This is a genomic window from Halosimplex litoreum, from assembly GCF_016065055.1.
Taxonomy (GTDB): domain Archaea; phylum Halobacteriota; class Halobacteria; order Halobacteriales; family Haloarculaceae; genus Halosimplex; species Halosimplex litoreum.
On sequence record NZ_CP065856.1, the window covers coordinates 3,181,820 to 3,236,284 of the forward strand.

Sequence of the window (54,465 nt, forward strand, 5' to 3'; positions counted from 1 at the left end):
CGACGTTCAGCAGCCTCGACCCGATCGCCTCCGGCAACACGGCCTCCGGTGGCAAGATCATGGACATGTTCGACGCGCTGACGAACTACGCCAACGGGACGACGGAGGTCGAGAACCTGTTGGCGACCGAGTACGAGCTCAGCGACGACTTCACCACCTACACGTTCACGCTCAAGGAGGGTGCCACGTTCCACAACGGTGACGAGGTCACCGCCCAGGACTTCGAGTACGCTATCAAGCGGTTGATGGTGTCGCCGAACTCCACGAACGCCCGGTTCCCGGTCAGCGTCATGGGGATCGAACACGAGACCGAGGAGGTCACCGTGACCGACGACGAGGGCAACACCGTCACGGACACTGCATCGGGCGAGGCGGAGACGACCACCCGGATCGTCCCCGACTCGATCGCCGTCAACGCGGTCGACGACTACACGCTGGAGATCACGACGGAGAACCCGTTCGCGTTCTCGCTGTCCGTGCTGGCCTACTCCGCGTTCTCGGCGGTGCCCGAGGGCATCGTCGGCGACGTCGAGGGCTACGAGGGCGAGATGTCCTGGAACGAGTTCTCCCAGAACCCGGTCGGCGCTGGTCCCTTCGAGTTCGTCAACTGGGAGTCGGGTAACGGCGGGGAGTTCGTCATGGACGCTTACGACGACTACCACGGCGACGGGGCGTCTTTCGACGGCATCGACGCGGCCATCCTCACCGAGACCCAGGCCCGCTACAACTACTTCCTCAACGAGAACGCCGATATCGGCACCGTTCCCACGGCGCAGTACCAGGCCGACAGCGTGAACATCGAGGAGACCGACGACGTCGGTCGCGACCTGGGGACCTACGACCTGGAGAACGGGACCTCGGTCAACTACGCCCGCACCCCGGACATCGGGACGTTCTACGTCGGCTTCAACATGGAGGCGGTGCCCAAGGCCGTCCGGCAGGCGATGGCGTACGTCGTCAACCAGCCGGAGTTCATGCAGAACGTGTTCAAGGGCCGCTTCGAGCCGGCCTATCACCTGACGCCGCCGCAGATCTTCCCCGGCGGCATCGAGGCCTACGACGAACACGTCGGGTCGGAGTAATCGGACGGGCCGACCGGTGGTCCCCTCCGACGACGCGTTCGCGCCGACGACGAATGTATTGCTCTGCGGTCCCCACACAGAGACAACTTCACGCATAACGGAGACGACGCCATGAACAAACTCCTGTATATCGCGAAACGGCTCGTCCTCGGGGTACCGGTCGTGCTGTTCGGCCTCACGATGACGTTCGTCATCATCTACCTGTCGCCGTTCGACCCGACGACGGCGATCCTCGGCCGCGACGCCGATCCCCAGACCGCCCGCCAGCTGGCCGTGGCGCTCGGCCTTCGATACCCGAACGGCCAGCCCATACCCCTGTGGATCCAGTACTGGAACTTCCTGACCGACACGATCACGTTCAACTTCGGCCAGTCGTGGGTCGTCACCCGCGGCCAGTCGGCCGCCCAGCTCGTCTGGGAGCGCATGCCCGCGACGATCTGGCTGGGCCTCTGGTCGGTCGTCATCGCGCTGGCGCTGGGCATCCCGCTCGGGCTCTACGCCGGTCTCCGGGCCAACACCTGGGGCGACTACACCGCTTCGTTCGGCGGGATCGTCTGGCGCGCCATGCCGAACTTCTGGCTGGCCGTGATGCTCGCCGGCGTCCTCTCGGCCGGCGGCGTGCTGTCGTTCTACCGGGGCTTTCTGATACCGACGGACGTGATCGGGACCCCAGCGGCGCTCGGCAACCTGTTCGGCAGTTACTCGCTGGGTCCGATCGGGATACCGGTCCCCGACCCGTACAACTGGGCGGTCGCGTTCAAGTGGATCCTGCCGGCCGCGCTCGTGCTCGGCTCCTCCTCGATGGGCAACGAGGTCCGCATCGGCCGGACCGCCGTCCTGGAGAGCATCAACGCCCCCTACATCGACACGGCCAAGGCGAAGGGACTCTCCGAGCGGGTGATCATCGGGAAACACGTCGCCCGCAACGCGATGATCCCGCTGCTCCCAGTCATCATGGGCGAGTTTTACCTGCTGATCGGGGGCTCGGTCCTCGTGGAACTCATCTTCGGGATCCGCGGGCTGGGGAACCTGTTCCTCTCGGCCGTCCTCGCGTCGGACGTCCCGATCATCGGCGCGCTCACATACGTGTTCATCCTGATACTCGTGTTCTTCAATATCGCACAAGACGTGGCGTACACCCTGATCGACCCGCGGATCGGACTGGAGGGTCAGGAGGACTGAAAGATGTGTGCAACTGTCACGGACACGGGTCGCGACCGGGACCGCCGTGAAGAGTCGACGCTGCGCGAACGGCTGTTGGCGAACCCCGAACCCGCGTTGCGGTGGGGCACGGTCGCGTTCGTGCTCGTCGCGGTCGAGTTCGGCGCGCTCGCAGGCGGGCTCTTGCTGTTGCTCGACGCGACGGTCATCGGGGTCACCGCGCTGATCGAGGTGATCCTCGGTGCCGTCTCACAGAGCGCCGGCGAAGCGGTGTACGCCGCCCAGCAGTCGGCCAGCGGCTTCCTCGACGGGCTCCGGGCGGCCGCCGGGAACGTTCCGACGCTCCTCTCGCGGGAGACGATCCCCAACCAGGGGTACCAGACGGGGCCGTCGGGCCCCTGGGAGGGCACGTTCCTCGGGCTGCAGCCGGCGGTGGCGTGGGCGATCCGACTCGTCCTCGTCTACCTGTACGCGGCGATCGTGTGCTACTGGGCCTACCGCGGCTGGCTCGTCTTCCGCGACCACTACCGTCAGGTCGACTGGACGCCTCGTGACGACGTCGTCGACCGCCTGCGCGACCACCGCTGGGGGCAGTTCGGCATCGTCGTCGTGCTCGTGTTCGTGACGATGGCGGTGTTCTCCCCGGCGCTCGGGCCGACCACGGTTGAGCAGAACATCCAGTCGCCCTACAGCTACGAACTACAGTACTTCGACGCCGAGAGCGGGAGCGTCGAGACGGTCTACGCGGGCGACGCGAACTTCAACTCCAAGTCGAAGGGGCAGGGTGACCAGAACGTCGGGCCGATGACCTACGACGACTACGGCCGGTTCCACCCGTTCGGGACGTTGACGAACGGCCGCGACCTGTTCACCTTCGCGGTGGCCGGCGCCCGGGTCTCGATGATGGTCGGGGCGCTGTCGATCGTGCTCGCGTCGCTACTCGCGATCGCCGCGTCGATGATGTCGGCGTACTACAAGGGACTGGTCGACCTGGTGACCATCCTCGTCGCCGACGGGATCACCTCCATACCGGGGCTGCTCCTGTTGTTGATGGTCGGGATGGCCTTCCAGGGACACTGGCTGGTGAACGTGCTCAACGGCGGGTTCCTCTACGCGTTGACCTTCGGGATCATCCTCTTCCCGAGCCTGTGGCGGTCGGTGCGGGGCCCCGCGCTCCAGGTCTCCGAGGAGGAGTGGATCGACGCCGCCAAGAGCTTCGGTCAGCGGCCGCGGACGACCATGCGCAAGCACATGCTCCCGTACGTAGTGCCGTACCTGCTCGTCTACGGGTCGATGACCGTCGGCGGCGTCATCATCTCGATGGCGGCGCTGTCGTTCATCGGCAGCGGGCTCGGGATCAACCCACCGACGCCCGCCTGGGGGCGCGCCATCGACATGGGACGGAACTACGTCTCGACGCAGTCGTGGCACATCGCCTTCATCCCGGGGATGTTCATCGTCGTGCTCGTCACCGGGCTCAACGCCTTCGGTGACGGTATTCGCGACGCCATCGACCCCGAGAGCGAGGGCGGCGGTGAAGAGGAAGCGGCCGCAGGGGGTGCCGCCGGATGAGCGCCCCACCTTCGGGCGACGGCGCCGAGGACGTGCCGACGGGTCGACGGACCGACGAGGAGCCCGTCCTCTCGGTGCGGAACCTCCAGACGGTGTTCCGGACCGACCGCGAGACTATCCGCGCGGTCGACGGTATCGACCTCGAACTCTACGAGGGCGAAACCGTCGGCCTCGTCGGCGAGTCCGGGTCGGGCAAGTCAGTCACCGCCCGGTCGATCATGGGGCTCGTCGAAGAGCCCGGCGAGGTCCTCCCCGGGTCGTCGATCCGGTTCGATGGCGAGGAGATCACCGGCTACGACACGGCGCAGTACCAGGAACTCCGGGGCAGCGGCATCGGGATGATCTTCCAGGACCCGCTGTCGTCGCTGAACCCTGTGTTCACCGTCGGCAACCAGATCCGCGAGGCGCTGAAGGTCAACCAGGGGATCACCGGCGAGGCGGCCCGCGAGGAGGCGATCGACCTGCTCGAAGCGGTCCAGATCCCCGACGCGGCTCGGCGGCTGGGGGAGTACCCCCACGAGTTCTCCGGCGGGATGCGCCAGCGGGCGGTCATCGCGATGATGCTCGCCTGCGACCCCGAGGTGTTGATCTGCGACGAGCCGACGACCGCGCTGGACGTGACCATCCAGGCGCAGATCCTCGAACTGCTCTCGGACCTGCAGGACGAGCGGGGCCTGTCGATCCTCTTTATTACCCACGACATGGGTGTCATCGCCGACATCACCGACCGCGTGAACGTGATGTACGCCGGCGAGATCGTCGAGAAGGCGCCGACCGAGGAGCTGTTCGCCGACCCCCGCCACCCCTATACGGAGGGGCTGCTCGAAGCGATCCCCGGCCAGCACGCCGGCGAGGAGCGCCTGCGGACCATCGAGGGCGAAGTGCCGACGCCGAACGAGGCGGCGACGTACTGTCGGTTCGCCCCGCGGTGTCCGAAGGCCTTCGAGGAGTGCGAGGCGGTCCACCCCGAACTCGTCGACGTCGACGACGGCCCGGCCGACCACACCGCGGCCTGTCTGCTCTACCCGGAGGAGATGACGACCGGCGAGGCCGTCGCCCACCACGAGCGTCTGGGCGAGGCGCGCGACGGCGACGGGACGACGGGCTCGGCCGGAGGGGACGCGCCCGATTCTGGCGGAGACGTGGCGGCCGACGGGGGTGACGCCCGGTGAGCGAGATGACCCAGCCCCGCGGTCGAACAGACGCCGCCGCGGTCGGCGAGACGCTCGTCGAGGTCGACGGGCTGAAGAAGTACTACGGCGGCGGCGGCCTCCTCGCGGACCCACCGGTCAAGGCCGTCGACGGCGTGAGCTTCCAGATCCAGCGCGGCGAGACGCTCGGGCTGGTCGGCGAGTCCGGCTGCGGGAAGACGACGCTCGGCCGCACGCTCGTCCAACTGGAGACGGCCACCGAGGGCACCGTCGAGTTCGACGGCACCGACGTGACCGAGCTCTCGGGCCAGCGACTCAAACAGTGGCGCCGCAACGCCCAGATCGTCTTCCAGGACCCCGAATCGAGCCTCAACGACCGGATGACGATCGGCGAGATCGTCCGCGAACCGCTGGACGTTCACGAGGAGGGGACGCCCCGCGAGCGCCAGGAGAAAGTGAAGGACCTGCTGGCGCAGGTCGGGCTCCAGCCCGAGCACTACTACCGCTACCCCCACCAGTTCTCCGGCGGCCAGCGCCAGCGGATCGGGATCGCCCGCGCGCTGGCGCTCGAACCGGAGTTCGTCGTCCTCGACGAGCCCGTCTCCGCGCTGGACACCTCCGTCCAGGCGAAGATCCTCAACCTGCTGGAGGACCTGCAGGACGAGTTCGACCTGACCTACCTCTTTATCGCCCACGACCTCTCGGCGGTGCGGCACATCTGCGACCGCGTCGCGGTGATGTACCTCGGGAAGATCATGGAGATGGGCGACACCGAGGAGCTGTACACCGACCCGGCCAACCCCTACACCCACTCGCTGTTGTCGGCGATCCCCGAACCCGACCCGACGGTCGAGAAAGACCGGATCACGCTGCCGGGGACGCCGCCGAGCCCGCGGGACCCGCCGACGGGGTGTCAGTTTACCACCCGCTGTCCGGCGAAGATCCACCCGCCGGAGTACGACCACCTCGACGCGGAGACGTGGAACGCCATCGAGCGGTTCCGCGAGGTGATCCGCGAGCGCACCCGGATCGACCTGTCGATCCGCGACCGGGTCCGCCGGAGCGTCGGCGCCTTCCACCGGTTCGACGACATCGACGAGACCGTCACCGACATGTTCGACGACGGCACGCCCGACGACGTCCGGAGCCACGTCGAACGGGCCGCCGAGTACGTCAAGGCGGGCCAGCCGGACCGGGCCCGCGAGTACATGGGCGAGCAGTTCGACGGCGTCTGCGACACCGAACGGCCGGAGCTGTACCCGGTCGGCGAGACCGACCGACTGAGTTACTGTCACCGCCACGCCGAGGAGTACGAGAGCGTCGAGTCGGTGCTCGGCCGCGGGTCGGATGGCGAGTAAGCGACTCCTGCTCGCGGAGTTCGTCGTCTGGGTGGTCGCCGTCGGCGGAGCCGTCTCCGCGGGTGCGCTCGTCGTCGGCTACGTCGTCGGGGGGACGCTCGTCGCGGCGAAGTACGCCGTCTTCCTCGTCGGCGTGGCCCTGTTCGGCGTCGGGAGCCTCGGCATTCAGCCGGCCCCCTCCTACAAGGAGCAAAAGCGAGTGACGCTGGAGTCGGATCGCCAGACCCGCTTCGAGGCACGCCTGCAACGGGTCCCGCCCCTGCGGAACGAACGGATCCCCTTCGACCAGCGGATCGACCGCAACGCGAAGATCTTCGCCGCCAGCCTGGTCGTCCTCGGCGTCTCGCTCGTCATGGAGTTCGGTCTCGGCATCCGGCCGTGACCGGCTCGACGGCTCCGACTCACTCCCGTCCGCCGGAGCTTCGTCCGACCGGCGGCCGTCCGGTGCACCACCCTTTACTGTCCGAATCGCGTTGACGCGTGTATGCCCCACCACGCCGATAGCCCGGACGACGTCGACCGGAAGGAGATCGTCGCCGACCACAGCGAGGAACTGACGAGCAACTGGGAGCGCGCGCTCGAAGACATGCAGGCGATGGCCGAGGACCGCGAGAAGCAGGGCTACGAGACGCTGGCGATCCCCGCGGGCGACACGACGACGCTGTCGCCCTCGATGGGCGACGACGACGCCTGGGGGCTCTCGTACGTCGTCCCGAACAACTTCGCCGAGGAGTTCGAGACGCTGTTCGAGACGTTCACCCTCGACGAGACGGGCGTCTACCAGATGGAGGCCGGCGGGTTCGTCTTCGTCGTGACCGAGTGCATCGACCACGACGCGGAGGTCGTGATCTTCGTCGCCGGGTCGTACGACATGCGCTTCTCGGCCGGTCTCGTCCGCACCGCCGTCGAACGCGGGGCGATGCACACCCACGTCAAGACCCTCGACGGCACGCTCCTGGGCACGTTCGACCACGACGACCCCGCCGACTTCTTCCCCGAACCCGAGCAGTTCTACGCCTACGACATCACCGAGAGCGACGACCCCGAGCGCCGCTCGGACCGATAGTCGCGGCTCGTCCTTCCGGCGACGATACGTCGCTCTCTCCCGCCGACCACCGTCCGCCCGCACTCGACACACGCCCGAAAGCGTGTCACCATTTCTCGTGAAACTCAGTTCAGTAACTTCGCCTACAGAAATGTATTTCAGATTACCTTTACGGTGGTCCCCGGTGTAGGATCGGCTGTGATGAGACAGAATCGTCCGCCGGTCGCTTCGGCCGGCCTGCCGACGCAGTACAGTCTGGCGCGCACCTTGCTGGTCTCGCTCGCGATGTCGCTGGCGGTCGCGGTCGGCGCCCTGGTGGTCATGTACCCCGGCGCGGCGGCGCTGGCGGTCGCGCTCGCGGCGGTCTCGTGGGCGCTGACGGCCGTGATCGTCCGTGTCCGACTGCGCCGCCGCCCGGTGACCCGCGTTCTGATGGTCCGGGTCCCGTTCACCGACATCCACGTCGAGGTCTGAACCCCGCCCGCGCGCTCCGAACGGACTCTCCACGCTTCTCTCCTCCCTTCGTTTCGACGACCCGCGAGCCCCGCGGCCGGACCGTAACCGCTATTCCGCCGGAGGGGCGACGGACGAACGCGCGAGGGTGGCTGAGCTAGGCCAAAGGCGGCGGGCTTAAGACCCGCTCCCGTAGGGGTCCGTGGGTTCGAATCCCACCCCTCGCACTCTGTCGCTCACACATCGTGAGCGACGAGTGCGTTCTGGGATTCGAGCCCTGCGAGTCGCAGCCCGCGCAGCGAAGCGAGCAGGACCGTCTCGCTCCGGTTCGAATCCCACCCCTCGCATGAGTGGTCGGCGCGTCCGCGCGCCGACCCGAATCGTCCGGGTGGCGATTCGAAGCCTATCAGTCGCGCGCAGCGAACGGCGTGAGCGAGCACGTCTGATTTCGGTTCGAATCCCATCCCCCGCACTCTGTCGTACCCGACCAGTGAGCGACGAGTGAACGGGAACGATACGACCGGGCCGCTCGGCCCGGTACGACCCGAAAACGCTTGTACGGGTCGCTCGATCGCGCTGTCGTGGACCGACCCGTCGCGGCGAAAGCCGTGGTCGCGCTCGTCACCCTCGGTGGCGTCCTCGGAGCGCTGTCGGTGGTGAGCGGCGCCGTCGGACCGTGCAGCGACGACTTGGCGTTCCAGGGGCCGACGACCGAAGTCGAAGTCACGGTCGACACGGACGAGCGCGCCGTCGAAGTCACACACGTGGACGGTGACGTCCTGGCCGAGGAGTGGACGCTGTCGGTCACCGCCGTCGTCTCCAGCGAAACGGGAACGACGAGCGAGTACGTCGCCGTGAACGCGAGCGATGGGCTCCCGTTCGAACCGAGGGGATCGGCGAGGATCGAGAACGTGACGGTCGACGGGCGGCCGCTGTCGGACGGTGACGAGGTACGGGTCGTCTGGCGGGGACACGAGCGGCCGCTCCCCGACTACTGTCTCGGGAGTCGCGGGAACGCGACCGCGCGGGTGACGCTGGCCCGCTCGACGGTCGGCTGAACGCCGCGCACGGGGGTGACCGCCGCCGAGCCGCGACACAACGGCCTTTTGCCGACCAGCGCCGTATCGAGGGGTAATGACAGACGACACCCCGACCGAAGCGCGTGACGCCTTCGAGGCCCACGACGCCTTCGCCGCCGCCGAGGAGGGCTACCGGCTGACGACGACCGTCTTCGACACCCAGGTGACGGCGAGCGAGCGCGACGACTACGCGACGGACTTCCGGGTTCGCGTCGAGGTGCCGACGCTCCGGAGCGCGGCCGAGGACGGCGAGGTCGGCGAGGCAGTCCAGTCGGGGTGGCTCGACACGCTCGAGCGCCGGCTGGAGGACGCGCCGATGGCGACGCGGGCCTCGGTCGACCTCGAGGGGTTCGACGTGACGGTCGTCGACGGCACCGTCACGGTCACCTACGAGTTCGTCTTCGGCGACGCCGCTCGCGGGGTCGCGGTCGCGAAGACGTTCGTGGAGTACGTCGAGGGGACCTACGTCGAGGGCGTCGTCCCCGGCTACGACTACGGCGAACCGGTGACCGACCTGCTGAGCGCCGCGTCGACGGACGAGGACGGCGAGCGGGGCGGCACGCCGCTGTGAGAAGGGGGTGTTCCGCTACTGGTCGCTGATCACGTCGCTGGCGATGTTGCGCCCTCGGGCTTTCAGGCGCACGTCGCGGCGGACGCGCTTCTCGCGGAGGATGCCCTCCTCGACGAGGCGGTCGAAGACTGTCTCGACGTCGTCGACCTCCAGCCCGACGAACTCGGGGATTTCGAACGGCGAGACGCCCGAATACAGCGCCATCAGGACCTCCATCTCCGTCTGGTCGAGGTCGGCGTCGGTGGCGTTCTGGAGCTCGCCCTGGCGGACGAGCGATTCGAGGATGGAGACGTGGCGGCTCGTCCCCGAGACGTACGTCTGGACGCTGGTACCCTCGTCGTCGGTGTGTTCGACTTCGAGGACGCGGCGCTCGTCGCCCCGGACCGTCCCCTCTCTGGCGTCGACGGCGCCCACGTCGTCGAGTTCGATCTCGACGAACTGGCCGCTCGCGACGCCCAGCCCGACCACGTCGGACTCGACGTTGATCCGTCCTTTCTCCCAGGCGGTGTCCCGGACGACCCCACCCTCGACGGCGGGGTGTTTGACGAGGACGACCTCGCCGTCGAGCAGCGCGGTGTAGAGGTGTTCTTCGAACGCGTCGGCGTCGGTGGGCGCGATCAGGAACACGTCGGACCCGGTCTGGACCGAGAAGTAGCCCGAGACGGCCGTCATCGCCTGGTTGGCGTTCTTGCGGTTCTTGACGGTGCTGACCTTCGCCAGGGCGATCTGTCGCTTGCCCTCGTTGCTGGCGAGGACGAGCCGCCTGTTCGACAGGAGGATGCGTCCGCTCAGCCACTCCAGGTCGTTGACCTTCCGGCCGCTCTTGACGACCTGGACGAACCGGCCCTGGGTGTCCGCCAGCGCGCGCTCGTCGCTCACGGGTAGTCACCTCCCGCGTCTCGGGCGAGACCGGGCGGCGTCGCCAGTGCGCCAGCGTCGGTCATCCCCGACCACCGAGTTTCGAGATGGCCGAGAAGGCTCGCTTTCGGATCTCTTCCGATTCGGTCTCGTCGAGCAGCGCGTCGATGCGCTGGCGGGCGCGCTCGCCGCCGACCTTGCCGAGGGTGAAGACGGCCTGGGCGCGAGCCGAAGTCGGAGCGTCCGCGTCGTCGACGAGGGCGAGCAGGCGGTCCTCGACGGCGTCGCCGCCGAGTTCGGCGAGACTCGTCGCCGCGAACTGGCCCGTCATCTGGTCGTCGGCCGACAGCGCGTCGACGAGCGCGTCGACGACGCGGTCTCGCTCTTCGGCCTCGGTGACGCGACCCAGCAGCCACGCGGTGTTGCGCTGTTGGGCGGCCTGTCGGCTCTCCTCCAGTATCTCCACGAGCGGGACGACGACGTTGCGGTCGTCGGTCTCGCTGAGCTGCTCGACGACGGTCTCGCGGATCTCGTGGCTCTGCTGGGTGGGCACGTTCGCGAGCAACTCGACCAGCGAGTAGACGGCGGTCCGGCGGACGGTCGGGGAGTCGTCGGTCAGCGAGGCGACGAGGTACTCGACGGGCTGGGCGTTCGGGAAGTTGCCGAACGCGCCGACGGCCACCCGTCGCACTCGTTCGTCGCCGTCCTCGTAGAGCGGGAGCAGGGCCGACAGCGCCTGCCGGTTGCCGATCGACCCCAGCGCTTCGGCGGCCTCCCGACGGACCTTCGGGTTCGCGTCCGTCAGCAGCCCCTCCAGGCCGTCCGTCGCCCGCGAGTCGGCGACCTGGCCGCAGGCGCGAGCGGCGCGGGCTCGCACGCGCGGGTCGGAGTCGTCGAACCGTTCGACGAGTTTCGGGACTGCCTCGGTCTCTTCGAGGGCGCCCAGGCCGTTGGCGGCGGCCATCCGGAGTTCCGGCACGCCGGCGTCCAGTGCCTTCGCGAACGCCTGGGCTTTCATCCAGTCGGCGCCGTCGCCCATGTCGACGCCGGCCATCTCCGCGATCAGCTGTTCGATGGCGTCGCCCCCGAGCTGGTCGAGCGAGTCGACCGCGGCGGCGGTCACCGCGGCGCTGTCGTCGTCGCTCGCGACGCTCACGAGGGCGTTGACCACGTCCGCGCGGTCGTCGTGCTCGTCGAAGTTGCCGAGCAGTTCGGCGGCGCGGGCGCGCAGCTCCGGCTTGTCGCTGCGGCGCATGACGCCGATGAGCTGCTGTACGTCGCCGTCGCGTTCGAGCTGGTAGAGTGACATCAGGCGCGTCTGTAGATGCGGTGTTTCTTCTCGACCGGGTCGTAGCGGTCGCGGAACTCCGCGGGCAGGGTCTCGGTCATGCCGATCATCAGGTAGCCCGCCTCGGTCAGCGACCCGGTGATCGTCTCGAAGATGGGGACTTTGTAGTCGGCGTCGATGTAGATGAGCAGGTTCCGACAGCACACCAGGTCGAAGTCCCGTTTCTCGGGCCCGCGGATGAGGTCGTGGCGCTCGAAGTCGACGAGGTCCGACACGCGGTCGGTGACGGTGAACACGTCGCCCTCGCGGTCGACGTACGGCTCGGTGGCCGAGAGGGGTTCGAGCTCCGCCGCGATATCGGTCGTCTGGGACGTCTCGTAGCGGCCGGCGCGGGCCGTCCGGAGGATGTCGCGGTTGATGTCGGTGCCGAGGATCTCGACCCGTCGGGCGTCGATCTCCTCGTCGTCGAGCGCGAGCATCGCGATCGAGTACGGCTCGCGCCCGTCCGCGCAGGGGGCGCTCCAGACGGAGACTCGCCGCTGTTCGGCGGTCAGATCGCGGAGGACGCCTCGCAGCGACTCCCAGGCCTCGGGGTTGCGAAAGAAGCCGGTGACGTTGATCGACAGCGAGTCGAGCAGTTGCTCGCGCTCGCCCTCGTCGTCCTCCAGCAGTCGCTGGTACGGTCGGTAGCTGTCGGTGTCGGTGCGGCGCATCCGGGCGTTGATCCGCCGGTCGAGGTAGGCGTCGTTGTAGAACCCCGACTCGAAGTCCAGTTCGCGTTCGATGTAGCTCAACAGCTCGTCGAACTCGGGGCCGCGCTCCTGTCTCATCGTACTCTCCGGTCTCCGTCGACCAGTTCTCGCCCCAGCGTCATCAAAGCGTCACCACGTCGAGGATGTGGACGATGTTTCCGTCGCCCAGCACGGCCGTCCCGCTGAGGCCGGGCGTCCCGCTGAGGATCCCCTCCAGCGGCTTGACGACGACCTCCTCCTGGCTGTTCACTTGGTCGCAACGCAGCGCTACCTGCCGTTCGGATTCGCGGATCCGGACGAGCATGCCCTCGTCGCCACCTGCACCGCCCGCCCCCGTGCCGGCACCGGCGACCGCCGGGCCAGCGTCGTCTGCCTCGGTCGGTCCGCCCGCGATCTCGGCGCGCTCACCGGTCGCCTCCGTCGGCTCGCCACCGTCGGTTGCGGCCGTTTCGGCTCCTTCGGCGTCGGCGGTGGCGTGCGTGCCGGGCACGTCGAAGCGCTCGGCGAGGTCGACGACGGGGTAGATGTCGTCGTTGTGCTTGATCACGTCGTTGCCGTTGATCTGCTTGACGGCGGAGGTGCGGGTGATCTCGTCGACGTTTTTCAGTGGGACGCCGTACTCCTCGTCGCCGACCTCGACGAAGAGGACTTTGACGATCGCCATCGTCACCGGGAGGCGCAGCGAGACCGTCGTCCCCTCGCCGGGGTCGGAGTCGACGCTGACCGAGCCGTCGAGCTGCGTGACGGTGTCGTGGACTACGTCCATGCCGACGCCGCGGCCGCTGGTGTCGGTCACCTCGTCGGCCGTCGAGAAGCCTGGGTGGAAGACCAGGTCGTAGATCGCCGAGTCGTTCATGGCCTCGATCTCGTCCGAAGAGCGGACGCCCTTCTCGATGGCCTTGCGCTTGATGCCGTCCACGTCGAGACCGGCTCCGTCGTCCTCGACCTCGATGATGACGTGGTCCCGCTCGCGCGAGGCGCGCAGTTCGACCTGTCCGGTCGGGTCCTTCCCGGCCGCCTCGCGCTCGGCGGGCGGTTCGATCCCGTGGTCGAGCGCGTTGCGGATGATGTGCATCAGCGGGTCGGAGATCTCGGTGAGGATCGTCCTGTCGAGCTCGATGTCCTCGCCCTCGATAGTGAACTCGACGTCCTTGTCGAGCTCCCGGGAGAGGTCCCGGACCATCCGCGGGAACTTGCCGACGACCTTCTTCAGCGGGATGAGCCGCATGTCCATCACCGTGTTCTGGAGGTTCGCCGTGATCTTGTCGAGTTCGTTGAGATTCTCCGAGGCGCCCGCCAGGTCGTCGGTCTCGACGGCCCGGCGCAGTTTGATACGGCTGGTGACCAGCTGCTCGACCAGCCCGTGCAGGTCGTCGAGCTGGTCGACGTCGACGCGAACGGACTTGATCTCGTCGACGTGTGCGCCGTCGTCGCCTCCCGACGCGGTCGGCTGAGCGCCGCCGGTGGCGTCGGGGCCTCCGGGCGCACCCGTGTCGGCGTCGACACCGGTGTCGTCCGCGCCGTTTTCGTCCCCGGCGTCCAGCGCGTCGGTCACGTCGACCACGTCCGCGTCCTCGACGGCGCCGATGGCGTCGAGTTCCGCCGCCGCGGCGTCGGCGTCGGGCGCGTCGAGCGCGAGCGCGAAGGTGTCCTCGAACTCGCCGTCTTCGATCCCCTCGCGGTCGGGGTCGGCGTCGAGCAGGTCGAAGGTGTCGGTGATGCGGTCGAGCGCGAGCATCGCGTCGACGCCGAGCATGTCGCCCTCGCCGACCGACACGTCCGCTTGGACGACCCGGCCCTCGGCGTCGCCGGCCGACACGTCGAAGCTCTCGACCGCCGCGGCGGCGGCGGCGCCGTCCGCGGCACCTGCGTGGGCGGTTTCGCCGTCGCTGGCACCGCTCGTACCCTCGCTCCCTGCGTCGACACCGCCGGCGGCCGGGTCGGGCGCCTCGCCGGACTCGGCGTCGAAGTCGCTCTCCTCCATGACGGCGCGCAACTGCGCGACCATCTCGTCGGTGTCGGTGGTCGACTCGCCCTCGCTCTCGATCTCGCGGACGATGACCTCGATCATGTCCACGCCCGCGAAGATGAGATCCATCCGCTCGGGGGTGACCGCCATCTCGTCCTGGCGCATCGCGTCGAGCAGGTCCTCGATGGCGTGGGCCAGGTTGCTGGCGTCCTCGAACCCCATCGCGCCGAAGTTGCCCTTCAGCGTGTGGGCCGTCCGGAAGATCTGGTCCATCGCGGCCTGGTCGTCCGGGTCGCTCTCCAGGTCGAGCAGCGAGTTGTTCAGGTCGGTGATCGCTTCCTCACTCTCTCGGATAAACGCGTCAAGATACTGGTCGTCCATTTAGGTCACCTCGAATGCGTCGAGTATCGCCGCCGCCACGTCGTTGACCGGTGCCACGCCGTCGACACAGCCGGTCTCGATGGCCCGTTTGGGCATCCCGAAGACCGCCGACGTGGCTTCGTCCTGTGCGACCGTGTAGCCGCCGGCCTCGTGGATCGCGCGAACGCCGCGTGCGCCGTCTTCGCCCATCCCGGTCAGGATGACGCCGGCGAGTGGGCTCGTGATCCGTTCGGCAGCCGTCTGCATCGTCACGTCGACCGCGGGCCTGACGTTGTTGACCGGCGGGTCCTGGGTCAGTCCGACCCGGAGGCGCCCGCGGCGATAGCCCGTCACTTCCATGTGGTAGTCGCCCGCGGCGATGAGCGCCTCGCCGCCACCGATCCGATCGCCGTCTTCGGCCTCACGCACGCTGTACTCGCTGCGGGCGTCCAGGCGTTCGGCGAAGCGACCGGTGAACCCGCTGGGCATGTGCTGGACGACCAGCACGCGCAGGTCCGCCGCCAGCGGCAGGTCCGAGAGGACTTGCTCGACGACGGTCGGGCCGCCCGTCGAGGAGCCGACGACGACCGTCGGGTCGTCGACGTACTCCGTCGTCGCGGCCCCGGCGTCGGAACCTACCGTTTCGGCGCCGCCCGCGTCGTCAGTGCCGACACCGCCGGTGTCGACCCCCGACCCGGCGGTCCGGGCGGAGGCCACGTCCGAGGAGTCGGTCGGGTCGACGGCCGCGACGGACTCGACGACGTCGACGAGCTGGTCCTGCATGCGGGACATCTCCATCGACACCTCGCCGCCGGGCTTGCGGAAGAAGTCGACGGCGCCTTTCTCCAGGGCCTGGAACGTCACGTCGGCGTTCTCGTCGGTGTGGGCGGACAGCATCAGGATCGGGGTCGGCCGGGTCGACATGATCCGGTCGGTCGCCTCGATGCCGTTCATCTCCGGCATCTCCACGTCCATCGTCACCACGTCGGGGTCGGTCTCGACGACCGCGTCGACGGCTTCGCGACCGTTCTTGGCCACGGCGACCACGTCGATGCCGCTCTCCTCCAGGATGTCGGAGATGACGCTCCGCATGAAGTGCGAGTCGTCGGCGACGACCGCTCGCGGCGTCGAGCGTACCGTCATATCGGACCCCCGGTGACGGCTCGGGCGAAGCCCGAGCGGTGTCGCCGGAACCCAGCCGGAGCCGGCACCATACCTACTCATGTGTGACGGTAGCGTCGGGATAAAGACTCCGCCCGCGGAATCAGCGTTGATAACCCGGGAGACACGCTTAAGACGCCGTCGCGGGCTCTTTGAGTCAACGGCCACCCATGGCATCAGGTACTCAGAACGCGGCGCCGACGGCGACGGACGGACAGGTCCTGGAGTTCTCGCTGGGCGAGGAGACCTACTGCGTGAGCATCGACTACGTCACCGAGATCGTCGACGCCGGCGAGGTGACGACGGTCCCCAACTCGCCGCCCCACGTCCGCGGGGTGATGGACCTGCGCGGGCGCACGACGTCGATCGTCGACCCGAAGGTCGTCTTCGGGATCGGCGGCGACGGCGCCGAGCGTCGGATCATCGTCTTCGACCCGGCGATCGTCGACGACCAGGGCGCCGCCGGTTGGCTGGTCGACGAGGTGTACCAGGTCGTGAAAGTCGACGGGTCGGACGTCGACGACTCCCCCTCCCAAGACGAGCAAGCCATCCACGGCGTCGTCAAGCGCGACGACGGGTTCGTCATCTGGGTCGACCCGAAGGCCGTCCACTCCGGGTGACCGTCCTATCGCACCGGCCCCGACTCCGACCACGACCGGCTGACATCCTCCCACGAGTGAAGTCGTGGGGTTCCACGGTCACAGACCGTGCCCACGAGGGAGAGGTTCCCCACTCGGGTCGTTCGGTGGGGTTGTGGGCCGTGCCAGTGCGGCCCCCGACTCGGATAGCGGGCTTCATTTACCACCCCGCTGGCGTGCATATCCTTACCCGAGGCTCGGTAGCACAGCCTACGATATGAATCGTGGTAGTTATTTCGGCTGTTGTCGGATTCATCCCACGGCTGAATCCGTGGGCTTTCTCCTTGAACCGCTGTAATCGGTAGGCGGACCGTACCGACGCCGCCGACCCTTTCGCGTGCTATCGATCGCGAAGTGATCGCATGAACAAGACTTTTTACCACAGACACCCGATGCTCCACCAGCCGAACTCCACGAGGATCCACGGAAGACATGATCGAACTAACGAAAACCGGCATCGACGGGTTGGACGAGATCCTGAACGGTGGTATTGTCACAAATTCGACTACCCTGGTGAGCGGGAATCCCGGGGCGGGCAAGAGTATCCTCTGTCTGCAGTTCATCTACAACGGCGTCGAGCAGTTCGACGAGAAAGGCATCTACCTCACCTTCGAGGAAGACGAGGAAGACCTGCGTGAGGCCGCCGAATCGATCGGCTTCGACAAGTGGGGCGAGTACGTCGACAACGGCGACATCAAGGTCTACGACAAGAAGGTCCTGCTGCGGGAGAACGATTTCTCGTCGTCGCTCGAACTCCTGCTCGACGACTTCGAGGACAACGACTACGACCGGGTCGTCCTCGACTCGCTGGCGATGTTCGAGCTCTTTTTCGAGAACGAACAGGAGAAGCGGACCTACCTGCTGAAGTTCACGGACATCCTCAGCCAGAACGACCTGACGACGCTGATGACCAACGAGCAGGGTGCCGTGTTCCCGGAGACGGAGATCGGGTTGGAGAACTACCTCACCGACGGGAACATCTACCTGATCCAGACGCCCACCGAGTCGGGCGTCAACCGGTACGTCTGGGTGGCCAAGATGCGCAAGCAGGACATCGAGACCGACATCTTCCCGATGGAGATCTCACAGGGCGGCATCCGCGTCCACCAGAACGCCAGCGCGTTCTCGATGATGAGCGAAGACGACAATCCGCTGTAGTCGTCGGCGCCCGTTTTCACGATCGGAACCGGTTATTAGTTCGAAAAACGGCTGTTGTGAACTTTCTCCGTGGTGATTAGTTCGGATCCACGACGCCCTCGCGGCCTCGGTAACCCGCCCATACCGGCAGCGATAGATTTATACTGCGGTGAATATACGTTTTGATAACGGATGGCTTCAGCCGAGATCCTTCAGACACTGGGGAACAAATACAGCGCAGAGATCCTGGACGCAACCGACGAGCCCCAGTCGGCCCAGGAACTGAGTGACGAGCTCGGGATCCCGATCGCCACCTGTTATCGCCGGATCGACGAGCTGACAGAGCACGACCTGCTCGAGCTCCACGACAACATCCTCTCGGACGACCGCCGGCGCATCAAGGTGTACCGGCGAAACGTCGACCAGGTCCACATCGACTTCGAGGAGTCGCTGACCGTCGAAGTCGAGGAGCGCACCGAGGTCACGAACAAGCTCGACGAGGCCTGGCGGACACTCTCCGAAAGCTGACTCGCGTGCGCGCACGGACGTCCACCCCATCTCTCCCATCCCCCAGTTCCGTTTTCGCTCGACCGTCGAACACCGACGCGGAGCGATAGCGACGCAGAAATTCGGCTCCTGGGGCCGCGACGGGACGGTTTTGCGAGTGATTATCACGGGAGATATTTTCGAGAGTGGATTTAATACGGGGTATCGAGAAGGCCGATACAACGTGGTTTCAGTGATAGAGATCCTCTACGCCGTCTCGACGGTCGTGTTCGTCGTCGCCGGCCTGACGATGGTCGGGATGGCCATGCGCGCGTACGTGAAGACATCACGACAGGCGATGTTGCACCTCTCGCTGGGCTTTTCGCTCGCGGTGGCCGGCGCCGCGTCGACGATGATCAGCGCCTTCCTCACGAACTTCACCGGCACCCGGTCGCTACTGTTGGTCAACAGCGGCCTGACGACGTTCGGATTCCTGTTCGTGATGTACAGTCTCGTCATCTACGAGTGACCGACCGGCCCGGCGGCGGCCGACCGTTCTCAGTTATCGTTACGAGGTCTCGTATTTGCAGCCGTTCTTGAAGCGCCGCGTTAAAGTTTATACTCGCCATTTTCGACAGTGAAATCGCGATTTCGGCTGGAGATTACCGTTTTCAAGAACGATATTCGGTAGGATACCCTTAATACGGGCGAACCGAACGTTCGGAGTAAGTCCGAGTCGCGCGGTACGCTCGGGCGGATACAAACCCATGTTCGACAATACAACGACGGAACGGCCGACCGACCGCGGGCAGGTCGGGATCGGGACCCTCATCGTGTTCATCGCGATGGTCCTGGTCGCCGCCATCGCGGCCGGTGTCCTGATCAACACCGCCGGCTTCCTGCAGTCCAGCGCGGAGCAGACCGGCGAGGAGAGTAGCCAGCAAGTCACCAATCAGCTGCAGGTCATCGGGACGACTGGGCAGATAACTGCTGGAGCGTCGTCGGCAGAGGACACTGGCCTGCTTGTGACATTCCAGGGATCCAGCGGCGGGAACACTGAAGACTTCCTTGGGGAGACGGAAATAACCGCTTCAACGTCTACCTCCGACAAGCAATTGGGTGACGGAAGTAGTAACCAGATTACGATAACCTCTGGAAGTGACGTTGATCTGGTGTTCGTCCCGATCAACGAGTCTGCGTACCGCGTTGAGGAAGCCAACGGTGACGCCTCGTTCACTGTCAACCTCGGTGCTGGCGAAGAGTTGACCTCGAGTGGTACTCTTTCGCTGGCTGTTCCGGAAGACGCTGATGACTCCGGATCGACGACTTCCGTCAGCGTCGACACGACCCTCGACACTGAGACGGTCGAACTGAAGGTCTCGCAGCTGACCTACGACGACGGCACCAGTTCGATCGACATTCTGGATGAGGGCGAGTTCACCCTGTCCGCGCAGACGTCGACCGTCGACATCGAAGCCCGGGACGGTTCTGGTAATTTGGAGGACTCCATGACTGTCGATGTTGATAGCGGCGAAGTCGACATCGGTGTCGAGGTTCTTGCAGACGACAGCGACCTCACCGACAACACCTACCGACTGACTGGCCCCAACGGCCAGACCGTTGAAATCAACAGAGACAGTTCTGTTACCGACGGTCCTGAAAACATTGAGTTCTCGCAAGACGTTGTACTTAGTAACGACGGTACTGACGTTCAGCTGGGCTCCGGAAATGAATTCGCTTCCGAACCGTTGGCACTCGTCGATGCTAACGACGCGGGTATCGAACCCAAGGTCGGCAACATTGAGGTCATCGTCACCCAGTCGCCGGGTGCCGACGACATCGACATGAGTCAGACGACGATCAGCTTCATCGCACCTGACGGCAGCCACGACCTGACTTACTCCGACAGCGAGTCCCCGGAAGAGGACACCGAATTCATCCTCGAAGCCGTTCAGGACGAAGACGACACGCTGCCGGTGCTGTCCTCCGGTGACCGCTTCACTATCAACGTCAACCCCGGCACGCTGAGCGCGGGCGCAACCGCTGAACTGTCGATCACCACGCCGTCGGGCGCCACGAAGACCGTGCTGCTCCGCGTACCCGACTCGCTGGCGAACAAGGAAGCCGTCTCGATATAACGTAGCGGCTCCCCCTCTTCGTCTTCTCTGACGCAGCTTTCTTTCCGTTTTTTCGACGACGCCGAATCGACGAGTGGCGACACGCAGTTGCTGTTCAGACTAGAGAGATGATTCCCAGAACACGCACAGGTGACTTCCGAGCGGTGTCGACCCGCTGTGGGGCTTCCGCTTCGAGCGTTCGCCACGCCCCTACTCGGCTAGGTTCGTCACTGCCAGCAACTCCTCGACGTGTTCGGTTTCGAAATCGGAATCGGAAACGACCAGTTCCGCGCCCGTCGACCGCGCCGTGGCGGCTATCAGCAGATCCCGCACGGCCATCTCGTCGCCGTCACTCCGTAGTTCGTTCTGTATTCTCGATGCCTCCATCGCGACCGTCTCGGTCAGGCCGACCGACCGGACGCCACCGATAGACTGTCGAGCGACGTGCGCCGAAACGCCGTCTCTCCACATCGCACCGTTGACGAACTCGTAGACGCAGATACTCGATGTGAACCACGGTTCGTTACCTTCCAGATACGAGACTGCGGACGCCTCCGCACGCTTGTAGGAGAGGATCGCGGACGTGTCCAGAAACAGCATTCAGAAACTCCGCCGACTCCGCTCGATGTTCTTCTCGATCTCGTCGAGCGCCTCCTCGGACAGGTCGTCTTTCCGGATCGGTTCGTCTTGGGACGTGACCCGGCGCAGGAATTCGTCCCACGTCTCGCCGTCCTGTTTCAACTCGTCGAGTCGGTCTTTCGTCGATTCGTTCACAGGGATCGATGTTCTACTCATACGAATTTATTTTGAATTCAGCCGGCGAAAAGGTTTCGCCGCCACAACTTTCAAACTCTACCGTATCGAAGTTGTACGAAGTTTGGCAGACCGCGCTGCCAGCCGCCAAACGCGGTAACTGGTGATCGACCGTATCGGTCGACCGTCCGCAAACTCATCCTCGTGATCCGAACACTGCACGTCCACATCGGATCCGGTCCGGACCGAGACGACCTCGGAGACGCGCTCGACCGCCGAGTGGCGACGCTCACTCACCAGTTTTCCGAACTCCGTCGGTTCCGGACCGTGAGAGCAGACGATCGCTCGCGAGTAGTCGGCCTGCGCTACCCGCTGGAACCACTGTGCGACTTCCCGCTGGAATCGGTCGAACCAGTGCAGGTCCTCCTGGAGAACACCGTAGACGACATCGTGGTCGATATCGCCGTACCGGTGAGCTAGAACGTTTCGAAACCCGACGGCCTCCGCGATCTTGGCCTCGGTCTCTTCAGAGATGATATCCGCGTTCGCGACCGCTTCGATCTCCTCTTTCGACGTCCCACTCGGCGAGAGCTCCTCGCTCGCGCGGATGTGCTGGGCGAGGTCGACACACGACTGTATCACGTTCATGAGGGTGCGTTCCACTGCCCGCTGCGTGACCGTGTCGTCGACGTACTCCGCTTTCGGAACGTCACGCATCTCTCGCAGGTCCTCGGTGTATTCGTGGATCTGTCGCAGTTTGTCGACGACGACGGCCTCGTCGACCATCTACGTCTCTCCGCGGGCCAGTCGGTCGATGAACTCGCGGCGCTCGCGCTCCCGGTCGGGCTCGGTCCGCTCGTACTCCGCTCGGAGTCGTCGTCGGCACTCCTCGACGGTCCGCTCGTCACCGACCAGGACTCGGCCGTCCCGGAGCGCCGCGTACGCGACGTGCGTCGGGAGCGAGTCGATGTCGCTCACGTCGGCGAATCCGTCCACGTGTGCCTGTAGCTCCGCGTCGATCCGATTCCGACACCGGAACCGCTCCCGGTCGCTCATCCCGTCTGGAAACGAGAGCGCGATATCGACGTCCGACTCGGCGTCCGCCGTCCCGCGAGCGTGCGACCCGAACAGCAGCGCGAACCGGACCGGCGTCTCCCCGAGGTGTTTCCGTAATCCGTCCACGTCCACCCTATCGGGTAGTCGGTCGTCGGACTGTCCCATACCGTTGGATCGAGTCCACGGTTCTTATATTCTGTCGACGCCGCCCACCGGAACGGGACAATCCATCTCGCCCACGATCCCGGTCCGTCTCGGGACGGTCTCGCTTTCGCTGGTCCCTCGCGCTCTCTCGATTGATACTCCGGGAGGAACCCTTTAGTCGCCGTCCGGATTTCTCCGAGACATGCCGAGTCGAAACGGACCAGAGACGGCGCTCGTCGTCGCGGTGGCGGTGCTCGCGCTGCTGGCGGTCGCCCCGGTCGGTCCGGCGGCGGCCCAAGAGGAGTGTCGCGCGGTCGAGGGCCGACAGGTCTGCGTGCAGGACGTGTCGCTGTCGAGTTCCGTGCTCGTCGACGGCGAGCAGGGTGAGATCACGGCGACGATCGAGAACGTCGGCAACGAGACGGCGTCACCGTCTGTCATGCTGTCGGTCGCCCAGTCCGCCAACGAGACCGGGATCTACCAGATCGGACAGCCGGCGCTGGAACCCGGGGAGTCCACGACGCTCTCCCAGCCGCTGAACGCGACCACCAACGGCACCCACGCCTTCCAGATCCAGCTGCTCGACCCCGGGACGCGCGTGCGGTTCGACACCTCCGAACCGGTGACGCTCGACGTCGTCGACGAGGCGCCGCCGGGCCTGGGTGGGCCGATCGACCGCGTCGAACTCGCGATCGGCGGGCTCGCGGTCGCGCTGGTCGGGTTCGCGGCGGTGGGCTACAGGGTCGTCGGCGAGTATCGCGAGTGACCGGCCGGCTGGCCGCCGACCGGGGCCCGCCCGGACCGGAGTCCCAGGGGCAGATCCGCCGTCTCGCGGGCGTCTGACGCGGCGACGGAATTATGAGTCCCGACGGTCAAGGGAGTGTATGGCACGCCGTTCGGACGACCGCGGTGACACCGACGAGGGGGGGATCCTCTCGCCCGACGAGCTCGACATCAGCCAGGACGAGCACGTCGCGGAGATCGACGACGGCCGCTACGTCGTCTCGCCGGGCGACCCGATCGACGACGTGCCGGCGGTCGACTCCAGAGGCAGTGGTGCGGACGCGAACGCGGAGTTGCCGCCCGAGCCCGCTCGGGAGCCCGAACCCGAACCCAAGGCGCCGGAGCTGACCGAAGAGGCGGTCCACGAGTTCCTCGCGACCCAGTTCGACGACTCGGGGTCGCGCTACGGCTTCGACATCACGGCGACGTTCGACGGCGCGACCCGGCAGCGACAGATGGTCTCGAACGACGTGGTGACGATCTTCGAGAGCCTGGTGCTGTGGTACGCCCAGCAGATCGACGGGAAGACGCCCGTCGAAGAGGTGCTGGGCATCATGCTGATGGAGGCGAACGTCCCGGTCCGGTACCCGCCCGCGAGCCTCCAGCGACTGCTCGAATCGACCGACCTCTCGCCCGACGACTCGATCGCCGACCTCATCGCCGCCGTCGGCGACGAGGACGGGTTCCGCCTCTGAACGGCCCCGCGTCCGGTGTCGAACCGCCCGCCTGCGGACCGGTCGGGCGTCGCAGGTGCTATCAATCCCGATAATTTACGGGAAGGCTTTATCTGGGTTTTCACAGTACGACAGAGGTGATAGGCCCATGTCAGACGTATTGATAGCCGACGACTCGGAGTTCATGCGAAACCTGCTACGCGAGATCCTCGAGGAGGATCACAACATCGTGGGCGAGGTGGAGAACGGCGTCGAGGCGGTCGAGACGTACAAGGAAGCGAACCCGGACCTGGTGATGATGGACATCGTGATGCCCATCCGCGACGGTATCGAGGCGACCGACGAGATCAAGACCTCTAACCCGGAGGCGAACGTCATCATGTGTACCAGCGTCGGTCAGGAGGAGAAGATGAAAGAGGCGGTCAAGGCCGGTGCGGACGGGTACATCACGAAGCCGTTCCAGAAGCCGAGCGTCATGGAAGCCATCGAGGACGTCGTCCCGTCATGAAAGTCGACGTCCAGTCGCTCGGGACGTTCAACCGCCTGGCTCACGAGGGGGCCGAACAGGCCACGGCGTCGCTGTGTCAGATGACCGGGCTGGACGCCGTCGTCGACGTGACGAAGATCACGCTGGTCGACCGCGCGGACGTGGGCGACCAGTTGGGCGACGGCGACTACGTCGGCGTCCGGTTCGCCTTCGACGGCGAGCTCGCGGGCGAAACGGTGCTCGTGTTCGACCGGGCCGGCAGCGAGACGATCGTCGAGTCGCTGGTGCCGGGCGGGTCCGACGACGAGGCGATGGCCCGCTCCAGCGTCGAGGAGATCGGCAACATCATGATGAGCGGGTTCATCGACGGCTGGGCGGACTTCCTGGAGACGACTATCGAACACTCCCCCCCCGAGTACGTGGCGGGCGACAGGTCGGCGATGCTCCCCGAGCCTCCGGAGGACGCCGAGCGCGACCAGGTGTTCGTCTTCAAGAGCGAGATCGAGTGGGTCGGCGAGTCGGTGAGCTTCTACATCTACATGTTCCCCGAGTACGACCCGCTCGCGGACGTGATGGCCAAGACCGGCGACACCGAGGACGACGCCATCCCGATCGACAAGCTCGAGGTCTTCAACGAGATGACCAAGGACGGCACCCAGCAGGCCGCCGCCAACGTCGAGATGATGACCGGGATCGAGACCGAGGCGGAGGTCACCCGCCTGAGCTTCGCGCCGATCGAGGACGTGCCCAAGCAGGTCGGGACCGACACGTACGTCGGAACAGTCGTCGAGTTCACGGGGATCCCCAGTGGTTTTCTCCTCGTGCTGTTCGACGAGGCCTCTGCCGTGCATATCGCCGAGGCGATGATGCCGGTCGAGATGGATGCCGAGGAGCTGACCGACCAGCACAAGGCCGCCATCGAGGAACTGGGCAACATCATGACCTCGGGGTTCGTCGATGGCTGGGCGAACGTGCTCCAGACCTCCGTCGAGCACACGCCGCCGCGGCTGGTCCACGACATGGGCCGGGCGGTCGTCGACCCGCTGGCCGCGCAGGTCGGCCAGCACCAGGAACACGCCTTCATCATCGACTCGGAGATGCGGACCGACGACATCGCCTTCGGAGCCGAGATCCACGCGCTCCCGAACGAAACCGAATTACGTCAGGCGCTCGACGAGTTACTCGTCGAACGGGCCGACCAGACCGAAGCCGACGTGGAAACGATCTTCTGACACATGAAGGTATACGACGGGACGACGGCCGAGAGCGAGCCCGCGACCCAGCCCGAGCGGGTGAAAGTCGGCATCGCCGAGTCGGAGGTCACGGACGGGAACGCCCTGCTCACGACGAGCGGGCTCGGGTCGTGTCTGGGCGTTGCCGTGTACGATCGGTCGGCGGCGGTCGCCGGCCTCGTCCACGTCATGCTCCCCTCGATCGACGAGATGGAGAGCGACAACGACGCGAAGTTCGCCGACTCGGGGATCCGCTCGCTCGTCGCCGACATGGAGCGACGGGGCGCCGACCGCGAGCGCATGGAGGCGAAGATCGCCGGGGGCAGCGACATGCTCGACTTCTCCGAGAACGGTTCGGGGATCGGCGTGCGAAACGTCGAGATGGGCCGACGGACCCTCGCCGAGTTCGACATCCCCATCGTCGGCGAAGACGTGGGCGGCGACCACGGACGGTCGCTGCGGCTCGAAGCGACCAGCGGCGACCTCGTCGTCAAAAGTGCGAATCGCGATCCGATCACGCTGTAGCCGTCAGCTACGCGGAGACCCGTCGGACGCACGTCCGACGGGGGCGCGGTCGGCGGACCGGTCGATCCGCTTCTTTCACCGTCCACGCCGTGAAATTTACGTCCGACGTTTCTTTCCGAACGCCGAGCGTTAGTTCAAGGTCGGTAGCCTCGAATTAACGCGTCTGTTATCAGCAATGATACTATTAACGATACATTGAAGGGTGTTAGAACGGACTTACCGACGTAATGAGTCCCGTCGCTCAGTCGCTCGGCCCGGTCGCGCCGGGCGTGCCGGACGCGCTCCCCGCGCTGTTGGTCCTGTTGACCAGCGGCGTTCTCGGGATGAGCATCCGGCAGATGATCGACATCTTCGGCGACGACGACGGGAGCGACGAGGACGACGAGAGCATGGCCGACGGCGGACTGATGGCCGAGGACGGCGACGACGAGGAACTCGGCGGCTTCGGTGGGCTCGACGACGACGGCGACGACTTCGGCGAATTCGGCGACGACGAGTTCGGTGACATGGACGACGGCGGCGGTAGCGACACCGACGAACTCGAACACCGGCTCGACGAGCTGGAGACCGAAGTCGGGAGCCTCTCTTCGACGGTCAACACCGTCCGCAACGAGAACGAGCAGATCGCCGAGACCGTCGACGACGTCGAAGAGAACGTCCGGAAGCTGCTGGACATCTACGAGATGGTCACCCGCGGGGTCAACCCCTTCGCCGACGACATGGAGCCCGGCGGGATGGGCGGCGCGGGCGGCGGCGGGAACTTCGGCCTGTTCGACGACGGGGACGACGGCGGCGACGAGGAGGACCTGGACGACGAGATCGCCGACGCCGACGCCGAGGGCTTCTTCGACGAGGATCTGGTCGAGGACGACGCCTCACCCGAGGGCAGCGTCGACGACATGATGGGCGGTGACGACCTCGGCGGTTTCGAGGACGGCGATGGGACGTTCGACGACGACGCGCTGGACGACGACGAGTTCGGCGGGATGGGCGACCTGGACGACGGGATGGACGACGAGTTCGACGAGGCGGACGACACCGAGGGTGAAGACGACATGAGCGAGACATCCGACGGAGAGGGCGGCAAGTCCTTCGCGGAACTGAAAGACGAGTACGAGTCCGGCGACGCCGAGTGGGCCGACGAGCTAGAGGGCGAACCCGAGGACGACGACGCCGACGAGGACTCGCTCGAGGCGGACCTGGGGGACGCCGACGACCTCCTCGACGACACCGGCGAGTCCGACGACGAGATGGCCGACGACGACCTCTTCGACGAGGTCATCGAGGACGACGGGATGGGCGGGCTCGACGACGAAGCCGAGGCGGACGCCGAACCCGAACCGGATCCGGACGTGGCCGTGGAACCGGAGCCGGAACCGGAGTCCGACACCGAGGCGACGAGGGAGCCGGAACCGGAGCCCGAACCGGAACCGGAACCGGCGGCCGACGCTGGAGCGACCGACGGGGCCGACTCCGACGGCAAGCCGTATCTCGCGACGATGCCCGAGGGGCTCGCCAGCGAACTCGTGGTCGTCGAGTGGCTGGAGTACCTCGTCGAGCGAGTCGGCGTCCGCGAGACGGCGCGAGCGATCGACTACTACGAGCGGATCGACTGGGTGGCCGAGCCGGTCGCCGAGGACCTGCAGGCGTACCTGCGCGGGTTCGACGGCTCGGGTGGCGAGGGCGGACTGACGATCGACCACCACACCCAGAGCCTGCGATACATCAGCCAGCTCGACGGCGACGCCGCCGAGGCCGTCGCGCTCTCGAAGCTCGCGGGATCTCGGGGAGGTGGTGCCGATGGGCTTCAGCGTTAGCGGTTCGTTCGCGATCGTCTTCGTCGGAGCGCTGCTCGCCTTCGGGGTGTGGCACACCGCCGCATCGAACGGGTTCGAACGGGTCACCGAAGCGCAGAGCGACCGCGCCGACGCGACGCTCGACCAGCGAAACACCGACGTCGCGGTCGAGTCGGTGACCTACGACGCGGTCAACGAGACCCTCCGCGTCAACGCGACCAACACCGGGTCCACGTCGCTGTCGCTCGACGACACGGACCTGCTGGTCGACAACGAGTACCGGGTGGGCTGGCAGGACCGAGCGACCATCGACGGGGCGACGCTGGAGACCGACCTCTGGCTCCCCGGCGAGGAGCTCTCGACCAACGTGACCGTCTCGGACCCCAAGCAGGTCAAACTCGTCACCGGACCGGGCGTCGCAGCTTCGAGTCCAGTCACCGAGACCGTCACCGCGACGCCCGCCTCGCTCGGGATCCCCCGCCTGTTCCCGTCCGGTGTCGACGGGATCGGCGGCCCGCTGGAGGTGGGACTGCGTGGCTAGCGTCTCCGCGTCGCACCTGATACTGTTCATCGCGTCGATGCTCGTCGCCGCCAGCGTGGCCGGTATCCTGACCGAGAGCGTCGACCGACTCGGCGGCGCCCTGCAGGACCAGGGACTCCGGCTCAGCGAAGACATCGGGACCGACGTGGAGATCATCAGCGACAGCGGCGCGGGCACGGTGTACGACGACACCTCGGAGGTGGTCACGGTCCACGTGAAGAACACGGGCTCGGAGACCTTACCGGCCCAGAGCGACGCCGTCGACGTGTTCGTCGACGGGCGATACGAGACGGACGTCTCGGTAACGCTGGTTGGGGACGCGTCGAGCTGGCGACCGGCGGAGGTCGTCCGGCTCCAAGTCGACCGCTCGGACGCGCCGCTGGCGGCCGACGAGGACCACCGCCTGAAGGTCGTCGTCAACGGCGACGAGGAGGTGTTCGAGTTCCGCACATGAGCATCGCGACAACCGATCTGCTCTCGCTCGGCTGCAAGGAGCGCGACCGGATCAACAAGGAACTTGGCGGGGGCATCCCCCCCGGGAGCATCGTCCTCGTCGAGGGCGACTACGGCGCCGGCAAGTCCGCGATCAGCCAGCGGATCTCCTACGGCCTCTGCGAGGAGGGCCACTCGGTGACGATGCTCTCGACCGAACTCACCGTCGGGAGCTTCCTCGACCAGATGCACTCGCTGGACTACGGCATGGTCGAGCACCTCCTCGACGAGAACATGCTGTTCCTCCACGCCGACATCGGCGACGGGAACACCTTCTCCAGCAGTGAGGAGGAGGGCGACCGGAAGGAACTGCTCAAACGGCTGATGGAGGCCGAGGTGATGTGGGAGTCGGAGGTCATCATCATCGACACCTTCGACGCGATCCTCCGCAACGACCCCAAGTTCGAGGCGCTGGTCCGCCAGAACGACGAGCGCCAGGCCGCCCTGGAGATCATCTCCTTTTTTAGGGACATCATCTCCCAGGGGAAGGTCATAATGCTGACCGTCGACCCCTCGACGCTGGACGAGGAGGCGATCGGGCCCTTCCGGGCGATCGCCGACGTGTTCCTCGAACTGGAGATGATCGAGGTCGGCAACGACGTGCGCCGTCAGATCAGCGTCCTCCGCTTCGCCGGCATGGGCGAGCAGGTCGGCGACACCATCGGGTACTCGGTCCGCTCGGGCACCGGCATCGTGATCGAATCGCGCAGCGTCGCGTGACCGACAGGAGACTCGCACAGCCATGACAGACCACGGACGACCCAAACCCTCGGACGAACTCAGACAGGTGGCATCGCGCCGGCCACACCTGATGGACCACCTGAAGAAGTTCAAGCAGATCACCGGGGAGTTCCCCACGTTCATCGAGGAGGCCGACGACGACTACGAGTCCAAGCGGCCGAACGTCCTCTACCCGGTCGGCGGGCCTATCTTCTGTCACATCTACGGCGACATCGGTCAGGACATGAAGTACTACGCCATCGAGCCGGAACTCGACGACGAGGAGTCGGTCGTCTTCGAGCAGGTCCGCAACAAGCTCCTCCAGAAGTCCGTCAACAAGCCCGCCCCCACCAGCGACACGGAGTACGACGACCGCATCGAGGAACTGCTCCAGGAGTCGACGGCCGTCAAGAGCGGCGCCAGCGACGAGAGCGGCGTCCTCTCGCGGTTCAACAAGTTCTCGAACCTCGGCAAGGTCGAGGTCACCGAGTCGACCTACGAGAACATCCTCTATCGGCTGAACCGCGACATCGTCGGACTCGGCCCGCTGGAACCGGTGATGCGCGACCCCGCCAACGAGGACATCCACGTCATCGGCCCCCACGAGTGCCACGTCGACCACTCGGTCTACGGCATGCTCTCGACCACCGTGGACTTCGGAACGCCCGAGGAGTACGACCAGTGGCTCAAGAACATGGGCGAGCGCATCGGCGACCCCGTCTCCGACAGCGACCCCATCGTCGACTCAACGCTCCCGGACGGCTCGCGTCTCAACCTCATCTACTCCGACGACGTGTCGGTCAAGGGCCCCTCACTCACTATCCGTCAGGGCGACGACGTCCCGCTCTCCATTTTCCAGATCACCAAGTGGGGAACGCTCTCGCCGCAGCTCGCGGCGTATCTCTGGCTCTGCCTTGAGAACGAGCAGACCGTCTTCGTCGTCGGGGAGACGGCGTCGGGGAAGACGACGACGCTCAACTCCATCATGGCGTTCATCCCCCGCGACGCGAAGATCTACACCGCGGAGGACACCGCCGAGGTCCTCCCACCCCACGACACCTGGCAGAAGCTCCTGACGCGAGAGGGGGAGGACGAGGGCTCCAGCGTCGACATGTTCGACCTGGTCGCGGCCGCGCTGCGTTCGCGTCCCGACTACATCATCGTCGGTGAGGTCCGTGGCGAGGAGGGTCGGATGGCGTTCCAGGCCGCCCAGACCGGCCACCCGGTGATGCTGACGTTCCACGCGTCCGACATCGTCTCGATGATCCAGCGCTTTACCGGCGAGCCGATCAACGTCCCGGAGACGTTCATGGACGTGGCCGACGTGGCGCTGTTCCAGAACCGGGTCAAACAGGGCGACCAGGTCCTGCGCCGCGTCACCTCGGTTCAGGAGATCGAGGGCTACTCGAAGGAGATGGACGGGGTCGTCACCCGCCAGTCGTTCTACTGGGACCCCGTCGAAGACGAGATCATCTTCCAGGGAATGAACAACTCCTTCGTGCTCGAAGAGCAGATCGCGACGTTGCTGGGGTACGAGGACACTCGCGACATCTACGACGACCTCAACTTCCGGGCGAGCGTCATCGAGCGAGCCATTCAGGAGGGTATCCTGGGGTATCACGAGGTCAACGAGCTGATCGAGGACTTCCAGCGCGACGGCGTGGAAGGTCTCCCCTTCGACATCCACAGGACCGACTGATGGCGTCGGCAGACGAATCCGCTGGTACCGTCGAGATTACGCTCACGGCCGCACTGGCCGGGCTCGTCGACGCCTACGAGCAGATGCCGATGCCGATGAACCGGTATCTCGGCGTCATCCTCGTCCCCTCGGTCGTCTTCTTCCTCGGGACCGTCGCCGCCGCCGTCTTCCTCGACGTCGCGCTGATGATCCGTGGGCCGATCCCGCTGCTCGGCTTCCTGATGCTCGCGTCGGCCGTCTTCTACCCGCAGATCCTGCTCTCCCAGCGCAAGAGCGAGCTCAACAACCAGTTCCACCTCGTCGTTACCCACATGACGGTCCTCGCGACGACGAACATCGACCGGATGGAGGTGTTTCGACAGCTCTCCAAGCAGGACCAGTACGGCGAGATGGCCGCCGAGATCGGCCGCGTCGTCGAACTCGTCGACACCTGGAACCTGAGCCTCGACGACGCCTGCCGCCGCCGCGCCAAGCAGGTCCCCAGCGACGCGGTCTCCGATTTCTTCGACCGGCTGGGCTACACGCTCGGCGCCGGGCAGGCGCTCGACGACTACCTCGTCTCCGAACAGGACCAGATCATCGCCAACTACAAGACCGTCTACCAGGGGACGCTGGACAACCTGGAGGTCATGAAGGATCTGTACCTCTCGATGATCCTCTCGATGACGTTCGCGCTGGTGTTCGCGGTCGTCCTCCCGGTGCTGACCGGCACGAACCCGACGGTGACCGTCAGCGCCGTCATCGTCCTCTACGTGTTCGTCCAGTCGGGCTTCTACCTCGCCATTCGCTCGATGGCACCCCACGACCCGCTGTGGTACCACCCAGAGGACAAGCCCTCCCCGGTCGAGTCGAAGATACGCAACGCCACGGTCGCCGGCACCGCCCTCTCGGGCGGGCTGCTTGCCTTCTCGCTGCTCGGCATGCTCGGTCTCTCGCCGGTCACGCTGGACGACGTGGTCTTCTTCCTCGATCCGCTGCCGCTGCCGTTCTACGCCGCCATCCCGACGCTCCCCCTGCTCGTCCCCGGACTCGTCGTCAACGCCGAGGAGAAGAAGATCAAGGCCAGAGACGAAGAGTTCCCGAGCTTTATCCGCGCGCTCGGGGCGACCGAGGGCGCCAAACAGTCGACCACCTCGACGGTGCTGAAGTCGCTGCGCAAGAAGGACTTCGGGCCGTTGACCGACGACGTGGACAACCTCTACAAGCGGCTGAACATGCGCATCGAGACGACCCAGGCGTGGCGCCACTTCACCGCCGAGTGTCGCTCCTCGCTCATCCAGAAGTTCTCCGAGATGTACCTCGTCGGCCGCGAGATGGGCGGCGACCCCAAACTGCTCGGCGAGCTCATCTCCGAGAACATGATGGAGGTCCAGCAGCTCCGACAACGGCGTAGCCAGGCCACCACAACCCTGATCGGCCTGCTCTACGGTATCACGGCCGCCTCAACGTTCGCCTTCTTCATCGGCCTCCAGGTCGTCAACATCCTCTCGAACATGAGTCTCGACCTCTCCACCAGCGCCAGCAACTTCGACGTCGGACAGCTGATCCACGCGGGAGTCTACGACATCCCGCTCATCGAGTTCCTGCTGATCGTCATCATCATGTTCGGCGCCATGCTGTCGGCGCTGATGGTCCGTACCGTCGACGGCGGCCACAAGATCAACACCTACGTCCACTTCGTCGCGCTGACCTGGGTCGGATCTATCACCGGCGTCATGACGAAGTGGCTGGTGACGCAGTTCCTGGCCATATAGGAACCATCTCGTTTCCATCTTTTTCCTCCGGGGGTGTCCTCAGCGCGCTCCGCGCGCCTGCGGGCACCCCCGAAGCAGAAACATGGGTGAGAACACCGGGAGAGCAAGCTCTCCCGAGCCCTCGTTCGCTTCGCTCACGAGGAAGGCCGCATCTCGGCCTCCGGCCTCGACGCGGTGAACCGCGCCTCCGGCGCGGATGCTCGGTGCAGCCCTGCCCTTCCCCGAGTCGGCCGATGAAACGGCCTCCCGGCCACCGCCCCGCACCGCCCCGCACCGCCCCGCACCGCCCCGCACCGCCCCGCACCGCCACCGCCCCGCACCCTACCGTCACCGAAACGCAACTACCTGAACGGCCCCCTACAACTATCCGGCAGCCAATTCACGAGCAGTCATGGCAGAACCGGAAGACACCCTCGCCCGTTCGCCCGTCGACTTCGACTCCGCGGTGGCCTACGCGCTCCACCCGGAGATGCGCCGGCTCATCATCCTCTATCTCGTCGGGACGCTGCTGCTCCCGATCGGGCTCTCGATGTTCGTGAACCCGCCCTTCATCGGCGGGCTCGCGGAGATAATCCGCCAGATCATCGGCCTCGGAATCGTTCTCGTCGGCGCGACCTTCTTCTTCGGCGGCGTCGTCGGCGCCGCGTTCAAAGTCGTCGCCGACGCGAACATCCTCGCCGCCGCGCTGTTCGAGGACTGACGGTCGCCGGACTGTGCCGTTATTGTGCTGGCGCTCGTACCTGAAATCATGTGTGGCCGCTACAGCCTCTTCGCCCCGCCGGCCGACGTCGAGGAGCGCTTCGATGCGACCTTCGACGACGAGTTCGAACCTCGCTACAACGCCGCGCCGAGCCAGTCGCTGCCCGTCGTCACCGGCGACGAGCCCGAGACGATCCAGCGAATGGAGTGGGGACTGGTCCCCTCGTGGGCCGACGACCGCTCGGACTTCGAGTTCATCAACGCACGCGCGGAGACGGTGCGCGAGAAGCGCAGCTTCGCCGACGCCTACGAGTCGCGTCGATGCCTGGTCCCCGCCGACGGATTCTACGAGTGGACCGATCTGGGCGGGAGCAGCGGCAAACAGCCCTACCGCGTCACCGTCGGGGACGACGAGCTGTTCGCGATGGCGGGGCTCTGGGAGCGGTGGACGCCGCCCCAGACCCAGACGGGTCTCGGCGACTTCGGCGGCGGGTCCGAGCCCGATAGCGACCCCGACCCCGTCGAGACGTTCACCGTGATCACCACCGAACCGAACGAGACGGTCGCCGAGCTACACCACCGGATGGCCGTGATCCTCGACCCCGCCGAGGAGGAGCAGTGGCTCACCGGCGAGCCCGACGCGGTCGAATCGCTGCTGGACCCCTATTCCGCCGACGCGATGCGGACCTATCCGGTGTCGACGGCGGTCAACAACCCCGCCAACGACACGCCCGAGGTCCTCGAAGAGGCGGAAGTCGGCGGGTAGCTCCCGACACGAAGCCGAACTCGCCGTTGGTTCCGGGACGCCATCGATTCGAATCCTTTTAGGGCGCGACCGGACAACGGCTCCGTATGGCTATCAAGCCCGCCTACGTCAAGAAGACAGGGACGCTGCTGATGGAGCGGTATCCGAACGCCTTCGGTCAGGACTTCGAGCACAACAAGGAAGTCGTCGCCGAGCTCACCAACGTCGAGTCGAAGGGCGTCCGGAACCGCATCGCCGGCTACGTCACCCGCAAACAGGGCCAGCCCGTCGAAGCGTAAGCGGTTCTCCGATCTCTCTTTCGCGCTGTCTCTTCCCGTCCCGAGCGGCGGAACCGTCGCGTCCGACGATCATCGATGATAGACCCTGGCCGTGGTAGACGTATCCAAACAGTTTTGAAGGCCGGTCGCACTATCCCGGAACAATGACTGTCAGCGTAGGCATCCTCGGTGCGACCGGTGCGGTGGGGCAGCGACTCATCCAGCTGATCGATCCGAACCCCGACTTCGAGATCGAAGCGCTCACCGCGAGCGAATCCAGCGTCGGCAAGAGCTACCGCGAAGCGAGCAAGTGGCGCATCGACATGCCGATCCCCGACGACGTAGCGGAGACGGAAGTCGTCGCCACCGAGCCCGACGCGGTCCCGGACGACGTGGACCTCATCTTCTCGTCGCTGCCCTCCAGCGTCGGCGAGGCCGTCGAGCCCGAGTTCTGCGAGGCGGGCTACGTCGTCTCTTCGAACTCCTCGAACGCGCGGGCCGACGACGACGTCCCGCTCGTGATCCCGGAGGTCAACGCCGACCACATGGACCTCATCGAGGTCCAGCGCGACGAACGGGGCTGGGACGGCGCGCTCATCAAGAACCCCAACTGCTCGACGATCACGATGGTGCCGCCGCTGGCGGCGCTGGACGAGGCCGCCGGCCTCGAACGCATCGAGGTCGCCACCCTCCAAGCCGTCTCGGGCGCGGGCTACTCGGGCGTCTCGTCGATGGAGATCATCGACAACGCCATCCCCCACATCGGCAAGGAGGAGAAGAAGATGGAGACCGAGTCCCGCAAGCTGCTTGGGGAGTTCGACGGCGCCGAAGTCCACTGGCACGACGCCGACGTGGCCGCCTCCTGCAACCGCATCCCGACCATCGACGGCCACCTGGAGAACGTCTGGGCCGACACCGCCGAGGATCTGTCGCCCTCGGCAGCCGAAGAGGCGCTGGAGGCGTACCCCTCGCTCGATCTCCCGAGCTCGCCCGACCAGCTCATCGAGGTGTTCGACGAGCCCGACCGCCCCCAGCCCCGCATGGACCGCAACCTCGGCGACGGCATGACCGTCTCCGTCGGCGGCGTCCAGGAGACCACCCACGGCCTGCAGTTCAACTGCCTCGCCCACAACACGCTGCGCGGCGCCGCCGGCGCCAGCGTGCTGAACGGCGAACTGCTGGTCGAGAGCGGCTACCTGTAGACCGCCGGCCCCGACCGGCGACGTTCCGTCAGAGATAGACGACGTTTTCCCGTCCGTCACCCTATCACGACTATGGACGAGGGGACCTACCGCGTGTTGCCCGGCGGTGACGAGGAGACCTGGCGCTTTCTCGACCGCGAGACCTACGAGACGGTCGCCGTCCCCCGCGAGGGTCACGACGCGCCTGTCGACGACCTGCAACCCGGCTACCTCGTCGACGCCGGGCTCGACTGGGGTTCCGAAGAGCCGGCGGTCCTGACGCTGTCGGTGCAGCGACCCACGCTCTACACCTACGTCGCCGACGCCGACCCGGTCTTCGAGGTCGCACAGAGCCTCTGGGAAGAGACCCGCGCGGCCGGCGACGGCATGAACGCCACCCAGACCTACAACACCGACAACGCGGTCAACGGCGTCTGCTACGTCTTCGCCGACTCGGGCCAGCCCGCCATCTTCGACGAGTTCCGGACGGGCGCCCGCCCGGTCGAACCCCTGGTCGACCGGGTCAACGACGGCCCCGACGAACCCGAGCCGCGGGCGGTGTTCGTCCTCGACCCCGTCGACGGCGCGTTCACCGTCGTCGTGATCACCCTCTCGAAGGGCGGTCGCTTCGCCGAGACGATGCGGGAGACCTACGAACGGGACCACCCCGACGAGCCGCTGGTCTGAGCGTCCGCCGTGGACGGGGTGGCCAGACCGGAGACGCGGCGCGTCGGTGCGACAGCTTATCAGTCTGTAACGCCCTAGCACGCGTATGGTTATTCCCTCCGTCGGAGTCGCGGCCGCGCTCTCCGGCACACCGCCGCTCCAGTCGCTGCCCGGCGTCTCGCCGCTGACGATAGTCGGGGGACTGTTGCTCCTGATAGCCGTCGCCGCGGTCTACTCCGCGGTTCAGGTCGTCGAGGCCTACGAGAAGGAAGCGTTGACGGTCCTGGGCGAGTACCGGAAGCTCCTCGAGCCGGGGATCCACATCGTCCCGCCGTTCGTCAGTCGAACGTACCCCTTCGACATGCGGACCCAGACCATTGACGTGCCCCAGCAGGAGGCGATCACCCGCGACAACTCGCCCGTCACCGCCGACGCCGTCGTCTACATCAAGGTCATGGACGCCAAGAAGGCGTTCCTGCAGGTCGAAGAGTACAAGCGCGCCGTCTCGAACCTCGCCCAGACGACGCTGCGGGCGGTGCTGGGCGACATGGAACTCGACGACACGCTCTCCCGGCGGGAGCAGATCAACGCGCGCATCCGCGAGGAGCTGGACGAACCCACCGACGAGTGGGGCATCCGCGTCGAGAGCGTCGAGGTCCGCGAGGTCAACCCCGCCGCCGGCGTCAAACAGGCGATGGAGCAACAGACCTCCGCCGAGCGCAAACGCCGCGCGATGATCCTCGAAGCCCAGGGCGAACGGCGCTCGGCCATCGAGCAGGCACAGGGGGCGAAACAGTCCGACATCGTCCGCGCCCAGGGTGCGAAACAGTCGCAGATCCTCGAGGCGCAGGGCGACGCGATCTCGACGGTCCTCCGTGCGAAATCCGCCGAGTCGATGGGCGAACGAGCCATCGTCGACAAGGGGATGGAGACACTGGAGAACATCGGCCAGGGCGAGTCGACGACGTTCGTCATGCCCCAGGAACTCACCTCGCTGGTGGGACGGTACGGCAAGCACCTCTCGGGCGGCGACGTGAGCGACATGGCGAGCGCCGACGGCGACGGCGAGCTCGACTCGCTCGATTTCGACGCCGAGACGCGCGAGCTCATCGGGCTGGACGATATCGCCGAGATCATCGGAGAGATCGACGAGGAGGCACAGGTCGACGTCGACGCGATGGAGCAGGAGGCCCAGGCCGTCAAAGAGGGCGAAGGGCTGGACACCGACGGCGGCGAACGGATCGGCGAACCGGAGTCGTAGCGACGGGGTTCCTCGAAGCCACCGCCCCGCCTCAAAGCTTATTCCGGGCGCATGCGACCACTCGTGTATGGTCTCCAGAGATACGTCCGTCCATCTGGTCGTCGTCGCCCTCGCGATGGCCGGTCTGACGGCGGCGCTGTGGCTCCCCTCCGACCCTGCGGTGATGGCCGTCGCCTTCGCCGGTTACAACGCTACGGTCCTGGCAGGTGCGCACCTGTATCTCGCCTGGCGCGGCGAGGACGGCCTCGTCCCCGTCGCCTCGCGCTGGCGGTTCGTCGCCGCCGTCGCGGCCGTCCTGTCGCTGGTCGCCCTGGCCGCTTTCACCGACCCCGTCTCGATCGGCCCGGTCTCCTCCGACGCGGTGCTGCGTGGGAGCGCCGCCGTCGTCGCGCTCACCTATCTGGTCGTCGAAGCGCGCGACGGCTACCGCGAGTCGCTCGAAACTCCTCTCTGATCCCTGTGTGGCGGTGGATCAGACGACCTGATTCGGCAGTTCGGTCCACTCGCCGCGTTCTTCGGCGGTGTGGACGGCCTCCGCGACGATGTCGCCCAGGCGCTGGAAGTACTTCGGCGTGTGGCCGGCGTTGTGCGGGGTTATCAGGACGTTCTCGAAGGTCCACAGCTCGTGGTCCTCCGGGAGCGGCTCGGGGTCGGTCACGTCTAGGGCGGCGCCGCGGATCGAGTTCGACCGGAGCGCGTCGACTAGGTCACCCGTGTGGACGACGCCGCCGCGGGCGGCGTTGACGAGGACGGCGTCGGTGGGCATCGTCTGGAACACCTCTTCGTCGATCAGGTGTTCGGTCGCGTCGGTCAGCGGGCAGGCCAGCACGACGTAGGCCGCGTCGGCGACGGCCTCTGCGATGTCGCCGTAGCCGTACACCTCGTCGGTCGGTCCGCCCTTCTCGGGGGTGTAGCGCACGCCGACGGTGTCGACGTCGAACCCGTCGAGGCGCTGGACGACGGACTCGCCGATGGGCCCCATGCCGACGACCGCGACGGTGCTCCCGGCGAGTTCGTGTGTCGGATGCGAACGCCACTCCCGGCGGCGCTGGCGGCGGCGCGACTCGAGGAACTCGCGGGTGAAGGTGAGGATCGAGCCGAGGGCGTACTCGCCGATGTTCGGGCCGTGGACGCCCGAGGCGTTCGTGACGGCGACGCCGCGCTCGCGGAACGCGTCCAGCGGCAGGTGGTCGACGCCGGCGAACGAACAGGCGAACAACTCGAGGTTCTCGGCGCGTTCGAGGTCCGCCTCGTCGATCGAGAAGCCGGCGACGACGCGGGCGTGCGGGAGCAGTTCGCGCTCTTCGTCGGGCGTGGCGGCGTAGCCGACCGTCCGGTCGGGCAGGCGTTCGCGTAACGCGTCGACGTACTCGCTCGGCGAGATACCGTGGATGTTCTGTCGTAGCACCAGCACTTCAGGCGCGTCGGCGGTCGATCCGGCTGTCATGCTCCCCGTCTTCATCCGGTGCCGGCAAAAAACCGACCGTATCAGAACCCGACGAGTTCGAGGACGTCGTAGCGGAGGACGTAGCGGGCGAGGCCCGCCCCGTAGGCGAGCATCCAGAAGACGACGTAGCCGAAGACGCCGATACGGAGACGGCTGCGCCAGTGGCTCATCCGGTCGCCGCCGATCTCGTCGAGTAGCACGTCCTCGTCGTAGTCGTTGTACAGGTCGTGGCGCCGTTTGGCGCTGAATATCCTGACGATCCCGGTGAACCCGAACGCCAGCAGCGCGTACGCCTGAGCGCCGAGGAACGCGTGAACCATCGCGAAACTGCCGAACTGGTCGAGCAGCCGCGGCGCCATCCAGCCGAGCATCGGCACGGTCGTCAACACCAGCCCCGTCACCACGAACTTCAGGTGGTGCATCAGCACCGACCAGGTGACCGGCTCGGTCTCGATGATATACCAGGCGCCGTAGAGGAAACAGGGGAAACTCGCCGTCACGGCCACCAGTACGACCGTCGCGACCACCCTGTCCGTGACCATAGCCGACACTATCGGCCAGTCGCGCTAAAACGTGCCGAAAGCCGCTTCACTCGCTCGCGTCGACCTCGTCGAACAGCGCCCGGACCCGCTCTTCGATCTCGTCGCGGATCTCGCGCACGCGCTCGGGGTCCTGACCGTCGGGGTCGTCGAGCGCCCAGTCGCGCACGTCGACGTCGGTCTCGGCGTCGCCGAGGTCGAGCGTGGAACAGCCCATGGTGGCGACGTAGTCACAGGAGCGCAGTTCCTCGGTCGTGATCGCCCGCGGCGTCCGGTCGGAGAGGTCGAAGCCGACCTCGGCCATCACGTCGACGACTTCGTCGTGGACGCGCTCGGCGGGGTGGGTGCCGCCGGTCAGGATCTCGACGCGGTCGTCGAGGCCGCGGCGCTCGCGCTCGCGTTCGGCGAACGCGGTGGACATCTGCGAGCGGCCGGCGTTCTGGACACACATGAATGCGATACGGGTCGGGTCGGTGGCGTCTGGTTCGGTGGACATCTGTCAGTCGTTGGCCGCAGGTCGGTTGTCGGTCGGTTCGGGGCTCCCCGCCGCGGACGATCCCCAGTCGAGTCTGCGCTGGAAGTACAGCGCGACGTTGACCAGTGCGAGCAGGACGGGCACTTCGATGAGCGGGCCGACGACGGTCGTGAAGGCCACGCCGGAGCCGACGCCGAAGACGGCGACCGCGACCGCGATGGCCAGCTCGAAGTTGTTGCTCGCGGCGGTGAAGCCGATCGCCGTCGTCGTCGAGTAGTCGGCGCCGACGCCCTTGCCCATCGCGAAGCTGACGAGGAACATCACGACGAAGTAGATCGTAAGCGGGACGGCGATGATAAGCACGTCGGCGGGCGCAGCGACGATGTTCTCACCCTGGGTCGCGAACATCACCACGACGGTGAACAGCAGCGCGACCAGCGTCAGCGGGTCGATCAGCGGGACGAGCCGGTCTTCGTACCACGCCTCGCTCTTCGCTCGGGTGCCGACGTACCGGGTGAGGAAGCCGGCGGCGAAGGGGATCCCGAGGAAGACGACGATCGCCTCGAACACCTGCATCGTGGTCACGTCGAACGCCGAGATGCCGGCGACGAGCGTCTCCATGCCGAGCAGCGGTGGCAGGAACAGAGCGAAAAACCAGACGTACACGCCGTAGGTGACGATCTGGAAGAGGCTGTTGAACGCGACCAGCCCGGTGACGTACTCGGTCGAGCCCTCGGCGAGTTCGTTCCAGACGAGCACCATCGCGATGCAGCGAGCCATCCCGATGAAGACCAGTCCGAGGAAGAACTCCGGGCGCGCGGGCAGGCCCGGGACGACTCCGCCGAAGAAGACGACCGCGAGCCCGAACATCAGCGTCGGACCGATCAGCCAGTTCTGGACGAGGCTCAGGCTCAGTACCCGCCAGTTGCGGAAGACGGTCGGGAGCCGCGAGTAGTCGGCCTTCGCCAGCGGCGGGTACATCATCGCCACGAGTCCGATCTCGACCAGATGCAGGTCCTGGATCGGTCGGGTCACCGAGGGCGCGACGTAGCCCAGCCCCACGCCGACGGCCATCGCGCCGAAGATCCAGACGGTGAGGTACTTGTCGAGGAAGTCCATCGACCGCGGGTCCCCACAGGACTCGCAGTCGCAGTCCGGGCCGTGGTCGTGAGCGCCGGCGTTACTCATCGCCGACGCTCCCTTCGAGGACGGTGACCAGCGCGACCGCGCGGTTGGTCGCGCGGTACTTCTTCCAGCGACCGTCCTTCCGGCCGTCGACGAGCCCCGCGTCGACCAGCGCCGACAGGGCGTGACTGAGCCCGCTCTCGCTCACGTCGACGACCGCGTTCAGTTCGCAGACGCACAGTTCCTCGCCCGCGGCGACGAGCACGCGGACGAGCGTGTAGCGCGTCTCGTTCGCGAGCGCGGAGAGCACGTCGAGTTCCGCCTCGACTCGCTCGCCCTCGAGCGCAGCTTCGAGCGTGCCCAGCTCGTTCAGGCGTCGCTCGACGTCTTCGCTCCGACACTCGCCGAGCTCGTCGTCGAGGAACCGGCGGAGCCGTTCGGTCGCTTGTGCCATCGCCCAATACTTGAATGAATCCTCAATTAATCTTTTCGCTACGCGACCGACACGCGGAGGCGGAGTTCGGCTACTCGACTCGCGCCACCGCTCCGGGTCGCGTCCGAATTCCGGGTTTCGCGGGTACGATATCGGTCGTCGTTCGATGCCGAGTCGGGTTTCAGTCGTCCGTCGACGGCCGAGGGGGACCCGTGAGATCCTCGCGAGCGCGCGTGTCCGTCACGCGTGGGAGGACACTGCCAGGCATTTGCTCGACGTTTTCCGCCTCGTAAGCGGCGTAGGTGCTCGCTCCGGACTGGGTGCTCCGGGTCGAGAAGTGCTCCGCTTCGCAGTGCGCGTCGGCGTATATTTCACACCGTGCGGTCTCGTCCGACGTGTGGGCGTACAGCACGTCCGACACCCTCTCCATGTAGTCGGTGAGTCCAGTCATTACGCTCCACCAAACGGTTGAAGAAGTATTCAAATATGCTCTTCGGAGGCCGGCCCGTACCTGGAAGTACGTCGGGAGACTCGTCTCCGCCCACGCGGGGTCGTCTACGAGACTGTGGACGGTGTTCGGGCGGTCGGAGTCGACGTTCACCGTCGGGTCGGGGCGCTTTTACCCCTCGGGGACCGAGTTCCGGTAATGAGCGACGCCGCCGACGAACGGGTCGACGAGGCCGGAGAGGCCGAGGAGGCGTCGGAGGCCGACGGCGACGACGCCGAATCCATCGAGGCGCTGCGCGAGCAGGTCGAGGCCGAGTACGACTTCGACGACTTCGGCCCGGCGGAGATGGCCTCGATGTCTTCCGAGGAGTGGGAGGCCGTCTTCGACCCCGGATCGTGGATCACCGGCCAGGAGCTGCTCGACCGCGTCGAGGCCGACCTCAAACGGCGGGTCGCGGAGCGCGAGGTGTTCGCCCGGATCGAACGCCGGGACGACCGTCTGGTGGCCTACTCCGACGAGGGGTACGCGACCGTCCGCGCCGACGGCTCCGTCGAGGGCCACGGGACCGTGCTCCGGGACGTGAAGCCGACGGTCGCGCTCGCGTCGATGGAGTCGTACGACGTACCCGAAGCGCCGCCCGAGGACCTGCTCCCCGAGCCCCAGGACGTGCCCGAGGGCAGCGGCGAACTCGGCAACACGATGTTGCAGGTCGTCGCGGGGATCCAGGTGCTCGCGGGCCTCCTGCTGATCGGTGGCTGGCTCGTGATCACCCTGGGGCTGGTCTCCCCGCCCGGCGGCGGAACGGTGCGGTCGCTGAACGTCGTCGCCATGCTACTCGGTGGGTTCGTCTTCCTCGCGATCGGGCTGTTGCTGTTCGGCGTCGTCGCCAACGCCCGACTGTCGGACAAGTTCCGCGCCGAGGAGTACCGCAACCGCCTCCGCGCGGTCGAGCTCGAACCCGGGGAGCGACCGGACTTTCTCCCCGACGAGGAGTCCGCGGCGGACGCGACGGGCATTCCCGGCGAGGACTCGGAGGGGTTACCGCCGGAGGACCCCGACGAACGCTCACCAGAAATCGACGACGACGAGTGCGACGACGCCTGAGGGGGGCGGCGCTCGACCGCACCGAAGGTCTCGGCGGCTGCGTGCCGACGGAACCGGCTCCTCGGGACGGGCCGGGTCGAGCCGACCGCGGGCCGAATTGCCGCGGTCGTGGCGCGGGCGACAGGGTGCTAATCGTGCGCTTGCGTGCGTATTCGGTGGGTTTATACAAATTCGGTCCCGACCATCGTTTGTATGAACAGACGGGACTTTCTGCGGACCGCCGGTGGCGCCGCGGGCGGTGCGTCCGCCGTCGCCGCGGGGGCCGGAACGGCCGCTGCCGCACAGGAAGGCGGGGGCGGTGGCGGAGGCGTCCAGCCCGTGTGGCCGTCGTACGTCAGCGACGCGAACGGCCCCGGCTACGAGGATCTGCGTGGCAACTCGGAGGTGACGATCGAGGTCGGCGTCGGTTCGGGCGGCTTCGGGTACGGTCCGACGACCACCTGGATCGACCCCGGCACGACGGTCATCTTCGAGTTCGTCGAACCGAGCCACAACGTCAAGCCCAACAGCCAGCCCGACGGGGGCGGCCTCGCCGGCACGGAAGGCGGCGAGTTCGCGACGATTCCCGCCGGCGAGACCTACGAGGTCACGCTGGAGACCAACGGGATGTACACGTACTACTGCGGGCCCCACGAGGGACAGGGCATGAAAGGCGCAATCGCCGTCGGCGGCGACGTCGAGACCGAAGAGGTCGGCGGCGGGGGACAGACGCCGCTCAACCCCGAACACATGGGCGTGCCGTTCCACCCCCACTACGTCGGCGTCTCGACCATCGTCATGATGGTCGTGTCGCTTTTGTTCACCTTCTTCCTGCTGAAGTACGGTGAATCGCCCAACGCCAAGGGAGGGAACAACTGATGTCCTCCTCCGGATCCACGTACGGTGACATCCACCGGTACGAACCGGCCCGCGAGAGCACGGCGGCGGCAGTCGCGCTCGTTCTGCTGACGATCGTCGAGGTCGTCTTCGTCGGGCTGTTCACGTTCGGGCTCGTGAACGGGTGGGGCTACAGCCCGCTCGGGAACATGTATCTGGGCGGTATCCTCGCCATCATCTTCGTCGACCTGGCGTTTATCCTGATGGTCTACCGCAAGGAGTTCCTGCCCGACGTGATGATCGTCAAGAAACGGCGCCGCAAGTGGGAGGACCTGTACATCCGCGAGGAGGACGTCGACGGGACGTCGTTCGCGGATGGCGACCCGCTGGAGAGCGTGAAACGAGCTGTCTACCCCTACTACAAACGATAACAATGCCACTGGACGAAGACAAGTATCCGGGCGAGACGGGCAGACGCCGCTTCGTGAAGGGCGTCGTCGGGAGCGCCGCGCTGGCGAGCGTGGGCACCGGCGGCGCGGCCGCCGTGAACACGGTCACGTCGGCGGCGGGCGGCGGCGGTGGCCCGACACAGTACATGGCCATCGAGAACACGGACGGCCCCGCACCGCGCGGGATGCCGATCGTCCCGGTCGAAGTGAACGACTCGGGTGAGCTCAACGGAATCTTCCCCGAAGCCAGCACCGAGACGGTCCAAGGGGTCCAGCGGACCATCGCGGAGATGGACATGGGTGGGACGACCTACTCGTCGCAGTGGTTCCAGTACTGCGGGCTCGAGAGCTACCAAGGCGTCAGGCCCGACGCGGACGCGGACAACCTCCTCCGCGCGTCGGCCAGCCCGCCGCCGGCGTACGAGTGGCAGCAGGACGTCGAAGGTAACACCCCGCTGACCGTCGACATGTTCGACGACTACGAGGAGTGGGGCAACAGCATCGGAGAAGCCGGTCTCGGCAAGCCCGCGAGCGCGACCTGGCGCTCGCAGGGCGAGAACGCGAAGACGATTCCGGTCCAGGTGTTGCGGACACCGGAGGTTTCGAAGATGGTCAACGGGGAGCAGGGCGTCTTCGGAAACGACTACAGCACGATCCCCCAGAACGTACGGAACTTCCTGGACGCGGCGACCGACCAGGACTTCATGGCCTGGATCAACAAGTGTACGCACTTCTGCTGCGTGCCTGGCTACAAGCAACTGGCGGGGAGCGCGAACTTCGGCGGGGCGAACGCGGTGTACTGCCAGTGTCACCAGTCGGTGTACGACCCGTTCAGCCCGACGCAAGTCCAGTTCGTCGCGCGCCCGCGGCCGGATAACTAACAATGAGTCTCGAACGCAAAGACGAACACGACCACGACGGCTGGATGGAGAGCCGTGACCTCACGGCTATCGAAGAGATCTACCTCACGGTGTTGCTGTGGCTCGACCGACGGCTGCGTATCGTCGACTATCTGGAGATCCTCGAGAACATGTACTACAAGGTTAACTTCCAGATGCCCAAGAGCCACACCGAACAGTACAACCTGGACAACAAGTTCTGGTACTGGTACCCCCTCTACGCGTTAGGGTCGTTCTCGACGATCGCGTACGTCGTCGCGGCGATATCGGGTGCGCTGCTGGGGTTCTACTACGCGCCGGGTGCCGGGGCCTCCAACGGGACGCCCGCGCTCGCGTACAACTCCATCACCTTCATCATGACCGAGCTGAACTTCGGTTTCTTCCTCCGGTCGCTACACCGGTGGTCGGCGCAGGTGATGGTCGCGGCCGTGTTCCTACACATGCTGCGGGTGTACTTCACGGGCGCGTACAAGGAGCCGCGCGAACTCAACTGGATCATCGGCATCGTGCTCATCTCGCTGACGATGGTCTTCGGGTACACGGGCTACCTGCTCCCGTGGGACCAGCTGGCCTTCTGGGCCGGCCAGATCGGCGTCGAGATGAGCCTCTCTATCCCGCTGATCGGCGAGTGGGTGGCCCAGCTGCTGTTCGGCGGGTTCACCCTGAGTCAGTCGACGGTCCAGCGGATGTACATCCTGCACGTGTTCGTGCTCCCGTTCGTCACGACCGGGATCATCGCCGTGCACATCGGCATCGTCTGGATGCAGGGCATCGCGGAACCCCACTGATACAATGAGCGACAACGACAACAGCGAGGAAGTTCGCACCGACGGCACGGGTATCGTCCCGCCGGACGACGAGACCCCGACCTGGAGCGAGCGCAAGACGCGCAAACAGGGGCTCGCCCGGCTGACCTACGAGTACTTCGAGCGGTCCCGTCGAGAGGACCAGGACCTGCGACAGCAGTCGAGCTACGTCGAGCGCGACGTGCTCGCGTTCCCGACGTGGCCCCACGAGATGATCCGCAACCTCGCGCTGACGAGTTTCTTCGTCGGCATGATCATCTTCCTCTCTGCGGCGCTGCCGCCCCACATCGGCCCGCCGGCCGACTCCTCGTCGACGCCGGCGATCATCCTGCCCGACTGGTATCTCTACTGGTCGTTCGGCCTGCTGAAACTCGGCCCGCTCAACCCCGATATCAGTCTGCTCGGCGGCCAGAAGCTCATGGCCGACCGTACCTACGGCGTCCTCGCCAACCTGGTCGTCGTCGGCTTCGTCGCCATCGTGCCCTTCCTCAACAAGGGGAGCGCCCGCCGGCCCGTCGAGCAGCCGTTCTGGTCGGCCGTCGGCGTCAGCGGCGTCGTCTTCGCGTTCACGGTCGCGGCGCTGTCGGTCAAGAACCTCATCCCGATGGACTCCCATCTCATCTTCGACCTGACGTTCCTCCTGCCGGTCCTGGCGGCGTTCCTCAGTTACGCCGTCCTCCGGACGATGCGGGAGGGGTACATGTTCAACCTCAACCGCCGGTACTACCGCCTGCGGCCACCGAAGTAGATGGCTCCCGACCCGTCCCGCTCCGGCGACCCGTCCGACGCGACCGCCGACGGGACGGACGACGTCGATTCTCCCGTCTCCGGCCCCACCAGTGGCGAGTCGACCGACGAGCGGTCTGCCGGCCGCGACGAATCGGCGGGCGCGCGCGCTCGCGAGGTGGTCGTCCCCGACGCCGTCTACAAGCGCGTGACGGTGTTCTCGACGCTGTTCGCCGTCGCGGCGGTCGTCGGCGGGTTCCTGTTGCTCGACGTGGCGACCGACAGGGCGACGGCGGAGCTGTCGGAGGTCCAGCCGCTGGTCGCGCTGGCTGGGTTGGGCCTGATCGCTATCGGTGCGGTCACCTACGCGTTTTCGACGCGGTTCCGCGCCGACGGAATGGGAAACGCTAAAGACGAAACCGACGAATTATCCGACAATGGCTGACGAATTCGCGAAAGGGATGGCGGTCCTCTCGGCTGCGGGGCTGGCGTGGCTGACCCTCGCCGGTTGGTACCGCACGCCCAGCTTCGAGGGGAGCGGTGTCCAGCTGGTCGCCCCGGTCGAGGGCGTCAACACCGTCTACGGCGAGCTCGGCGTCGCGATCATGGACGTGATGGCGTGGTTCGCGGTCTTCGGCGCGCTGACGTTCTGGGTGATCATCCCCGCCGTCGAAGAGCTCCGAAGCGCGTACGCCGAGCGCTCGAACTGACCGCGAGTCTCCTCCTCGGTTCGTCCACCACCGCGTAGCGACCGCGTCGTTCGCGTCTCCTCGAACTACCGGCTTCTTTCCTCTGTTCGGCTCTCACTTCGACACGTCCACTCTGGCGTGCGAGTTGAGGGTTGGTTTCTGGTCGGTGTGGAAGGAAGTCCGCCGATAGCGACCGCACTCATCGGGGACAGCAAGCGATGAAAGCCCTCGACGCGCTCGCGGTCGCTGAGGCGGGATATTCTCCGTCGCTTCGCTCCCTCGAATAGTGCCCGCTCAGGCGACCACGCAAGCGCGAGCAGGGCGGTCGGCTCCGCCGACCGCCGCAAGCCGTGGCGGCTTCGCCGCCACGCGCGCCTCGCCCTTTCAGTCCTCCAAGGAACCGCACAGCACCGCACAGCGCCACACACCTCCCCAGTCGACTCACTCGGTCGCTCCGCTCGCTCGTTCGTCCCTCGCACGGCTTGGACTCGCGACCCTCGCAGTGCTCGGGCACGCTCGCCAGCGCGCGCCACCGCAATCGCTCAATCTATCGCCTGTACTGACCGATTTCGGAAGACGATTTCGAGGGAAAGTAGGAAAGAGCGGCCTTACAGGAACTGGCCGAGCGGGCCGTAGAAGAACGTGACGTAGGCCACGTACATCAGTGCGACGAGGGAGACGCCGATAGCGGCCTTGGGGGGTTCGACGTCGATCTCCCGGCGGACCTCGACCTTGCGTGACTCGAACTCGAAGAGATCCGTCATGAGCACGAAGATGGCGATGACGGCGGTGACCATGCCGGCGTGCTGGTGGACGGTGAGGAAGTAGAACGACCCGAGCACGAGCGCGACGTTGGTGAAGACGTGGAAGGGGTGTCGCGAGAGTTCGTCGGCGTCGCCGCTCTCGGCCTGCGAGAGGTGGCGTCGATGGGCCAGCGCGCGCGCCGCGATGTTCAGGACCACGAGACCGAGGAGCACCGCCTCGATGACGAGCACTTCCTCGGTGATGTGGCTGTCGAGGACCGCGTCGACCGGTCCGAACAGCTCGTATGCAACCATACCCGATGGATCGGTCCGTCGCCCATTAGAGCTTTTCCAATCCAGTGCGGTCTCGCCCGCGTTTCCGCGGTCGAACCGGACGGCCCGAGTGGTGCCGTCACCTGTCCGACCCGAACTTCGGCGTCGGTCAGGCCGGGGGGAACGGTGACCGACTGGCCGCGACCACGGCCAGGGGTACCGAGCCGGCAGGAGTCACGTACACGGGGTCGTGGGGCTCGACCGGGCCGACGACTCTGTCGTCGGCCAGCAGGTGGACGGTGGTCTCGTCGCGTTCGACGGAGACACCGAGGCCCTCCGGTGGGAGGACCCAGTGGTCGATGTCCGTCTCGAAGGGGGCGACCGGAACGACGGCGACGGCGTCGGTATCGGTGGTGAGGATCGGCCCGCCGGCGGCGCTCGCGTAGCCCGAAGAGCCCGCGGGCGTGGCGACGACGACGCCGTCGGCACGAAACTGCGCGACTCGCTCGTCACCGCGCTCGACGGTGTACTCCGAGATCTGTGCGGGTTCGGCGCTGACCAGCATCAGGTCGAACAGGACCGTGGCGCGGGTCCGACCGGCGACGTTCACGCCGACGAGCGGGTGATCCACCTGTTCGTAGTCACCGGCTACGAAGTCCGCGACCCCGGTGGGGACTTCCTCGCGGGGCAGCGAGCGGACGCCGGGACCGGCGCAGACGGGGAGGACGGGGTCGTCGGTGCCGGTGCGCGCGACCGCGAGCAGCGCGGATTCGCCGACGGCGACGACGGCATCGCTTCCCTCGACCACGCGTTTCGCCGTCCCCGCCGTCGCCCGGGCGCCGGCGGACTCGACGGCGGCGACCACCGCGTCGGCCTCGGCGCCTACGACGCCGACCACCGGACTGTCGCTCATCACCGGAGCGTGGCGGTGACTCGGCAAAAAGGCACCGCACCGCGGGCGCGCGAGGGTCGACCACGTCTCGGTCCGGCGACATCGTCACGCGTCCGCGGACGTGGTTGGCGTTGCAAGCCACGGGTTCAGGCGAGTCGGAACCGTACCCGGGGTATGACTCGAGAGACGACGCGACGGAGGTTCGTGACCGGTGCCGTCGGCGCCGGGGCGGCCGGAGTTGCGACCGCCCCAGCGGCCGCACAGGAGACCGAGACCGACGGCGGCGGCACGCCGACCGGTGGGGGCACGGCCACGGGCGATGGGACCGCGGCCGGGGGCGGGACGGCCGGAGGCGGAACCGCGGCGGGCGACGGGACGGCCGGAGGCGGAACCGCCGGTGGCGGCGGGGGCGGTCAGCCCGACTTCGGCACCTTCTTCGAAGACGTGGACAACTACGACGGCTCGGTAGCGGACCTCCGTGGTGAGGGCGAACCGGCGGTCCAGGTCGGCACAGAGGCTAACGGCGGTGCCTTCGGCTTCGGTCCGCCGGCGGTCCACGTCGAGAACGGCGCGACGGTCACCTGGACCTGGACCGGAGCGGGCTGCCCGCACAACGTCGTCGCGGACGAGGGGGCGTTCGACTCGGGCGAGGCGGGCTGCGAGGAGGTCTCCCCGTTCGAGTTCACCTTCGAGGAAGACGGTATCTACCGGTATCACTGCGCACCCCACCTCCAGCTCGGGATGAAGGGGGCCGTCGTCGTCGGGACCGACTACCCGATGGCCGACACCGGGGGTGGCGGCGGCGGTCCCGGCATCCCGACGGTCCCCGACACGGCGCTCACCCTGGGTGTCGCGGCCGGGTTCGCGATGGCGGCGACGCTCGGACTGACGTACCTCTTCATCAAGTACGGCGGCGACTTCGGCGAGTTCGACGAGGCCTGAGCGGCGATTCGGCCGGGTAGCGGGACCGAGCGCCCGGTCGCGAGGTCCGGGCCGGGGTGGCCGGACGCCGCCGTCGGTTCGGCATCGTTCCGGTGGATTCACTACGGGCGGGTCCATACGCCCAGACATGAGCGACCAGAGCGCGGACGTGTCACGGCGGGCGTTCCTGCGCGCCGGTGCAGGCGCCACAGCAGTCGCGGCCGGTGCGGGCACCGCGGCCGCCCAGGAAGAGGGCGGCGGGGGCGGCAACGTCAAGCCGGTGTTCCCCTCCTACGTCAGCGACGCCAACGGCCCGGGCTATCAGGACATGCGCGGCAGCTCCGAAGTGACCGTCGAGGTCGGCGCGGGCTCCGGCGGATTCGCGTTCGCCCCCACGAACATCTGGGTCGACTCGGGGACGACCGTCGTCTTCGAGTTCGTCGCACCGAGTCACAACGTCAAGCCGACCGAACAGCCGGACGGCGGCGGGCTCGCCGGCACGGAGGGCGGTCAGTTCGCGACGATCCCCGAGGGAGAGACCTACGAGGTGACGCTGGAGACCGGCGGGATGTACACCTACAACTGTGCGCCGCACGAGGGTCAGGGCATGAAAGGCGCCATCGCCGTCGGCGGCGACGTCGAGACCGAGGAGATCAGCACGCCCAGCGCCCCTTCGCGCCCGCAGGTCCCCGGCGCGGCGAAGTCCCTCGGCATCGCGACCGGCTTCGGGATGGCGGCGACGCTGGGACTGGGGTACTTCTTCATCAAGTACGGCGGCGACTACGGCGAGTACGACGAGTAGGCGGTCGCAGCTTCGATTCGCTTCTCCGCGGTCGCCGTTCAGATGGCGTCCGGCCGAGTGTGAACCGTCAGGTCGACCTCCCGGGACTGGCCCTCGATGTCGGCGACGATCCGCTCGACGACGCGTTCGGCCTCGTTCTGGATCAACGGTTTGACCTTCTCGACGACCCACGACAGCGAGACGAACCGCGGCAGGTCGATGCTGCCGGCGTTGACCGACCCAGGGTCGTACTCGATGCGCAGCGAGACGTGCGAGGCCGCCTCGACGCCCTCGGGCGCCTCCTCGGTGGCGTCCTCGACGCGCCAGTGGCCGTCGGCGTCGATGTTCTTGACGACCCGCCAGTCGAGGCGGTTCGGTGGGTCGGCGTCGACCACTTTCGTGTGAGCGGTGTAGGTGAGTTTCCACCAGGAAAACCGGAGCGCGTAGCGCGTGCCGGGCGAGCCGTCGCCGTCGCGACGGACCTCCTCCAGGTACTCGGAGTAGTCGGCGTACCGCGGAAAGTCGACGATGAAGTCGTACGCCTCCGCGGGCGGCACGTGGATGACCGTGCTGACCTCGACTTCGTCCACACCCGCTCTGGGGGCCGCTGTTACTAATAGCCTCGCCGACGGGGTCGTCCCCGGTCGACGACACTACCGCTCGGACGATCGGGCGGAACGACGGGCCGCGGTCACTCAGGGGGCCGTCTCGGGGTCGGCCTCAACGGTCGGGTCGGCGGCGGGACCGTGGTCGTCGTAGTCGTCCCCGTCGGTGCGCTCGCGGAGGTAGACGCCGACGTAGCCGCCGACGGCGCCGGTCCCGGCGACGACGACTGCGGTGAGGACGAGGGCGAACAGCATGACCGTGGCGAAGACGGCGAAACCCAGCGCTTCACCGCCAGCGATGGCACCGAGGCCGATACCGCCGAACACCAGCCCCAGCACCCCGAACACTGGGATCGCGGCGATCAGTCCGGAGACGGCACCGACCTTCGCGCCTCCCGCGCGGGTCCCCTGCTGGAGATAGCCCGCGACGCCGCCGCCCAGCACCGTCGCGAAGGGGATCCACGACAACACCACCATCACGACCGCGCCGAGCAGCGCGTTTACCCAGAAGTCACCCTCGCGACGCTCGACGAACGAGTCGGAGTTCGTAGCCATGAGGGGCCGTACGCTCGCTCAGACGATAAAGTTGCACGTCCAATATCCGGTTTACAACGCTCGAAACGGCTGGAAATTTGTGTTTCGGCTCGATGGTTACCGGGAGACCGTCACCGGAACAGACGCCTTGTCGATGACGGTCTTCGCGACGCTGCCGACACGGCGCCGACGCTCGGACACCCCGCGGTGACCGACGAAGATCGCGTCGACGCCGGCGTTCTCGGCGTAGGTCGTGATCGCCTCCGCCGGTCGGCCGGTCAGCAGTTGCGTGTCGATCGCGATATCGCCGTGTTCGGTGGCTCTTTCGGCCGTCTCGGCCGCCGTGTCGAGGATCTCTTCGGCGTGGTCGACCGCGCTGTCCTCGCCCGGGAGAACGATGTCGCCGTCGACCAGTTTCGTCTCGGGGGTCAACACGTGGACGATCTCGAGACTCGCGTCCCAGGCGCTCGCCTCGCGGGCGGCGTGTTCGACCGCTCCGTCGCTCACTGTCGACCCGTCGGTCGCGACCAGATAGCGCATACTCGACTATTCGGGGGCGAGGATATAATCGCTCCCGGCCGTTCCCCGTCGCCGAGAACGGGCGTCGGAACCGCGATCGCGGGCCCGAACGTCGTTGCGAGCCCGACAGACCCGTGTTGCGACCGGCACTCTCACTGGCGGTCGATCAGGTCGCGGAGCCGCGCGACTCGCTCGTCGGTGGGCGGGTGTGAGCGGGTCTCGACGTGGAACTCGTCTGGGTCGGGCGCCTCGGTACCGAAGCCCGCGGGGAGCAGACAGAGGCCGCGTACCTCGTCGTAGGCGAGCCGTTTGTCCGTGGTCGGAGCTTCGGCCGTCTCGTCGTCGAGCGTCGCGAGCGCGTCGGCGAGCGCGGCGGGGTCGCCGCTGAGCCGCCCGGCGGCCCGGTCGGCGGCGAACTCGCGGTACCGGGACAGCCGACGGGCGGCGACGGTCGCCGCGACTGCGAAGGCCCCCAGGGCGACGCCGCCGAGGACGACCGCGGCGACGACGCCGCCGGCGAACCCGAGCGCGTACCCGAGATCGAACGGGCTCGTGCCGGTCGCGACGGCGCCGACGGCGTAGAGGGCGGCGAGCGCGGCGGCCCAGACGACGCGGCTCCGCGCCCACGGGCCGAAGTGGTCGAGGAACGAGTAGCGGTCGCCGGTCAGGGCGGGGAGGAAGGAGGCCAGCGTCATGACGGTGGCGTCGCGGTGCTGGAGGTGCGCGAGCTCGTGCGCGAGGACGGCGTCCAGGTGGTCGGCGTCGAGCGTCGCCAACAGCCCGGTGCTGACGACGACCGTGGGGGAGCCGGCGCCGTCGAGCGCGAAGCTGTTGGGCGTCTCGCTGTCGACGACGTAGCAATCGGGCGTGGGGACGGCGGTCTGGGTGGCCAGGCGCGTCAGACGGCGGTCGAGTCCCGGGTAGGTCTCGGGGTGGGCCGGCTCGGCGTCGACCGCTGCGAGCGTCTCCCGGCGGACGTATCGCAGCTGCGCCCAGACGCTGAGGGCGACGAGCGCGGCGGCCAGCGGGAGCCACCACAGCGCGGCGACCGACCCGGAGACGCCCGCAGCGCTCGCGGCTCCGCGAACGGCGGTGCCGAGCCACGGCGCGGCCAGCGTGACGACGACGCCGACGAACAGCGCGTTCGCGACGACGACGACGGCCAGCGCCGCCGCCATCCGAACTACCAGGCCGCGGTCGTTCCGGAGGGACACGCCCGCTCGTACTACCCGCCGGGTGAAAAGTTGTGTGGTAATTGAACTGTGTCTCGGGCGGAAAGGTTTTACCGCGAAGCGTCTAGTCTCCTTTGTGAGGCGTTCTGGTCCCCGCATCACGCTCGTAGCGCTGGCCGTCCTGGCGGTCGCGTTCGGTGGCACCCTCTTCCCCGCCTCGGGGTTCGGGTCGGTGCCGGCCGACGAAACCGACCTGATCGGTGCCGACCGCCCCGCCGAGCCGGGCGACCGGTCCGGTTCGGACACCGCAGGGTCCGGGCCGGCGGGGACCGTGGAACCGCTGAC

The 54,465-nt window shown here is 66.9% G+C and carries 63 protein-coding genes, 1 tRNA gene and 4 pseudogenes (2 of these 68 only partly in view); 46 read left to right on the plus strand and 22 right to left on the minus strand.

The genetic code is table 11. From position 1 onward, the window contains the following. From I7X12_RS15725 to I7X12_RS15775, 11 genes are all read left to right on the plus strand, one after another. A protein-coding gene (locus I7X12_RS15725) for an ABC transporter substrate-binding protein (protein ID WP_198060993.1) crosses the window boundary here: on the plus strand, window positions 1–1,082 show its 3' portion. Its footprint begins 883 nt before the window's first position; only the last 1,082 of its 1,965 coding nucleotides appear in the window; the start codon falls outside the window, past its left edge; it ends in the stop codon at window positions 1,080–1,082. A gap of 111 nt (window positions 1,083–1,193) precedes the next feature. Beyond that, window positions 1,194–2,264: an ABC transporter permease gene (locus tag I7X12_RS15730; RefSeq protein WP_198060994.1), complete on the plus strand. Its 1,071-nt coding sequence runs from the start codon at window positions 1,194–1,196 to the stop codon at window positions 2,262–2,264. A gap of 3 nt (window positions 2,265–2,267) precedes the next feature. Next, window positions 2,268–3,815, plus strand: a complete 1,548-nt coding sequence (locus tag I7X12_RS15735; protein WP_198060995.1) for an ABC transporter permease — start codon at window positions 2,268–2,270, stop codon at window positions 3,813–3,815. Then, window positions 3,812–4,987 (plus strand): ABC transporter ATP-binding protein, encoded by a 1,176-nt coding sequence (locus tag I7X12_RS15740; RefSeq protein ID WP_198060996.1) that lies wholly within the window; start codon window positions 3,812–3,814, stop codon window positions 4,985–4,987. Before I7X12_RS15735 ends, I7X12_RS15740 begins: the two co-directional genes overlap by 4 nt. Before the next feature lie 5 nt (window positions 4,988–4,992). Next, window positions 4,993–6,324: an ABC transporter ATP-binding protein gene (locus I7X12_RS15745; protein ID WP_198063894.1), complete on the plus strand. Its 1,332-nt coding sequence runs from the start codon at window positions 4,993–4,995 to the stop codon at window positions 6,322–6,324. Next, window positions 6,314–6,706, plus strand: coding sequence for a DUF7555 family protein (locus tag I7X12_RS15750; RefSeq protein WP_198060997.1), 393 nt, complete (start codon window positions 6,314–6,316; stop codon window positions 6,704–6,706). Before I7X12_RS15745 ends, I7X12_RS15750 begins: the two co-directional genes overlap by 11 nt. A gap of 102 nt (window positions 6,707–6,808) precedes the next feature. Then, window positions 6,809–7,390 (plus strand): DUF7529 family protein, encoded by a 582-nt coding sequence (locus tag I7X12_RS15755; RefSeq protein ID WP_198060998.1) that lies wholly within the window; start codon window positions 6,809–6,811, stop codon window positions 7,388–7,390. A gap of 180 nt (window positions 7,391–7,570) precedes the next feature. Continuing rightward, window positions 7,571–7,843: a hypothetical protein gene (locus I7X12_RS15760; protein WP_198060999.1), complete on the plus strand. Its 273-nt coding sequence runs from the start codon at window positions 7,571–7,573 to the stop codon at window positions 7,841–7,843. Between the two features lie 121 nt (window positions 7,844–7,964). Next, window positions 7,965–8,049 (plus strand) — tRNA-Leu (locus I7X12_RS15765). Between the two features lie 354 nt (window positions 8,050–8,403). Then, window positions 8,404–8,880 (plus strand): hypothetical protein, encoded by a 477-nt coding sequence (locus I7X12_RS15770; protein ID WP_198061000.1) that lies wholly within the window; start codon window positions 8,404–8,406, stop codon window positions 8,878–8,880. A gap of 76 nt (window positions 8,881–8,956) precedes the next feature. Beyond that, on the plus strand, window positions 8,957–9,472 hold the full coding sequence (locus I7X12_RS15775) for a DUF5813 family protein (protein WP_198061001.1): 516 nt from the start codon (window positions 8,957–8,959) through the stop codon (window positions 9,470–9,472). A gap of 15 nt (window positions 9,473–9,487) precedes the next feature. Here the strand turns inward: I7X12_RS15775 and I7X12_RS15780 are convergent, their stop codons facing one another. The 6 genes and pseudogenes from I7X12_RS15780 to cheB all read right to left on the minus strand — a co-directional run bounded on the left by I7X12_RS15780 (window position 9,488) and on the right by cheB (window position 15,842). Beyond that, complete coding sequence (locus tag I7X12_RS15780) at window positions 9,488–10,351, minus strand: CheF family chemotaxis protein (protein WP_198061002.1); 864 nt, start codon at window positions 10,349–10,351, stop codon at window positions 9,488–9,490. A 61-nt stretch (window positions 10,352–10,412) separates the two neighbouring features. Then, complete coding sequence (locus I7X12_RS15785; RefSeq protein ID WP_198061003.1) at window positions 10,413–11,639, minus strand: HEAT repeat domain-containing protein; 1,227 nt, start codon at window positions 11,637–11,639, stop codon at window positions 10,413–10,415. Continuing rightward, window positions 11,639–12,448 (minus strand): CheR family methyltransferase, encoded by an 810-nt coding sequence (locus tag I7X12_RS15790; RefSeq protein WP_198061004.1) that lies wholly within the window; start codon window positions 12,446–12,448, stop codon window positions 11,639–11,641. Before I7X12_RS15790 ends, I7X12_RS15785 begins: the two co-directional genes overlap by 1 nt. A gap of 43 nt (window positions 12,449–12,491) precedes the next feature. Then, window positions 12,492–13,790 (minus strand): annotated as a pseudogene (locus I7X12_RS20910) (ATP-binding protein); the annotation flags it as partial. 201 nt (window positions 13,791–13,991) lie between these two features. Beyond that, window positions 13,992–14,720: pseudogene (locus I7X12_RS20915) on the minus strand (Hpt domain-containing protein); the annotation flags it as partial. Then, complete coding sequence (gene cheB, locus I7X12_RS15800; RefSeq protein ID WP_198061006.1) at window positions 14,721–15,842, minus strand: chemotaxis-specific protein-glutamate methyltransferase CheB; 1,122 nt, start codon at window positions 15,840–15,842, stop codon at window positions 14,721–14,723. A gap of 188 nt (window positions 15,843–16,030) precedes the next feature. On the opposite strand from cheB, the gene I7X12_RS15805 reads away from it, so the two are divergent. The 6 genes and pseudogenes from I7X12_RS15805 to I7X12_RS20960 form a co-directional block, all read left to right on the plus strand. Beyond that, a complete protein-coding gene (locus tag I7X12_RS15805; protein WP_198061007.1) occupies window positions 16,031–16,480 on the plus strand; it encodes a chemotaxis protein CheW in 450 nt (149 codons plus the stop codon). Between the two features lie 450 nt (window positions 16,481–16,930). Continuing rightward, on the plus strand, window positions 16,931–17,656 hold the full coding sequence (locus I7X12_RS15810) for an RAD55 family ATPase (protein WP_198061008.1): 726 nt from the start codon (window positions 16,931–16,933) through the stop codon (window positions 17,654–17,656). Between the two features lie 171 nt (window positions 17,657–17,827). Beyond that, window positions 17,828–18,163, plus strand: coding sequence for an ArsR/SmtB family transcription factor (locus I7X12_RS15815; RefSeq protein WP_198061009.1), 336 nt, complete (start codon window positions 17,828–17,830; stop codon window positions 18,161–18,163). 211 nt (window positions 18,164–18,374) lie between these two features. After that, window positions 18,375–18,650: a DUF7521 family protein gene (locus tag I7X12_RS15820; protein ID WP_198063895.1), complete on the plus strand. Its 276-nt coding sequence runs from the start codon at window positions 18,375–18,377 to the stop codon at window positions 18,648–18,650. Window positions 18,651–18,888: 238 nt separating this feature from the next. Beyond that, window positions 18,889–19,446, plus strand: a pseudogene (locus I7X12_RS20955) (archaellin/type IV pilin N-terminal domain-containing protein); the annotation flags it as partial. A 522-nt stretch (window positions 19,447–19,968) separates the two neighbouring features. Further along, a pseudogene (locus I7X12_RS20960) lies at window positions 19,969–20,259 on the plus strand (archaellin/type IV pilin N-terminal domain-containing protein); the annotation flags it as partial. Window positions 20,260–20,448: 189 nt separating this feature from the next. On the opposite strand, the gene I7X12_RS15830 reads toward I7X12_RS20960, so the two are convergent. The 4 genes from I7X12_RS15830 to mntA are packed head-to-tail and all read right to left on the minus strand — an operon-like array spanning window position 20,449 to window position 22,212. Continuing rightward, window positions 20,449–20,838, minus strand: coding sequence for a PIN domain-containing protein (locus I7X12_RS15830; protein ID WP_198061011.1), 390 nt, complete (start codon window positions 20,836–20,838; stop codon window positions 20,449–20,451). After that, window positions 20,839–21,033, minus strand: a complete 195-nt coding sequence (locus I7X12_RS15835) for a DUF7557 family protein (RefSeq protein WP_198061012.1) — start codon at window positions 21,031–21,033, stop codon at window positions 20,839–20,841. Between the two features lie 57 nt (window positions 21,034–21,090). Continuing rightward, complete coding sequence (gene hepT, locus I7X12_RS15840) at window positions 21,091–21,777, minus strand: type VII toxin-antitoxin system HepT family RNase toxin (RefSeq protein WP_198061013.1); 687 nt, start codon at window positions 21,775–21,777, stop codon at window positions 21,091–21,093. Next, window positions 21,778–22,212 (minus strand): type VII toxin-antitoxin system MntA family adenylyltransferase antitoxin, encoded by a 435-nt coding sequence (mntA, locus tag I7X12_RS15845; protein ID WP_198061014.1) that lies wholly within the window; start codon window positions 22,210–22,212, stop codon window positions 21,778–21,780. A gap of 181 nt (window positions 22,213–22,393) precedes the next feature. Here mntA and I7X12_RS15850 point away from each other — a divergent pair, with 181 nt between their 5' ends. The 18 genes from I7X12_RS15850 (at window position 22,394) to I7X12_RS15935 (ending at window position 38,178) form a co-directional block, all read left to right on the plus strand. Further along, window positions 22,394–22,957, plus strand: a complete 564-nt coding sequence (locus I7X12_RS15850) for a CARDB domain-containing protein (protein ID WP_198061015.1) — start codon at window positions 22,394–22,396, stop codon at window positions 22,955–22,957. A 118-nt stretch (window positions 22,958–23,075) separates the two neighbouring features. Further along, window positions 23,076–23,669, plus strand: coding sequence for a DUF7500 family protein (locus I7X12_RS15855; protein ID WP_198061016.1), 594 nt, complete (start codon window positions 23,076–23,078; stop codon window positions 23,667–23,669). Between the two features lie 127 nt (window positions 23,670–23,796). Next, window positions 23,797–24,156, plus strand: coding sequence for a chemotaxis protein CheY (cheY, locus tag I7X12_RS15860; protein ID WP_179919376.1), 360 nt, complete (start codon window positions 23,797–23,799; stop codon window positions 24,154–24,156). Next, window positions 24,153–25,367 carry a chemotaxis protein CheC gene (locus tag I7X12_RS15865; RefSeq protein ID WP_198061017.1) on the plus strand — a complete coding sequence of 405 codons (1,215 nt, stop codon included), beginning with the start codon at window positions 24,153–24,155 and terminating at the stop codon, window positions 25,365–25,367. Before cheY ends, I7X12_RS15865 begins: the two co-directional genes overlap by 4 nt. A 3-nt stretch (window positions 25,368–25,370) precedes the next feature. Then, the gene (locus I7X12_RS15870; RefSeq protein WP_198061018.1) at window positions 25,371–25,892 is read left to right on the plus strand and encodes a chemotaxis protein CheD; all 522 of its coding nucleotides are present in this window, start codon (window positions 25,371–25,373) and stop codon (window positions 25,890–25,892) included. Window positions 25,893–26,119: 227 nt separating this feature from the next. After that, complete coding sequence (locus I7X12_RS15875) at window positions 26,120–27,709, plus strand: FlaD/FlaE family flagellar protein (protein ID WP_198061019.1); 1,590 nt, start codon at window positions 26,120–26,122, stop codon at window positions 27,707–27,709. Further along, window positions 27,693–28,229 carry a flagellin gene (locus tag I7X12_RS15880; protein ID WP_198061020.1) on the plus strand — a complete coding sequence of 179 codons (537 nt, stop codon included), beginning with the start codon at window positions 27,693–27,695 and terminating at the stop codon, window positions 28,227–28,229. Before I7X12_RS15875 ends, I7X12_RS15880 begins: the two co-directional genes overlap by 17 nt. Further along, window positions 28,222–28,683 carry a flagellar protein G gene (locus I7X12_RS15885; protein WP_198061021.1) on the plus strand — a complete coding sequence of 154 codons (462 nt, stop codon included), beginning with the start codon at window positions 28,222–28,224 and terminating at the stop codon, window positions 28,681–28,683. The genes I7X12_RS15880 and I7X12_RS15885 overlap by 8 nt, the downstream gene beginning before the upstream one ends. Further along, complete coding sequence (locus tag I7X12_RS15890; RefSeq protein ID WP_198061022.1) at window positions 28,680–29,441, plus strand: ATPase domain-containing protein; 762 nt, start codon at window positions 28,680–28,682, stop codon at window positions 29,439–29,441. The genes I7X12_RS15885 and I7X12_RS15890 overlap by 4 nt, the downstream gene beginning before the upstream one ends. Before the next feature lie 22 nt (window positions 29,442–29,463). Next, window positions 29,464–31,140 carry a type II/IV secretion system ATPase subunit gene (locus I7X12_RS15895; protein ID WP_198061023.1) on the plus strand — a complete coding sequence of 559 codons (1,677 nt, stop codon included), beginning with the start codon at window positions 29,464–29,466 and terminating at the stop codon, window positions 31,138–31,140. Next, window positions 31,140–32,894, plus strand: a complete 1,755-nt coding sequence (gene flaJ, locus I7X12_RS15900; RefSeq protein WP_198061024.1) for an archaellar assembly protein FlaJ — start codon at window positions 31,140–31,142, stop codon at window positions 32,892–32,894. The genes I7X12_RS15895 and flaJ overlap by 1 nt, the downstream gene beginning before the upstream one ends. A gap of 391 nt (window positions 32,895–33,285) precedes the next feature. After that, window positions 33,286–33,594: a hypothetical protein gene (locus I7X12_RS15905; protein WP_198061025.1), complete on the plus strand. Its 309-nt coding sequence runs from the start codon at window positions 33,286–33,288 to the stop codon at window positions 33,592–33,594. A gap of 48 nt (window positions 33,595–33,642) precedes the next feature. Beyond that, entirely contained in the window at window positions 33,643–34,359 is a 717-nt protein-coding gene (locus tag I7X12_RS15910; protein WP_198061026.1) for an SOS response-associated peptidase, read from the plus strand. A gap of 86 nt (window positions 34,360–34,445) precedes the next feature. Next, window positions 34,446–34,637 (plus strand): 30S ribosomal protein S17e, encoded by a 192-nt coding sequence (locus I7X12_RS15915; protein WP_006883661.1) that lies wholly within the window; start codon window positions 34,446–34,448, stop codon window positions 34,635–34,637. Between the two features lie 143 nt (window positions 34,638–34,780). Further along, on the plus strand, window positions 34,781–35,818 hold the full coding sequence (gene asd / locus I7X12_RS15920) for an aspartate-semialdehyde dehydrogenase (RefSeq protein WP_198061027.1): 1,038 nt from the start codon (window positions 34,781–34,783) through the stop codon (window positions 35,816–35,818). A 72-nt stretch (window positions 35,819–35,890) separates the two neighbouring features. Further along, complete coding sequence (locus I7X12_RS15925; RefSeq protein WP_198061028.1) at window positions 35,891–36,484, plus strand: DUF6663 family protein; 594 nt, start codon at window positions 35,891–35,893, stop codon at window positions 36,482–36,484. A gap of 85 nt (window positions 36,485–36,569) precedes the next feature. Next, on the plus strand, window positions 36,570–37,724 hold the full coding sequence (locus I7X12_RS15930; RefSeq protein WP_232342883.1) for an SPFH domain-containing protein: 1,155 nt from the start codon (window positions 36,570–36,572) through the stop codon (window positions 37,722–37,724). 67 nt (window positions 37,725–37,791) lie between these two features. Beyond that, window positions 37,792–38,178, plus strand: coding sequence for a hypothetical protein (locus I7X12_RS15935; RefSeq protein WP_198061029.1), 387 nt, complete (start codon window positions 37,792–37,794; stop codon window positions 38,176–38,178). A gap of 18 nt (window positions 38,179–38,196) precedes the next feature. On the opposite strand, the gene I7X12_RS15940 is transcribed toward I7X12_RS15935, so the two are convergent. The 6 genes from I7X12_RS15940 to I7X12_RS15965 all read right to left on the minus strand — a co-directional run bounded on the left by I7X12_RS15940 (window position 38,197) and on the right by I7X12_RS15965 (window position 42,194). Further along, window positions 38,197–39,171: a D-2-hydroxyacid dehydrogenase gene (locus tag I7X12_RS15940; protein WP_198061030.1), complete on the minus strand. Its 975-nt coding sequence runs from the start codon at window positions 39,169–39,171 to the stop codon at window positions 38,197–38,199. Window positions 39,172–39,212: 41 nt separating this feature from the next. Next, on the minus strand, window positions 39,213–39,713 hold the full coding sequence (locus I7X12_RS15945; RefSeq protein ID WP_198061031.1) for a DUF7321 family protein: 501 nt from the start codon (window positions 39,711–39,713) through the stop codon (window positions 39,213–39,215). Window positions 39,714–39,759: 46 nt separating this feature from the next. Further along, complete coding sequence (locus I7X12_RS15950; protein ID WP_232342884.1) at window positions 39,760–40,206, minus strand: low molecular weight phosphatase family protein; 447 nt, start codon at window positions 40,204–40,206, stop codon at window positions 39,760–39,762. A gap of 3 nt (window positions 40,207–40,209) precedes the next feature. Continuing rightward, window positions 40,210–41,373, minus strand: coding sequence for an ACR3 family arsenite efflux transporter (gene arsB, locus I7X12_RS15955; RefSeq protein WP_198061032.1), 1,164 nt, complete (start codon window positions 41,371–41,373; stop codon window positions 40,210–40,212). Then, window positions 41,366–41,764, minus strand: a complete 399-nt coding sequence (locus I7X12_RS15960; RefSeq protein WP_198061033.1) for an ArsR/SmtB family transcription factor — start codon at window positions 41,762–41,764, stop codon at window positions 41,366–41,368. The genes arsB and I7X12_RS15960 overlap by 8 nt, the downstream gene beginning before the upstream one ends. A 160-nt stretch (window positions 41,765–41,924) precedes the next feature. Beyond that, window positions 41,925–42,194, minus strand: coding sequence for a hypothetical protein (locus I7X12_RS15965; protein ID WP_198061034.1), 270 nt, complete (start codon window positions 42,192–42,194; stop codon window positions 41,925–41,927). 195 nt (window positions 42,195–42,389) lie between these two features. Between I7X12_RS15965 and I7X12_RS15970 the strand changes: the two genes are divergently transcribed. From I7X12_RS15970 to I7X12_RS16005, 8 genes are all read left to right on the plus strand, one after another. Further along, complete coding sequence (locus I7X12_RS15970) at window positions 42,390–43,295, plus strand: DUF7319 domain-containing protein (RefSeq protein ID WP_198061035.1); 906 nt, start codon at window positions 42,390–42,392, stop codon at window positions 43,293–43,295. A gap of 192 nt (window positions 43,296–43,487) precedes the next feature. Further along, window positions 43,488–44,153, plus strand: a complete 666-nt coding sequence (locus I7X12_RS15975) for a plastocyanin/azurin family copper-binding protein (RefSeq protein WP_198061036.1) — start codon at window positions 43,488–43,490, stop codon at window positions 44,151–44,153. Further along, window positions 44,153–44,542, plus strand: a complete 390-nt coding sequence (locus tag I7X12_RS15980; RefSeq protein WP_198061037.1) for a DUF7318 family protein — start codon at window positions 44,153–44,155, stop codon at window positions 44,540–44,542. Before I7X12_RS15975 ends, I7X12_RS15980 begins: the two co-directional genes overlap by 1 nt. Window positions 44,543–44,544: 2 nt before the next feature. Then, on the plus strand, window positions 44,545–45,441 hold the full coding sequence (locus tag I7X12_RS15985) for a Rieske 2Fe-2S domain-containing protein (protein ID WP_198061038.1): 897 nt from the start codon (window positions 44,545–44,547) through the stop codon (window positions 45,439–45,441). A gap of 2 nt (window positions 45,442–45,443) precedes the next feature. Then, complete coding sequence (locus I7X12_RS15990) at window positions 45,444–46,247, plus strand: cytochrome b (RefSeq protein WP_006883677.1); 804 nt, start codon at window positions 45,444–45,446, stop codon at window positions 46,245–46,247. A 4-nt stretch (window positions 46,248–46,251) separates the two neighbouring features. Next, window positions 46,252–47,013, plus strand: coding sequence for a cytochrome b family protein (locus tag I7X12_RS15995; RefSeq protein WP_198061039.1), 762 nt, complete (start codon window positions 46,252–46,254; stop codon window positions 47,011–47,013). A 156-nt stretch (window positions 47,014–47,169) separates the two neighbouring features. Beyond that, a complete protein-coding gene (locus tag I7X12_RS16000) occupies window positions 47,170–47,436 on the plus strand; it encodes a DUF7315 family membrane protein (protein WP_198063898.1) in 267 nt (88 codons plus the stop codon). Beyond that, the gene (locus I7X12_RS16005) at window positions 47,429–47,701 is read left to right on the plus strand and encodes a DUF7314 family protein (RefSeq protein WP_198061040.1); all 273 of its coding nucleotides are present in this window, start codon (window positions 47,429–47,431) and stop codon (window positions 47,699–47,701) included. The genes I7X12_RS16000 and I7X12_RS16005 overlap by 8 nt, the downstream gene beginning before the upstream one ends. 587 nt (window positions 47,702–48,288) lie before the next feature. On the opposite strand, the gene I7X12_RS16010 is transcribed toward I7X12_RS16005, so the two are convergent. Together I7X12_RS16010 and I7X12_RS16015 are read right to left on the minus strand one after the other, a co-directional pair. Continuing rightward, window positions 48,289–48,738, minus strand: a complete 450-nt coding sequence (locus I7X12_RS16010) for a DUF7313 family protein (RefSeq protein ID WP_198061041.1) — start codon at window positions 48,736–48,738, stop codon at window positions 48,289–48,291. A 127-nt stretch (window positions 48,739–48,865) separates the two neighbouring features. Continuing rightward, window positions 48,866–49,609, minus strand: a complete 744-nt coding sequence (locus tag I7X12_RS16015; protein WP_198061042.1) for an NAD(+)/NADH kinase — start codon at window positions 49,607–49,609, stop codon at window positions 48,866–48,868. Between the two features lie 153 nt (window positions 49,610–49,762). Here I7X12_RS16015 and I7X12_RS16020 point away from each other — a divergent pair, with 153 nt between their 5' ends. Both I7X12_RS16020 and I7X12_RS16025 read left to right on the plus strand, forming a co-directional pair. Then, on the plus strand, window positions 49,763–50,530 hold the full coding sequence (locus tag I7X12_RS16020) for a halocyanin domain-containing protein (RefSeq protein ID WP_198061043.1): 768 nt from the start codon (window positions 49,763–49,765) through the stop codon (window positions 50,528–50,530). A 127-nt stretch (window positions 50,531–50,657) separates the two neighbouring features. Further along, a complete protein-coding gene (locus tag I7X12_RS16025) occupies window positions 50,658–51,311 on the plus strand; it encodes a plastocyanin/azurin family copper-binding protein (RefSeq protein ID WP_198061044.1) in 654 nt (217 codons plus the stop codon). A gap of 38 nt (window positions 51,312–51,349) precedes the next feature. Here I7X12_RS16025 and I7X12_RS16030 read toward each other — a convergent pair whose 3' ends face one another. The 4 genes from I7X12_RS16030 to I7X12_RS16045 all read right to left on the minus strand — a co-directional run bounded on the left by I7X12_RS16030 (window position 51,350) and on the right by I7X12_RS16045 (window position 54,162). After that, a complete protein-coding gene (locus tag I7X12_RS16030) occupies window positions 51,350–51,880 on the minus strand; it encodes an SRPBCC family protein (RefSeq protein WP_198061045.1) in 531 nt (176 codons plus the stop codon). 105 nt (window positions 51,881–51,985) lie between these two features. Beyond that, the gene (locus I7X12_RS16035) at window positions 51,986–52,450 is read right to left on the minus strand and encodes a DUF5518 domain-containing protein (protein WP_198061046.1); all 465 of its coding nucleotides are present in this window, start codon (window positions 52,448–52,450) and stop codon (window positions 51,986–51,988) included. A gap of 96 nt (window positions 52,451–52,546) precedes the next feature. Continuing rightward, entirely contained in the window at window positions 52,547–52,969 is a 423-nt protein-coding gene (locus I7X12_RS16040; protein WP_198061047.1) for a universal stress protein, read from the minus strand. A 131-nt stretch (window positions 52,970–53,100) separates the two neighbouring features. Further along, the gene (locus I7X12_RS16045; protein WP_198061048.1) at window positions 53,101–54,162 is read right to left on the minus strand and encodes a M48 family metalloprotease; all 1,062 of its coding nucleotides are present in this window, start codon (window positions 54,160–54,162) and stop codon (window positions 53,101–53,103) included. A 94-nt stretch (window positions 54,163–54,256) separates the two neighbouring features. Between I7X12_RS16045 and I7X12_RS16050 the strand changes: the two genes are divergently transcribed. Further along, window positions 54,257–54,465, plus strand: the start of a protein-coding gene (locus tag I7X12_RS16050; protein ID WP_198061049.1) for a DUF4129 domain-containing protein. The gene runs 889 nt beyond the window's last position; the window shows 209 of its 1,098 coding nt (coding positions 1–209); the start codon lies at window positions 54,257–54,259; the stop codon falls past the right edge of the window.

Coding starts and splice junctions, on each gene's coding strand:
- I7X12_RS15730 (WP_198060994.1), top strand. CDS start 1,194: ATGAACAAACTCCTGTATATCGCGAAACGGCTCGTCCTCGGGGTACCG.
- I7X12_RS15735 (WP_198060995.1), top strand. CDS start 2,268: ATGTGTGCAACTGTCACGGACACGGGTCGCGACCGGGACCGCCGTGAA.
- I7X12_RS15740 (WP_198060996.1), top strand. CDS start 3,812: ATGAGCGCCCCACCTTCGGGCGACGGCGCCGAGGACGTGCCGACGGGT.
- I7X12_RS15745 (WP_198063894.1), top strand. CDS start 4,993: ATGACCCAGCCCCGCGGTCGAACAGACGCCGCCGCGGTCGGCGAGACG.
- I7X12_RS15750 (WP_198060997.1), top strand. CDS start 6,314: ATGGCGAGTAAGCGACTCCTGCTCGCGGAGTTCGTCGTCTGGGTGGTC.
- I7X12_RS15755 (WP_198060998.1), top strand. CDS start 6,809: ATGCCCCACCACGCCGATAGCCCGGACGACGTCGACCGGAAGGAGATC.
- I7X12_RS15760 (WP_198060999.1), top strand. CDS start 7,571: ATGAGACAGAATCGTCCGCCGGTCGCTTCGGCCGGCCTGCCGACGCAG.
- I7X12_RS15775 (WP_198061001.1), top strand. CDS start 8,957: ATGACAGACGACACCCCGACCGAAGCGCGTGACGCCTTCGAGGCCCAC.
- I7X12_RS15785 (WP_198061003.1), bottom strand. CDS start 11,639: ATGTCACTCTACCAGCTCGAACGCGACGGCGACGTACAGCAGCTCATC.
- I7X12_RS15790 (WP_198061004.1), bottom strand. CDS start 12,448: ATGAGACAGGAGCGCGGCCCCGAGTTCGACGAGCTGTTGAGCTACATC.
- cheB (WP_198061006.1), bottom strand. CDS start 15,842: ATGACGGTACGCTCGACGCCGCGAGCGGTCGTCGCCGACGACTCGCAC.
- I7X12_RS15805 (WP_198061007.1), top strand. CDS start 16,031: ATGGCATCAGGTACTCAGAACGCGGCGCCGACGGCGACGGACGGACAG.
- I7X12_RS15810 (WP_198061008.1), top strand. CDS start 16,931: ATGATCGAACTAACGAAAACCGGCATCGACGGGTTGGACGAGATCCTG.
- I7X12_RS15815 (WP_198061009.1), top strand. CDS start 17,828: ATGGCTTCAGCCGAGATCCTTCAGACACTGGGGAACAAATACAGCGCA.
- I7X12_RS15830 (WP_198061011.1), bottom strand. CDS start 20,838: ATGCTGTTTCTGGACACGTCCGCGATCCTCTCCTACAAGCGTGCGGAG.
- I7X12_RS15835 (WP_198061012.1), bottom strand. CDS start 21,033: ATGAGTAGAACATCGATCCCTGTGAACGAATCGACGAAAGACCGACTC.
- hepT (WP_198061013.1), bottom strand. CDS start 21,777: ATGGTCGACGAGGCCGTCGTCGTCGACAAACTGCGACAGATCCACGAA.
- mntA (WP_198061014.1), bottom strand. CDS start 22,212: ATGGGACAGTCCGACGACCGACTACCCGATAGGGTGGACGTGGACGGA.
- I7X12_RS15850 (WP_198061015.1), top strand. CDS start 22,394: ATGCCGAGTCGAAACGGACCAGAGACGGCGCTCGTCGTCGCGGTGGCG.
- I7X12_RS15855 (WP_198061016.1), top strand. CDS start 23,076: ATGGCACGCCGTTCGGACGACCGCGGTGACACCGACGAGGGGGGGATC.
- cheY (WP_179919376.1), top strand. CDS start 23,797: ATGTCAGACGTATTGATAGCCGACGACTCGGAGTTCATGCGAAACCTG.
- I7X12_RS15865 (WP_198061017.1), top strand. CDS start 24,153: ATGAAAGTCGACGTCCAGTCGCTCGGGACGTTCAACCGCCTGGCTCAC.
- I7X12_RS15870 (WP_198061018.1), top strand. CDS start 25,371: ATGAAGGTATACGACGGGACGACGGCCGAGAGCGAGCCCGCGACCCAG.
- I7X12_RS15875 (WP_198061019.1), top strand. CDS start 26,120: ATGAGTCCCGTCGCTCAGTCGCTCGGCCCGGTCGCGCCGGGCGTGCCG.
- I7X12_RS15880 (WP_198061020.1), top strand. CDS start 27,693: ATGGGCTTCAGCGTTAGCGGTTCGTTCGCGATCGTCTTCGTCGGAGCG.
- I7X12_RS15890 (WP_198061022.1), top strand. CDS start 28,680: ATGAGCATCGCGACAACCGATCTGCTCTCGCTCGGCTGCAAGGAGCGC.
- I7X12_RS15895 (WP_198061023.1), top strand. CDS start 29,464: ATGACAGACCACGGACGACCCAAACCCTCGGACGAACTCAGACAGGTG.
- flaJ (WP_198061024.1), top strand. CDS start 31,140: ATGGCGTCGGCAGACGAATCCGCTGGTACCGTCGAGATTACGCTCACG.
- I7X12_RS15905 (WP_198061025.1), top strand. CDS start 33,286: ATGGCAGAACCGGAAGACACCCTCGCCCGTTCGCCCGTCGACTTCGAC.
- I7X12_RS15910 (WP_198061026.1), top strand. CDS start 33,643: ATGTGTGGCCGCTACAGCCTCTTCGCCCCGCCGGCCGACGTCGAGGAG.
- I7X12_RS15915 (WP_006883661.1), top strand. CDS start 34,446: ATGGCTATCAAGCCCGCCTACGTCAAGAAGACAGGGACGCTGCTGATG.
- asd (WP_198061027.1), top strand. CDS start 34,781: ATGACTGTCAGCGTAGGCATCCTCGGTGCGACCGGTGCGGTGGGGCAG.
- I7X12_RS15925 (WP_198061028.1), top strand. CDS start 35,891: ATGGACGAGGGGACCTACCGCGTGTTGCCCGGCGGTGACGAGGAGACC.
- I7X12_RS15930 (WP_232342883.1), top strand. CDS start 36,570: ATGGTTATTCCCTCCGTCGGAGTCGCGGCCGCGCTCTCCGGCACACCG.
- I7X12_RS15935 (WP_198061029.1), top strand. CDS start 37,792: ATGGTCTCCAGAGATACGTCCGTCCATCTGGTCGTCGTCGCCCTCGCG.
- I7X12_RS15940 (WP_198061030.1), bottom strand. CDS start 39,171: ATGACAGCCGGATCGACCGCCGACGCGCCTGAAGTGCTGGTGCTACGA.
- I7X12_RS15945 (WP_198061031.1), bottom strand. CDS start 39,713: ATGGTCACGGACAGGGTGGTCGCGACGGTCGTACTGGTGGCCGTGACG.
- I7X12_RS15950 (WP_232342884.1), bottom strand. CDS start 40,206: ATGTCCACCGAACCAGACGCCACCGACCCGACCCGTATCGCATTCATG.
- arsB (WP_198061032.1), bottom strand. CDS start 41,373: ATGAGTAACGCCGGCGCTCACGACCACGGCCCGGACTGCGACTGCGAG.
- I7X12_RS15960 (WP_198061033.1), bottom strand. CDS start 41,764: ATGGCACAAGCGACCGAACGGCTCCGCCGGTTCCTCGACGACGAGCTC.
- I7X12_RS15965 (WP_198061034.1), bottom strand. CDS start 42,194: ATGACTGGACTCACCGACTACATGGAGAGGGTGTCGGACGTGCTGTAC.
- I7X12_RS15970 (WP_198061035.1), top strand. CDS start 42,390: ATGAGCGACGCCGCCGACGAACGGGTCGACGAGGCCGGAGAGGCCGAG.
- I7X12_RS15975 (WP_198061036.1), top strand. CDS start 43,488: ATGAACAGACGGGACTTTCTGCGGACCGCCGGTGGCGCCGCGGGCGGT.
- I7X12_RS15980 (WP_198061037.1), top strand. CDS start 44,153: ATGTCCTCCTCCGGATCCACGTACGGTGACATCCACCGGTACGAACCG.
- I7X12_RS15985 (WP_198061038.1), top strand. CDS start 44,545: ATGCCACTGGACGAAGACAAGTATCCGGGCGAGACGGGCAGACGCCGC.
- I7X12_RS15990 (WP_006883677.1), top strand. CDS start 45,444: ATGAGTCTCGAACGCAAAGACGAACACGACCACGACGGCTGGATGGAG.
- I7X12_RS15995 (WP_198061039.1), top strand. CDS start 46,252: ATGAGCGACAACGACAACAGCGAGGAAGTTCGCACCGACGGCACGGGT.
- I7X12_RS16005 (WP_198061040.1), top strand. CDS start 47,429: ATGGCTGACGAATTCGCGAAAGGGATGGCGGTCCTCTCGGCTGCGGGG.
- I7X12_RS16010 (WP_198061041.1), bottom strand. CDS start 48,738: ATGGTTGCATACGAGCTGTTCGGACCGGTCGACGCGGTCCTCGACAGC.
- I7X12_RS16015 (WP_198061042.1), bottom strand. CDS start 49,609: ATGAGCGACAGTCCGGTGGTCGGCGTCGTAGGCGCCGAGGCCGACGCG.
- I7X12_RS16020 (WP_198061043.1), top strand. CDS start 49,763: ATGACTCGAGAGACGACGCGACGGAGGTTCGTGACCGGTGCCGTCGGC.
- I7X12_RS16025 (WP_198061044.1), top strand. CDS start 50,658: ATGAGCGACCAGAGCGCGGACGTGTCACGGCGGGCGTTCCTGCGCGCC.
- I7X12_RS16035 (WP_198061046.1), bottom strand. CDS start 52,450: ATGGCTACGAACTCCGACTCGTTCGTCGAGCGTCGCGAGGGTGACTTC.
- I7X12_RS16040 (WP_198061047.1), bottom strand. CDS start 52,969: ATGCGCTATCTGGTCGCGACCGACGGGTCGACAGTGAGCGACGGAGCG.